Origin of the sequence: Corynebacterium sp. KPL1824 (assembly GCF_000478095.1) — a bacterium.
GTDB lineage: Bacteria > Actinomycetota > Actinomycetes > Mycobacteriales > Mycobacteriaceae > Corynebacterium > Corynebacterium accolens.
The window spans coordinates 845,518-903,188 of record NZ_KI515750.1; the positions used below are offsets into that span (position 1 = coordinate 845,518).

At 58.0% G+C, this 57,671-nt stretch carries 46 protein-coding genes, 5 tRNA genes, 3 rRNA genes and 2 pseudogenes (1 of these 56 running past the window's edge); 17 read left to right on the forward strand and 39 right to left on the reverse strand.

Annotated elements, in window-relative coordinates; all coding sequences use genetic code 11:
• Positions 1-79: 79 nt before the first annotated feature.
• Positions 80-289 (forward strand): annotated as a pseudogene (locus tag HMPREF1267_RS13415) (integrase core domain-containing protein); the annotation flags it as partial.
• Positions 290-305: 16 nt separating this feature from the next.
• Here HMPREF1267_RS13415 and HMPREF1267_RS12375 read toward each other — a convergent pair.
• From HMPREF1267_RS12375 to ramA, 6 genes are all read right to left on the reverse strand, one after another.
• Positions 306-1,067, reverse strand: a complete 762-nt coding sequence (locus tag HMPREF1267_RS12375; RefSeq protein ID WP_023029193.1) for a hypothetical protein — start codon at positions 1,065-1,067, stop codon at positions 306-308.
• 324 nt (positions 1,068-1,391) lie between these two features.
• Positions 1,392-1,509, reverse strand: a 5S ribosomal RNA gene (gene rrf, locus HMPREF1267_RS10250).
• 160 nt (positions 1,510-1,669) lie between these two features.
• Positions 1,670-4,748 (reverse strand): 23S ribosomal RNA (locus tag HMPREF1267_RS10255).
• A gap of 514 nt (positions 4,749-5,262) precedes the next feature.
• Positions 5,263-6,780 (reverse strand): 16S ribosomal RNA (locus HMPREF1267_RS10260).
• Together the 16S, 23S and 5S rRNA genes form the textbook arrangement of a ribosomal RNA operon.
• 611 nt (positions 6,781-7,391) lie before the next feature.
• Positions 7,392-8,660 carry a UDP-N-acetylglucosamine 1-carboxyvinyltransferase gene (murA, locus tag HMPREF1267_RS10265; RefSeq protein WP_005279643.1) on the reverse strand — a complete coding sequence of 423 codons (1,269 nt, stop codon included), beginning with the start codon at positions 8,658-8,660 and terminating at the stop codon, positions 7,392-7,394.
• Positions 8,661-8,681: 21 nt separating this feature from the next.
• Positions 8,682-9,521: an acetate metabolism transcriptional regulator RamA gene (gene ramA, locus HMPREF1267_RS10270; protein WP_005279642.1), complete on the reverse strand. Its 840-nt coding sequence runs from the start codon at positions 9,519-9,521 to the stop codon at positions 8,682-8,684.
• A gap of 265 nt (positions 9,522-9,786) precedes the next feature.
• On the opposite strand from ramA, the gene cysK reads away from it, so the two are divergent.
• Together cysK and epsC are read left to right on the forward strand one after the other, a co-directional pair.
• Entirely contained in the window at positions 9,787-10,722 is a 936-nt protein-coding gene (gene cysK / locus HMPREF1267_RS10275; RefSeq protein WP_005284610.1) for a cysteine synthase A, read from the forward strand.
• 82 nt (positions 10,723-10,804) lie between these two features.
• Positions 10,805-11,368, forward strand: a complete 564-nt coding sequence (epsC, locus tag HMPREF1267_RS10280; protein WP_005279637.1) for a serine O-acetyltransferase EpsC — start codon at positions 10,805-10,807, stop codon at positions 11,366-11,368.
• 49 nt (positions 11,369-11,417) lie between these two features.
• Here the strand turns inward: epsC and HMPREF1267_RS10285 are convergent, their stop codons facing one another.
• From HMPREF1267_RS10285 to HMPREF1267_RS10305, 5 genes are all read right to left on the reverse strand, one after another.
• The gene (locus HMPREF1267_RS10285; RefSeq protein ID WP_167530828.1) at positions 11,418-11,699 is read right to left on the reverse strand and encodes a GNAT family N-acetyltransferase; all 282 of its coding nucleotides are present in this window, start codon (positions 11,697-11,699) and stop codon (positions 11,418-11,420) included.
• A gap of 56 nt (positions 11,700-11,755) precedes the next feature.
• Positions 11,756-11,828, reverse strand: a tRNA-Phe gene (locus HMPREF1267_RS10290).
• 19 nt (positions 11,829-11,847) lie between these two features.
• Positions 11,848-11,921: transfer RNA gene (locus HMPREF1267_RS10295), tRNA-Asp, on the reverse strand.
• A gap of 190 nt (positions 11,922-12,111) precedes the next feature.
• Positions 12,112-12,185 (reverse strand) — tRNA-Asp (locus HMPREF1267_RS10300).
• Positions 12,186-12,220: 35 nt separating this feature from the next.
• Positions 12,221-12,296 (reverse strand) — tRNA-Glu (locus HMPREF1267_RS10305).
• Between the two features lie 82 nt (positions 12,297-12,378).
• Here HMPREF1267_RS10305 and HMPREF1267_RS10310 point away from each other — a divergent pair.
• Complete coding sequence (locus HMPREF1267_RS10310; RefSeq protein ID WP_023029194.1) at positions 12,379-12,711, forward strand: metal-sensitive transcriptional regulator; 333 nt, start codon at positions 12,379-12,381, stop codon at positions 12,709-12,711.
• Between the two features lie 31 nt (positions 12,712-12,742).
• On the opposite strand, the gene HMPREF1267_RS10315 is transcribed toward HMPREF1267_RS10310, so the two are convergent.
• Positions 12,743-12,815, reverse strand: a tRNA-Lys gene (locus tag HMPREF1267_RS10315).
• Positions 12,816-12,941: 126 nt separating this feature from the next.
• Positions 12,942-14,444, reverse strand: coding sequence for an acetyl-CoA hydrolase/transferase family protein (locus HMPREF1267_RS10320; RefSeq protein ID WP_005284616.1), 1,503 nt, complete (start codon positions 14,442-14,444; stop codon positions 12,942-12,944).
• Positions 14,445-14,636: 192 nt separating this feature from the next.
• Here HMPREF1267_RS10320 and dusB point away from each other — a divergent pair, with 192 nt between their 5' ends.
• Both dusB and phoU read left to right on the forward strand, forming a co-directional pair.
• On the forward strand, positions 14,637-15,782 hold the full coding sequence (dusB, locus tag HMPREF1267_RS10325) for a tRNA dihydrouridine synthase DusB (RefSeq protein WP_023029195.1): 1,146 nt from the start codon (positions 14,637-14,639) through the stop codon (positions 15,780-15,782).
• A gap of 58 nt (positions 15,783-15,840) precedes the next feature.
• The gene (gene phoU / locus HMPREF1267_RS10330; protein ID WP_023029196.1) at positions 15,841-16,569 is read left to right on the forward strand and encodes a phosphate signaling complex protein PhoU; all 729 of its coding nucleotides are present in this window, start codon (positions 15,841-15,843) and stop codon (positions 16,567-16,569) included.
• 83 nt (positions 16,570-16,652) lie between these two features.
• Here phoU and pstB read toward each other — a convergent pair whose 3' ends face one another.
• The 5 genes from pstB to mshD all read right to left on the reverse strand — a co-directional run bounded on the left by pstB (position 16,653) and on the right by mshD (position 21,850).
• On the reverse strand, positions 16,653-17,426 hold the full coding sequence (gene pstB, locus HMPREF1267_RS10335; RefSeq protein WP_005279626.1) for a phosphate ABC transporter ATP-binding protein PstB: 774 nt from the start codon (positions 17,424-17,426) through the stop codon (positions 16,653-16,655).
• A gap of 51 nt (positions 17,427-17,477) precedes the next feature.
• Positions 17,478-18,392, reverse strand: coding sequence for a phosphate ABC transporter permease PstA (gene pstA / locus HMPREF1267_RS10340; protein WP_005279624.1), 915 nt, complete (start codon positions 18,390-18,392; stop codon positions 17,478-17,480).
• Between the two features lie 12 nt (positions 18,393-18,404).
• Positions 18,405-19,457: a phosphate ABC transporter permease subunit PstC gene (gene pstC / locus HMPREF1267_RS10345; protein WP_023029197.1), complete on the reverse strand. Its 1,053-nt coding sequence runs from the start codon at positions 19,455-19,457 to the stop codon at positions 18,405-18,407.
• Positions 19,458-19,590: 133 nt separating this feature from the next.
• A complete protein-coding gene (gene pstS / locus HMPREF1267_RS10350) occupies positions 19,591-20,703 on the reverse strand; it encodes a phosphate ABC transporter substrate-binding protein PstS (RefSeq protein ID WP_023029198.1) in 1,113 nt (370 codons plus the stop codon).
• 244 nt (positions 20,704-20,947) lie between these two features.
• Entirely contained in the window at positions 20,948-21,850 is a 903-nt protein-coding gene (mshD, locus tag HMPREF1267_RS10355; RefSeq protein ID WP_034654550.1) for a mycothiol synthase, read from the reverse strand.
• A gap of 33 nt (positions 21,851-21,883) precedes the next feature.
• On the opposite strand from mshD, the gene HMPREF1267_RS10360 reads away from it, so the two are divergent.
• On the forward strand, positions 21,884-22,708 hold the full coding sequence (locus HMPREF1267_RS10360; RefSeq protein WP_023017912.1) for a DUF2993 domain-containing protein: 825 nt from the start codon (positions 21,884-21,886) through the stop codon (positions 22,706-22,708).
• Here HMPREF1267_RS10360 and HMPREF1267_RS10365 read toward each other — a convergent pair.
• Positions 22,705-23,742 carry a diacylglycerol kinase family protein gene (locus HMPREF1267_RS10365; protein WP_156905115.1) on the reverse strand — a complete coding sequence of 346 codons (1,038 nt, stop codon included), beginning with the start codon at positions 23,740-23,742 and terminating at the stop codon, positions 22,705-22,707. The two genes, HMPREF1267_RS10360 and HMPREF1267_RS10365, sit on opposite strands and share 4 nt — an antisense overlap.
• Positions 23,743-23,795: 53 nt before the next feature.
• Between HMPREF1267_RS10365 and HMPREF1267_RS10370 the strand changes: the two genes are divergently transcribed.
• Positions 23,796-24,491: an FABP family protein gene (locus HMPREF1267_RS10370; protein ID WP_023017914.1), complete on the forward strand. Its 696-nt coding sequence runs from the start codon at positions 23,796-23,798 to the stop codon at positions 24,489-24,491.
• 16 nt (positions 24,492-24,507) lie between these two features.
• Here the strand turns inward: HMPREF1267_RS10370 and HMPREF1267_RS10375 are convergent, their stop codons facing one another.
• On the reverse strand, positions 24,508-25,377 hold the full coding sequence (locus tag HMPREF1267_RS10375; RefSeq protein WP_023017915.1) for an aminodeoxychorismate lyase: 870 nt from the start codon (positions 25,375-25,377) through the stop codon (positions 24,508-24,510).
• Between the two features lie 30 nt (positions 25,378-25,407).
• On the opposite strand from HMPREF1267_RS10375, the gene HMPREF1267_RS10380 reads away from it, so the two are divergent.
• Both HMPREF1267_RS10380 and HMPREF1267_RS10385 read left to right on the forward strand, forming a co-directional pair.
• Complete coding sequence (locus HMPREF1267_RS10380) at positions 25,408-26,472, forward strand: folate-binding protein YgfZ (RefSeq protein WP_023017916.1); 1,065 nt, start codon at positions 25,408-25,410, stop codon at positions 26,470-26,472.
• A 141-nt stretch (positions 26,473-26,613) separates the two neighbouring features.
• Positions 26,614-26,811: a DUF3073 domain-containing protein gene (locus HMPREF1267_RS10385; protein WP_023023830.1), complete on the forward strand. Its 198-nt coding sequence runs from the start codon at positions 26,614-26,616 to the stop codon at positions 26,809-26,811.
• A gap of 67 nt (positions 26,812-26,878) precedes the next feature.
• Here the strand turns inward: HMPREF1267_RS10385 and purM are convergent, their stop codons facing one another.
• From purM to HMPREF1267_RS10400, 3 genes are read right to left on the reverse strand one after another with little or no spacing between them, the layout of a single operon-like run.
• The gene (purM, locus tag HMPREF1267_RS10390) at positions 26,879-27,931 is read right to left on the reverse strand and encodes a phosphoribosylformylglycinamidine cyclo-ligase (protein WP_005284632.1); all 1,053 of its coding nucleotides are present in this window, start codon (positions 27,929-27,931) and stop codon (positions 26,879-26,881) included.
• A 25-nt stretch (positions 27,932-27,956) separates the two neighbouring features.
• Positions 27,957-29,453 carry an amidophosphoribosyltransferase gene (gene purF, locus HMPREF1267_RS10395; protein ID WP_005284635.1) on the reverse strand — a complete coding sequence of 499 codons (1,497 nt, stop codon included), beginning with the start codon at positions 29,451-29,453 and terminating at the stop codon, positions 27,957-27,959.
• Between the two features lie 10 nt (positions 29,454-29,463).
• Positions 29,464-29,868 (reverse strand): sterol carrier family protein, encoded by a 405-nt coding sequence (locus HMPREF1267_RS10400; protein ID WP_005279608.1) that lies wholly within the window; start codon positions 29,866-29,868, stop codon positions 29,464-29,466.
• 33 nt (positions 29,869-29,901) lie between these two features.
• On the opposite strand from HMPREF1267_RS10400, the gene HMPREF1267_RS10405 reads away from it, so the two are divergent.
• The 3 genes from HMPREF1267_RS10405 to HMPREF1267_RS10415 all read left to right on the forward strand — a co-directional run bounded on the left by HMPREF1267_RS10405 (position 29,902) and on the right by HMPREF1267_RS10415 (position 32,827).
• Positions 29,902-30,912 carry an acyl-CoA thioesterase gene (locus tag HMPREF1267_RS10405; RefSeq protein ID WP_023017918.1) on the forward strand — a complete coding sequence of 337 codons (1,011 nt, stop codon included), beginning with the start codon at positions 29,902-29,904 and terminating at the stop codon, positions 30,910-30,912.
• Positions 30,913-31,001: 89 nt separating this feature from the next.
• The gene (locus tag HMPREF1267_RS10410; RefSeq protein WP_023017919.1) at positions 31,002-32,240 is read left to right on the forward strand and encodes an asparaginase; all 1,239 of its coding nucleotides are present in this window, start codon (positions 31,002-31,004) and stop codon (positions 32,238-32,240) included.
• Between the two features lie 38 nt (positions 32,241-32,278).
• Positions 32,279-32,827, forward strand: coding sequence for a Panacea domain-containing protein (locus HMPREF1267_RS10415; RefSeq protein ID WP_023029199.1), 549 nt, complete (start codon positions 32,279-32,281; stop codon positions 32,825-32,827).
• A 72-nt stretch (positions 32,828-32,899) separates the two neighbouring features.
• Here HMPREF1267_RS10415 and HMPREF1267_RS10420 read toward each other — a convergent pair whose 3' ends face one another.
• On the reverse strand, positions 32,900-33,559 hold the full coding sequence (locus HMPREF1267_RS10420) for a hemolysin III family protein (protein WP_232215157.1): 660 nt from the start codon (positions 33,557-33,559) through the stop codon (positions 32,900-32,902).
• Between the two features lie 355 nt (positions 33,560-33,914).
• On the opposite strand from HMPREF1267_RS10420, the gene HMPREF1267_RS10425 reads away from it, so the two are divergent.
• The gene (locus tag HMPREF1267_RS10425; RefSeq protein ID WP_255343752.1) at positions 33,915-34,901 is read left to right on the forward strand and encodes a TDT family transporter; all 987 of its coding nucleotides are present in this window, start codon (positions 33,915-33,917) and stop codon (positions 34,899-34,901) included.
• Positions 34,902-34,920: 19 nt separating this feature from the next.
• Here HMPREF1267_RS10425 and HMPREF1267_RS10430 read toward each other — a convergent pair whose 3' ends face one another.
• Positions 34,921-36,099 (reverse strand): S9 family peptidase, encoded by a 1,179-nt coding sequence (locus HMPREF1267_RS10430; RefSeq protein WP_023017923.1) that lies wholly within the window; start codon positions 36,097-36,099, stop codon positions 34,921-34,923.
• 155 nt (positions 36,100-36,254) lie between these two features.
• Here HMPREF1267_RS10430 and HMPREF1267_RS10435 point away from each other — a divergent pair, with 155 nt between their 5' ends.
• The gene (locus HMPREF1267_RS10435) at positions 36,255-37,223 is read left to right on the forward strand and encodes a GIY-YIG nuclease family protein (protein ID WP_023017924.1); all 969 of its coding nucleotides are present in this window, start codon (positions 36,255-36,257) and stop codon (positions 37,221-37,223) included.
• Between the two features lie 258 nt (positions 37,224-37,481).
• Here the strand turns inward: HMPREF1267_RS10435 and HMPREF1267_RS10440 are convergent, their stop codons facing one another.
• The 3 genes from HMPREF1267_RS10440 to HMPREF1267_RS10450 form a co-directional block, all read right to left on the reverse strand.
• Positions 37,482-38,366 carry an NAD(P)-dependent oxidoreductase gene (locus HMPREF1267_RS10440; protein ID WP_023017925.1) on the reverse strand — a complete coding sequence of 295 codons (885 nt, stop codon included), beginning with the start codon at positions 38,364-38,366 and terminating at the stop codon, positions 37,482-37,484.
• Between the two features lie 159 nt (positions 38,367-38,525).
• Positions 38,526-39,908, reverse strand: a complete 1,383-nt coding sequence (locus HMPREF1267_RS10445) for a four-carbon acid sugar kinase family protein (RefSeq protein WP_042403801.1) — start codon at positions 39,906-39,908, stop codon at positions 38,526-38,528.
• A 3-nt stretch (positions 39,909-39,911) separates the two neighbouring features.
• Complete coding sequence (locus HMPREF1267_RS10450; RefSeq protein WP_023029201.1) at positions 39,912-41,291, reverse strand: GntP family permease; 1,380 nt, start codon at positions 41,289-41,291, stop codon at positions 39,912-39,914.
• Between the two features lie 375 nt (positions 41,292-41,666).
• On the opposite strand from HMPREF1267_RS10450, the gene denD reads away from it, so the two are divergent.
• Positions 41,667-42,635 carry a D-erythronate dehydrogenase gene (denD, locus tag HMPREF1267_RS10455; RefSeq protein WP_023017928.1) on the forward strand — a complete coding sequence of 323 codons (969 nt, stop codon included), beginning with the start codon at positions 41,667-41,669 and terminating at the stop codon, positions 42,633-42,635.
• A gap of 109 nt (positions 42,636-42,744) precedes the next feature.
• Here denD and HMPREF1267_RS10460 read toward each other — a convergent pair.
• The 6 genes and pseudogenes from HMPREF1267_RS10460 to purS all read right to left on the reverse strand — a co-directional run.
• Positions 42,745-42,918, reverse strand: a pseudogene (locus HMPREF1267_RS10460) (IS256 family transposase); the annotation flags it as partial.
• Between the two features lie 263 nt (positions 42,919-43,181).
• Positions 43,182-44,135: an ImmA/IrrE family metallo-endopeptidase gene (locus HMPREF1267_RS10465; RefSeq protein WP_023017931.1), complete on the reverse strand. Its 954-nt coding sequence runs from the start codon at positions 44,133-44,135 to the stop codon at positions 43,182-43,184.
• A gap of 217 nt (positions 44,136-44,352) precedes the next feature.
• On the reverse strand, positions 44,353-45,636 hold the full coding sequence (locus HMPREF1267_RS10470; RefSeq protein WP_023017933.1) for a glycosyltransferase family 87 protein: 1,284 nt from the start codon (positions 45,634-45,636) through the stop codon (positions 44,353-44,355).
• Positions 45,637-45,780: 144 nt separating this feature from the next.
• Entirely contained in the window at positions 45,781-48,090 is a 2,310-nt protein-coding gene (gene purL, locus HMPREF1267_RS10475) for a phosphoribosylformylglycinamidine synthase subunit PurL (RefSeq protein ID WP_023029202.1), read from the reverse strand.
• Positions 48,091-48,103: 13 nt separating this feature from the next.
• The gene (gene purQ / locus HMPREF1267_RS10480) at positions 48,104-48,787 is read right to left on the reverse strand and encodes a phosphoribosylformylglycinamidine synthase subunit PurQ (protein WP_023029203.1); all 684 of its coding nucleotides are present in this window, start codon (positions 48,785-48,787) and stop codon (positions 48,104-48,106) included.
• Complete coding sequence (gene purS, locus HMPREF1267_RS10485) at positions 48,788-49,030, reverse strand: phosphoribosylformylglycinamidine synthase subunit PurS (RefSeq protein ID WP_005279580.1); 243 nt, start codon at positions 49,028-49,030, stop codon at positions 48,788-48,790.
• A gap of 347 nt (positions 49,031-49,377) precedes the next feature.
• On the opposite strand from purS, the gene HMPREF1267_RS10490 reads away from it, so the two are divergent.
• Positions 49,378-52,032 carry an ExeM/NucH family extracellular endonuclease gene (locus HMPREF1267_RS10490; protein WP_232215139.1) on the forward strand — a complete coding sequence of 885 codons (2,655 nt, stop codon included), beginning with the start codon at positions 49,378-49,380 and terminating at the stop codon, positions 52,030-52,032.
• 6 nt (positions 52,033-52,038) lie between these two features.
• Here HMPREF1267_RS10490 and HMPREF1267_RS10495 read toward each other — a convergent pair whose 3' ends face one another.
• The 5 genes from HMPREF1267_RS10495 to purB all read right to left on the reverse strand — a co-directional run.
• Complete coding sequence (locus HMPREF1267_RS10495) at positions 52,039-52,272, reverse strand: excisionase family DNA-binding protein (RefSeq protein ID WP_023029205.1); 234 nt, start codon at positions 52,270-52,272, stop codon at positions 52,039-52,041.
• 27 nt (positions 52,273-52,299) lie between these two features.
• Complete coding sequence (locus HMPREF1267_RS10500) at positions 52,300-52,983, reverse strand: DUF2334 domain-containing protein (RefSeq protein WP_023029206.1); 684 nt, start codon at positions 52,981-52,983, stop codon at positions 52,300-52,302.
• Positions 52,984-53,072: 89 nt separating this feature from the next.
• A complete protein-coding gene (locus tag HMPREF1267_RS10505) occupies positions 53,073-55,196 on the reverse strand; it encodes a S9 family peptidase (RefSeq protein WP_023029207.1) in 2,124 nt (707 codons plus the stop codon).
• A gap of 91 nt (positions 55,197-55,287) precedes the next feature.
• A complete protein-coding gene (locus HMPREF1267_RS10510) occupies positions 55,288-56,181 on the reverse strand; it encodes a phosphoribosylaminoimidazolesuccinocarboxamide synthase (protein WP_023029208.1) in 894 nt (297 codons plus the stop codon).
• Positions 56,182-56,234: 53 nt separating this feature from the next.
• On the reverse strand, positions 56,235-57,671 hold the 3' portion of the coding sequence (gene purB, locus HMPREF1267_RS10515) for an adenylosuccinate lyase (RefSeq protein ID WP_005279575.1). It continues 3 nt past the right edge of the window; the window shows 1,437 of its 1,440 coding nt (coding positions 4-1,440); the start codon falls outside the window, past its right edge — the gene reads right to left on this strand; it ends in the stop codon at positions 56,235-56,237.

Here is a 57,671-nt window from a genome sequence, read left to right on the forward strand (position 1 = left end):
CCTTGAACTCGACGGAATACTTTCTAGGCATAGTTCAATCCTTCCTTAGCTGAGGTAGGAACTAAACCCAGGACGCTTCAATAATGCCCTGGCAGAGTCATTTAACGCCACCTTAAAGCGTGAAGTTCTGCGTGATCGGAAAGTCTTTGATAATCCCATTATCTGCCGGCAGGAAGTCTTTCGATGGTGCATGCGCTACAACACCCGCAGACGGCATTCCTGGTGCAACCTTCTAGCCCCCGATGACTTCGAAGCACTCACATCAGCTACACTGACCCAAGCAGCATAGCTAACCCCCGTCGTGTCTACTTTCCGGGGGTCAGGCCCGTATGCGTGTCATCCAGGATGAGTTGGATAAGCGCCTCACCGGCACCACACTGATTATTGTCGGCTTGGGAATCGATGTGGCGGGCGATAATAGCGGCCGTAGCTTTATCACACGTCAGACTGATAGTGGCGCGGTTGTTATGCACTGACACGTTAAGGGTGGGCTCGACCTCGTCGGTGTCTTCGTCTGTGAGATTGTGGGTGTCGATGAAGTCGCGGATAAACCGGCGGATATCCGCCACGGTGGGCACATGCTGGCACGGTGCTGTCGGGGTGAGAAAATCTGCTAGGGCAGCATCGACCAGGCCTATGTGGTCGCGGTTGTCGCCTACGCGTTCTATTTCCCTGTCGATAACCCGCAGGCGTGGTGTATCCAGGATCCACTGCTCAGAATTCGTGGCTGCCACTAGCGGTAGTTCTTGCATGCGGAAGTGTGCCCTGATAATCCCCGACAGGGTGCTGTGGGTTAGGCCTAGGTCTTTAGCCAAGCTGGTCAACGTTAAATCCACGTCGTCGTCGAGGTCTGGCAACAGTGACTGGTAGAAAAACCAGGAGTTTTTCCGGGCGGCTGCGCCAGCTGCGGCAATAGGGTTACCGGGTGTGTTGGTGGCATAAAAGACTACCGGTACCTCCCCCTCAGCCTCACCATCAGAGTCGTAATCAGGATCAGTGTTGGTATCAGGATCAGTGTTGGTGTTGTAGTCCAGTGGCTCGCCGGCTGCACGGTCATTGCCCGTCATGGCCTCGCCTACTAGCTCATGCCTGGTGGTAGGTGGTGGTGTGCTACTTGTCATCGTGGTCGTATCCCCCCGGGAATAGTAAACCGATTAAGTCGAATGTGTTTTCGTCTAACACGGCATCAGACTACCCACCACACCTGACAGTAGGGGGTAAAACCACGACACCTACCACACATTCCCCCAGCTCGACAGAGTACACGTCGCAAATACAAGCGGGGGTAAAACACCAAGTAGTCCCCGAAACACCAACCACCCACAATTATTCGGGATGGTGGTCTTTCGGGGACTACCGTATAAACACTATTTTGTTGTTTTGTTGTTTGGTGTCGGCGGTGACTTACTCTCCCACAACCTCCCGGTTGCAGTACCATCAGCGCGTACAGGCTTAGCTTCCGGGTTCGGAATGGGACCGGGCGTTTCCCTGTAGCTATGAACCACCGACAAACCTATCAGAACACTACCCACCACATGTGCGTGTGGGTGTTGTGTCAGATACTGCATAGTGGACGCGACACACACGATAATGTGTATTTTTGTTTGTTTACTCGCTTCACAAGTTCACCCAACAATCATCCCCACACGTGGTGTTTGGGTTTGTTGTGGTGTGTTTGTTTTGGTCAATTAGTACCAGTAGCCTTCACACCTTACAGTGCTTCCAAGTCTGGCCTATCTACCCCATAGTCTTTAGGGGACCTCAAAAGAAACCTCATCTTAAAACAGGCTTCCCGCTTAGATGCTTTCAGCGGTTATCCCTTCCGTACGTAGCCAACCAGCGATACCCCTGGCGGGATAACTGGCACACTAGAGGTACGTCCGTCCCGGTCCTCTCGTACTAGGGACAGCCTTCTTCAAGTTTCAACGCGCGCGGCGGATAGAGACCGAACTGTCTCACGACGTTCTGAACCCAGCTCGCGTGCCGCTTTAATGGGCGAACAGCCCAACCCTTGGGACCTACTCCAGCCCCAGGATGCGACGAGCCGACATCGAGGTGCCAAACCATCCCGTCGATATGGACTCTTGGGGAAGATCAGCCTGTTATCCCCGGGGTACCTTTTATCCGTTGAGCGACACCACATCCACAAGTAGGTGCCGGATCACTAGTCCCGACTTTCGTCCCTGCTCGACATGTCTGTCTCACAGTCAAGCTCCCTTGTGCACTTACACTCACCACCTGATTGCCAACCAGGCTGAGGGAACCTTTGGGCGCCTCCGTTACATTTTGGGAGGCAACCGCCCCAGTTAAACTACCCACCAGGCACTGTCCCCAACCCAGATCATGGGCCAAGGTTAGATGCTCAATCCGATCAGAGTGGTATTTCAACAACGACTCCACCACCACTAGCGTGACGGTTTCACAGTCTCCCACCTATCCTACACAAACCGAACCAAACACCAATACCAAGCTATAGTGAAGGTCCCGGGGTCTTTTCGTCCTGCCGCGCGTAACGAGCATCTTTACTCGTAATGCAATTTCACCGGGCCTGTGGTCGAGACAGCAGAGAAGTCGTTACGCCATTCGTGCAGGTCGGAACTTACCCGACAAGGAATTTCGCTACCTTAGGATGGTTATAGTTACCACCGCCGTTTACTGGGGCTTAAATTCTCAGCTTCGCAACCACAAAGGTTACTAACCGGTCCTCTTAACCTTCCAGCACCGGGCAGGCGTCAGTCCATATACATCAACTTAACGTCTTCGCATGGACCTGTGTTTTTGATAAACAGTCGCTTCCCTCTATTCTCTGCGACCCCACAACACTCCAACCGCACAGGGTCTTCACGTCACAGGGCCCCCCTTCTCCCGAAGTTACGGGGGCATTTTGCCGAATTCCTTAACCACAGTTCACCCGAACGCCTTAGTATCTTCAACCTGACCACCTGTGTCGGTTTAGGGTACGGGCCATACACACACTCGCTAGAGGCTTTTCTCGACAGTACAGGATCACCACCATCAACCCCAATGGGTCTACGCATCACGCCTCAACCACAATGTGTGGCGGATTTACCTACCACACGGCCTACACGCTTACACCACCAATCCACTAAGTGGCGCGGCTACCTCACTGCGTCACCCCATCACTTGAACCACACATCAGGCCCCACGACATCAACACCACCAACACTCAAAAAGTGAAAAGGTAGCGTATCCGCAGTGGTTAGTATCCGTGCTTTATCATGGGCGCACATGTACGGGTACCAGAATATCAACTGGTTATCCATCGACTACGCCTGTCGGCCTCGCCTTAGGTCCCGACTCACCCTGGGAAGACGAACTTGACCCAGGAACCCTTAGTCATCCGGCGGTAAGGATTCTCACCTTACAATTCGTTACTCATGCCTGCATTCTCACTCGCACACAGTCCACGCCTCCTCACGGTAACGCTTCCACCCATGCACGACGCTCCCCTACCCAAACAACAAAAAAATGTTGCTTGCCGCGGCTTCGGCGGTGTACTTGAGCCCCACTACATTGTCGGCGCAGAACCACTCGACCAGTGAGCTATTACGCACTCTTTCAAGGATGGCTGCTTCTAAGCCAACCTCCTGGCTGTCTTCGCGATCCCACATCCTTTTCCACTTAGTACACCCTTAGGGGCCTTAACCGGCGATCTGGGCTGTTTCCCTCTCGACTATGAAGCTTATCCCCCACAGTCTCACTGCCGCACAACACAATTGATGGCATTCGGAGTTTGGCTGACATTGCTAAGATTGTAGTCCCGCTCAACCAACCAGTCGCTCTACCTCCACCAAGCTAAATGCGACGCTGCACCTAAATGCATTTCGGGGAGAACCAGCTATCACGGAGTTTGATTGGCCTTTCACCCCTACCCACAGCTCATCCCCGCAGTTTTCAACCTACGTGGGTTCGCGCCTCCACAACCTCTTACAGCTGCTTCACACTGGCCATGGGTAGATCACCCCGCTTCGGGTCCAGGACATGCCACTTATCACCCCATTAGGATTCGGTTTCCCTACGGCTACCCCACACGGGTTAACCTCGCGACATGCCGCTGACTCGCAGGCTCATTCTTCAAAAGGCACGCCATCACACACAAACAGGTGCTCTGACGGATTGTAAGCACATGGTTTCAGGAACTATTTCACTCCCCTCCCGGGGTACTTTTCACCATTCCCTCACGGTACTATCCACTATCGGTCACACTGAGTATTTAGGCTTACCGGGTGGTCCCGGCAGATTCACAACAGATTCCACGAGCCCGTTGCTACTCGGGAACCCAACAACCCCCACATCATCATCTTCAGCTACAGGACTCTCACCTACTCCGGCAGATCATTCCAAACCACTTCACCTAACAACAATGCACAGGGCGTGCCACTGGTAGATGACACAAAATCAGGCCCCACAACACCGCACACACAACCCCTACCAGGTATCACATGCACACGGTTTAGCCTCATCCACGTTCGTTCGCCACTACTAGCAGAATCATTATTATTTTCTCCTCCTACGGGTACTGAGATGTTTCACTTCCCCGCGTAACCCCCACAACAGCTATGAATTCACTGAAGGGTAACCCCACATAACCAGGGCCAGGTTTCCCCATTCGGACATCCTCGGATCAACGCTTTATTGACAACTCCCCGAGGCTTAACGCAGCCTTACACGTCCTTCATCGGCTCAGCATGCCAAGGCATCCACCATGCGCCCTAAATAACGAACACACCAACCACCACACACAAACCACACAACACGAAGCCATGCAGCCAGCATGTGGCAGCAACAAGTGAACTTGACAAAATAAACAAAAAGAAAAATCACATCACACACACAAGACACCACCCACAAAAGCAGGCGGCATCATGTGAGATGCTCGCGTCCACTATACAGTTCTCACACAACACCCCAACCAGCAACAAACACCACCACAACAAACGATGCTCATCAACCAGTCAGGCACACACAAAAGGGGATAATGCCCCAGACACCCAACAATGCACCAACGACTTACCAATCAACTTTACTTCCTGTATGCATGGACACTTTTACGCATGTCACAAAGCACTGTCTCAACACTTAGACCCTGCTGATTAAGGTGTATGTCCTACCCGGAATTTCCATATTCGGTGGCAGCAGAACACTCGCCCACTCAACCACCAACCCACCATCAAACAACAGTGGGCAACCCACAACTGTGGGCCATTGGCTGCAACTGCAGCCAAAATAAAAGCTCCTTAGAAAGGAGGTGATCCACCCGCACCTTCCGGTACGGGTACCTTGTTACGACTTCGTCCCAATCGCCGATCCCACCTTCGACGGCTCCCTAACACGTTTAGGCCACCGGCTTCGGGTGTTACCAACTTTCATGACGTGACGGGCGGTGTGTACAAGGCCCGGGAACGTATTCACCGCAGCATTGCTGATCTGCGATTACTAGCGACTCCGACTTCATGGGGTCGAGTTGCAGACCCCAATCCGAACTAAGGCCGGCTTTCAGCGATTCGCTCCACCTCACAGTGTCGCAGCGCGTTGTACCGACCATTGTAGCATGTGTGAAGCCCTGGACATAAGGGGCATGATGATTTGACGTCATCCCCACCTTCCTCCGAGTTAACCCCGGCAGTCTCTCATGAGTCCCCAACCAAATGCTGGCAACATAAGACAAGGGTTGCGCTCGTTGCGGGACTTAACCCAACATCTCACGACACGAGCTGACGACAACCATGCACCACCTGTACACCAACCACAAAGGGAAGCTACATCTCTGGAGCGATCTGATGTATGTCAAGCCCAGGTAAGGTTCTTCGCGTTGCATCGAATTAATCCACATGCTCCGCCGCTTGTGCGGGCCCCCGTCAATTCCTTTGAGTTTTAGCCTTGCGGCCGTACTCCCCAGGCGGGGCGCTTAATGCGTTAGCTACGGCACGAAAGTCGTAGAAAGACCCTCACACCTAGCGCCCACCGTTTACGGCATGGACTACCAGGGTATCTAATCCTGTTCGCTACCCATGCTTTCGCTCCTCAGCGTCAGTAACTGCCCAGTAACCTGCCTTCGCCATCGGTGTTCCTCCTGATATCTGCGCATTTCACCGCTACACCAGGAATTCCAGTTACCCCTACAGCACTCAAGTTATGCCCGTATCGCCTGCACGCCCGGAGTTAAGCCCCAGAATTTCACAGACGACGCGACAAACCACCTACGAGCCCTTTACGCCCAGTAATTCCGGACAACGCTCGCACCCTACGTATTACCGCGGCTGCTGGCACGTAGTTAGCCGGTGCTTCTTATCTAGGTACCGTCACAAAAAGCTTCGTCCCTAGCGAAAGGAGTTTACAACCCGAAGGCCTTCATCCCCCACGCGGCGTCGCTGCATCAGGCTTGCGCCCATTGTGCAATATTCCCCACTGCTGCCTCCCGTAGGAGTCTGGGCCGTATCTCAGTCCCAATGTGGCCGTACACCCTCTCAGGCCGGCTACCCGTCGCCGCCTTGGTAGGCCATTACCCCACCAACAAGCTGATAGGCCGCGAGCTCATCCTACACCGAAAAAACTTTCCAACCACCACACTAAAGATGGCTCCTATCCGGTATTAGACCCAGTTTCCCAAGCTTATCCCGAAGTGCAGGGCAGATCACCCACGTGTTACTCACCCGTTCGCCACTCGAGTACCCTGCAAGCAGGGCCTTTCCGTTCGACTTGCATGTGTTAAGCACGCCGCCAGCGTTCGTCCTGAGCCAGGATCAAACTCTCCACAAAAAGAAAATTTCAGAACAAAAATTCCAAAATAGGCCGTGAAAAGCCCAAACCTAACCAAAAGAACAAACCACCACAAACCCACAAAAGGGCTCATGCTGGCGTCCAAAAATTACTACAAAGAAAAAATCACTGCCTCCCCAACCCGACGGGGCACAAAAAAGGGAGACAAAAAGTTGAACACAATCACATGCCAACCAATCCATCAATGCAGCCGAAACACTAAACAGTATTCAAAAAGATGCGTATTCCAACACCTTACCGGCACACACCAACCAACAAACCACACTAGGTTCGCCGGCCAACAGACCAATCAACACACAACCATGCACACAAAAATAAAAAATAAGTACATTGGCACACTATTGAGTTCTCAAACAACATCCACACACCACAAGAAAATTAACCAAACGTTAACCTCTCAGCGGCGGCTCTTACCAACTTACCCAACAACCTGAACCAAGTCAAATCCTCGAGCCAAGTCAGTACACAAAGTCACAAACAAGTAACCAACCGGCTACCTCTCGGCGACTTCGATAAAGTTACACCCAACCCCGAAAAACGCACAAATCCCCAGCACACACCGTAAAAATGCGTACTGGGGAGAGGTTAATTTAGAAGAGTTCTTCTTCCTGCGTCCTTTCGATGGTGGCTCCAAGCCGCGAAAGGTTCTCCACAAAGTGGGGATAGCCGCGGTCAATATGGAAGACATCGTGAACGGTCGTGGCTTCGTCTGCGCACAGCGCGGAGAGGACCAGGCCGGCTCCGGCGCGAATATCGGAGCTCCACACGTGCGTAGAAGAAAGATGTTCCTTACCGCGCACCACCACGTGGTGGCCATCTACTTGGGCATCGGCACCCAGGCGCAGCATCTCGTCAACGAAGCGGAACCGGGATTCAAAGACGTTCTCCGTGATCACGGTGGTTCCTTCGGCGATGGCGGAAATGCCGATGGCCATGGGTTGGAGGTCCGTCGGAAAGCCTGGGAAAGGCAACGTCTGGTAATCCACCGCGGTGGGGCGCTTTTCCATGCGCACGCGGAAGCCGTTTTCATAGGTTTCAATATCCGCACCGGCGGACTTCAGCTTTTCCAGCGGAAGGTGCAGGTGGCGCGGGGCAATGCCGCCGACGGTGATATCGCCTTGCGTCATGGCGGCGGCATAAGCCCAAGTGCCGGCCACGATGCGGTCACCGATGACCTCGTGCTCCGTGGGATTGAGCCGCTCGACTCCGTGGATGGTGACCTCAGAGGTGCCCTCGCCCTCGATATTGGCACCCATGGATTTCAACATCTCGCACAGGTCCACGATCTCCGGCTCGCGGGCGGCATTGTGGAGAACGGTGGTGCCTTCGGCCAAGACTGCGGCGGTCAAGATGTTTTCCGTCGCACCAACGGAAGGAAAGTCCAAGCGGATGGTGGAGCCGCGAAGCTCGGAGGCCTCAGCCACCACGGCGCCGTGTTCAATGCGGGTGGTGGCGCCGAGCTTTTCCAAGCCGGTCTGGTGCATATCGAGCGGGCGGGAGCCAATGGCGTCACCGCCGGGCAGCGCTACCTTGGCATGCCCGCAGCGCGAGGTCAGTGGGCCTAGGACGCATACCGATGCCCTGAATTGGCGAACCGCATCAAAGTCCGCGTTCGATTGCGGCTTCGCGGGGGTGGTGATGCGAACGGTGCTGCCATCGATTGTCACCTCGCAGCCCAAACCTTCGAGCACCTTCTTCATCAAAGGTACGTCCAGAATCTCTGGGCAATTGGTCAGCGTCGTCGTCCCCTCCGCCAACAATGCGGCGGCCATGAGCTTAAGGACGCTGTTTTTGGCGCCATCTACTTTGACGGTACCTGCAAGGCGGGCACCGCCGGAAACAATAAACTGATCTTTCACAGGTTTCTACGCTACCGGTAATCAGGGCAACGCGCCGATCCGGCGGGCTGCATTGACGGCTTCGTAGCGAGTATGCGCCCCCAACTTGCGCATCACGGAGCGCAAGTAGGATTTCACGGTTTCGGCGCCAATTCCCATTTCTTCTGCCGCTTCGACGTTGGTGTGGCCGAGCGCCACGCAGGAAAGGACATCGAGCTCGCGGGCGGACAGCTTGGTCGATTGCTTCACGCGCACGGGAGAAACCATCTGATCGCAGAGTGCCTCAAGTTCCTTGCGCAATTCCTCGTCCTCGACGCGGTTGGCTAGCATGCGCAGCTTGGAGTGGGTGGAACGAACCTGTTCCCATTCCGCACCGTTCATGGCGTGACCGCGGGAAGCGCCTCCCTTTCCGCCATCGGCGCGGCGCATCGCGGAATTGACCGCAAGGTCTTGCTCCAGGGTCCGGGCCGTCATCGTTACTTCCTCGATGACCTTATCTCCCAAGCGCACCGGGGAGTGCACGCCAACGTAGAGCACTCCGCGGATTTCACGCTGCACAGTAACGGGCACGGCCACGATCGAGTGCAGGCCTTCGTCTTGAATGACGCTGTCGTTCTCGTGGGAAATGGTGGTAGCCCGCGTGTAGTCCGATACGCCCACCGCGCGGCGGGTGGTAATCACGCGCCCGCCGACGCCCACGCCGGCATCGATAAGCAGATTCTGCAGCGCCGGCGTACGCAGGCCCACCCACTGGGTAATTTGCAGGCGGTTATCCGCCAATAATGTCGCGTACATCGTCACCGGGATTCCGGTGGCGGTTTTGAGGGACGACAGTGCCGCGCGTACGGATTCTTCATCATCTTTGAGGCGATGCGACTCCATGAGACTCTTTCCTCGTCGGGGGTAACCAAGCAGGTGCACCCGATATCCCCGAAAACTTGGGGACCAGCGGGTAACTACGTGGAATTATAGACAGCAAGTGGGGGTAATTCGAAATCGCCTCTTTGTTTCCCCAGCGGTGAATCCCACATTCCATGCCCGAATAGGCTGTCTGCAATAAATATACCACTCTGTCTACTTAAATAGTGTATCCTTACGCTTGTACCTGATTTGACCGCGAATCTGATTCCCAAAGGAGTCTTAATAAATGGCTATTTATAACAATGTCCTGGAGACCATCGGCGGTACCCCGCTCATCCGCATCAACCGCCTAGCAGAGGGCAAGGGCGCCACCGTGCTGGCCAAGGTAGAGTCCTTTAACCCTGGTAACTCCGTGAAGGACCGCATCGGTCTGGCCATCATCAAGGCCGCCGAGGAGTCCGGCGACCTGAAGCCGGGCGGCACCATCGTTGAGGCTACCTCCGGTAACACCGGCATTGCCCTGGCACTGGCCGGCGCAACCTTGGGCTATGACGTCGTCCTCACCATGCCAGAGACCATGTCCAATGAGCGCAAGGTGCTGCTGCGCGCATACGGTGCAGAAATCATCCTGACCCCCGGCGCCGCCGGCATGCAGGGTGCGGTTGACAAGGCCAACGAGGTCGTCGCCGAGCGCGGCAACGCCATCCTGGCTTCCCAGTTCGCTAACGAGGCCAACCCCAAGATCCACGAGGCCACCACCGGCCCGGAGATCTGGGAAGACGCCGAGGGCAATGTCGATGCCTTCGTCGCTGGCGTCGGCACCGGCGGCACCATCACCGGTGCAGGCCGCTACCTGAAGTCCAAGAACCCAGACGTCTACCTCGCAGCCGTTGAGCCGGCTGACTCCCCTGTCCTGTCTGAAGGCCAGGCAGGCCCGCACAAGATCCAGGGCCTGGGTGCCAACTTCGTGCCGGACGTGCTCAACCGCGAGCAGCTGGATGAGGTACTGACCGCCTCCCTCGAGGAGTCCATCAAGCTTTCCCGCGCTCTTGCCACCGAGGAAGGCCTGCTGGTTGGTATTTCCGCCGGCGCAAACCTCTCCGCCGCACTGAAGCTGGCCGAGCGCCCTGAGTTCGAGGGCAAGACCATCGTCGTTGTCCTGCCGGACTTTGGTGAGCGCTACGTTTCCACCGTTCTTTTTGAGGACATCCGCGAGGCATAATTAGCCCCGCCACCTAGTCCGTGAATAAAAGGCACCCGTCAAGCTTGGCGGGTGCCTTTTTGTGACCAGTACTATAATCCCCATGAGCATTATTAAATATATCCGCGAAGATTTAGCCAATGCCCGCGACCACGACCCTGCCGCCCGCGGCGACGTTGAAAATGCGATCGTCTATTCCGGCCTGCACGCCATCTGGTCTCACCGCGTCTCCCACTGGCTATGGAAGCGCGGCCTGCGGGGCCCTGCGCGCATCCTGGCCCAAATTAACCGCTTTTTTACCGGCATTGAGATCCACCCAGGCGCCACCATCGGGCGCCGCTTCTTTATCGACCACGGGATGGGCATTGTCATCGGCGAAACCGCGGAAATTGGCGATGGCGTCATGCTCTACCACGGCGTGACGCTCGGCGGTCAGGTGCTCACCCAGACCAAGCGCCACCCCACGGTGGAAGATAACGTCACCATCGGCGCAGGCGCCAAGGTCTTAGGCCCCATCACCATCGGGGCTGGTTCCGCCATCGGCGCCAATGCCGTGGTGACGAAAGACGTCCCGGCCGACCACATCGCCGTGGGCATCCCCGCCCAAAACCGGCCTTCAAATAGGCATGAGCGGGTCAAACTCGTGGATCCGGACTACTACATCTAAATAGACTAAAAGCGGCCTACAGGCTTATGTGGGCCGCTTTTTGCTGTGCTTAACCGCGCAGCAGATCCTGGTATTCGGAGTTCTTGTCCATAAAGTGCGCCACTGCGGAACAGGTGGCGATGACCTTCATGCCGGCCTCCCGGGTTTCATCGAGGGCCGCCTTAATCAACGGCGAGGACAAGCCCTGGCCGCGGAAGTCATCCCCGATGACCGTGTGATTAAATTCGCGGGTATCACCGGAATCTACGTACTCGCAGATTCCTGCCTCCACACCATCAACGGTGAGCACGAAACGGGACAAATCGGACTGATGAGAAATTGCTTTTTCCATGTCCCCCATTAAACCAAAAATGGCCCCTCCTTGATAATAAGAAGGGACCATAGTTGTGGCCAGAGCCAGGATCGAACTGGCGACCCCACACTTTTCAGGCGTGTGCTCTACCGACTGAGCTATCTGGCCAGAAACCCGAAGGTTTCCGCGACCTTGACGGGACTTGAACCCGCGACCTCCGCCGTGACAGGGCGGCGCGCTAACCAACTGCGCCACAAGGCCATTTTCAGTTTTGTGTGCCCCTTGGGCACGGGTAGTTACTTTACACAGACGCCTCGAAACAACACAAATCAGCACTACAAAGGCGGTTTTCCCGCGCTTGCCGATGCCCCTGCATCAAGGTGACACCACCACACAGCGGCCTAAAACCAAAAAAGAACAGCACCCGCCGAAGCGTGTACTGTTCAGAATGCGACCTTGACGGGACTTGAACCCGCGACCTCCGCCGTGACAGGGCGGCGCGCTAACCAACTGCGCCACAAGGCCAAATGAGAAATTATTTAGAACCAACACGAAAGTGTTGGTACCCCCAACGGGATTCGAACCCGTGCCGCTGCCGTGAAAGGGCAGTGTCCTAGGCCGCTAGACGATGGGGGCCAGTCGCTTCTTGGCGACTTCTAGAAATATACTGGAGACATCACCAAGAAACAAAATCGCTCCCCCAGAAGGAATTTTTACCATGTCTGAGCAGCAGAAAACTTGTTCCTGCCACGAGCCGGATGTACACGGATACAACGCCGATAGCAAGAGCAAAGCGCGTTATCTGGCGCGCCTGAAACGCATCGAAGGCCAGGCGCGCGGGATTCACCGCATGGTCGATGAGGACCAGTACTGCATCGATATCATCACCCAAATCTACGCGGTGACCTCCGCACTAGAGAACGTCTCTCTGGCGCTCTTAGAGGACCATATAGAGCACTGCGTGGCCGGTGCGGCGGCCGAGGACGGCGAGGTGGCTAAGGAGAAGCTAGCGGAGGCTATGCACGCCATTAAGAAGCTCGTGAAAAACTAGAAAAGGAGCCGCCCGAAGGCGGCTCCTGATGTGGGCCCTGTGGGGATCGAACCCACGACCTGCGGATTAAAAGTCCGTAGCTCTACCAACTGAGCTAAAGGCCCAACGTCACTCTATATTAGCGTGTTGACTTTTAGATCTCCTAATTCACCCCTCGCCTGAGAGTATCCACACACAGCAAAAGGAGGGCTTCCCAACCGGGAGGCCCTCCTTTGCCATGGCGGTGGAGATTAACCGCGCATGTCACCCTTTTCCATGAAGTTAACCTGGAAGTCGAAGGCGGACTTCAGGTCGTGCGGGGTGTGCTGGAACTTGTTTTCCTTCGCACGCTCGTAGTACTCCTCCAACAGCGGACGGTAGTCCGGGTGAGCCACGGCGATAATCTTCTCTACGCGCTGCTTTGGAGCCAGGCCACGCAGGTCAGCCACACCGTATTCGGTGATGATGACCATGGTGTCGTGCTCGGTGTGGTCCGTGTGGGATACAAACGGAACCAGAGCGGAGATGGCGCCATCCTTCGCGATGGACGGGGACACGAAGGTGGAGATGTACGCGTTACGGGTGAAGTCACCAGAGCCACCGGTGCCGTTCATGATGCGGGAACCGGACACGTTGGTGGAGTTGATGTTGCCGTAGATATCTCCCTCGATCATGCCGTTGGAAGAAATCAGGCCGACGCGGCGGATGACTTCAGGGTGGTTGGAAATCTGCTGCGGGCGCAGGATGATGTGGTTGCGGTAGCGGTCTGCCTCCGCGTTCATCTTTTCTGCGTACTCTGGCGACAATGCGAAGGAGGTTGCAGAAGCCACGGTCATCTTGCCGGCATCGATAAGGTCCAGCATGCCGTCCTGGATGACCTCGGTGTATGCCTGGATGTTTTCGAACTTGGAGTCCAACAGGCCTGCCATCACGGCGTTCGGCACGTTACCCACGCCGGACTGCATGATGAACTTGTCGTACTCAAGGCGGCCTGCGGCTACCTCGCCCTCCAGGAACTCGATGAAGTTAGCGGCGATCTTCTCAGAGGTCTCGTCCGGCTCGCGGAATGGAGCGTTGCGGTCTGGGGAGTTGGTCTTAACAACTGCAACGACCTTCTCCTCTGGGATCTCCATGTAGGTGGTACCGATGCGGTCGCCCGGCTTGTTAATCGGGATGGGCTGGCGGTTAGGCAGCTTGTCGATGCGGTAGATGTCGTGCATGCCCTCGAGGTTCTCGGACTGCCACTCGTTGATCTCGATGATGATCTTGTCTGCAGCCTCGACGAACTCGAGGTTATTGCCCACTGCGGAGGAGGGCACGATATGGCCTTCCTCGGTAATGCGTACGGCCTCGATGATGGCTACCTGGAAGTCACCGTAGAAGCCCTCTTCTACCTGCTGGCCCAGATGGGACAGGTGAATGTCCTGGTAGAGCGCGGTGCCATCGTTGAACTGCTTACGCAGCAGTGGGTCAGAGTTGTACGGGGAGCGGAAGTTAATGGCTTCCGCCTCTGCCAAAACACCGTCGCAGTCCGGGGCGGTAGAAGCACCGGAGAAGAGGTCAATCTTGAACTCTTCGCCCTTGTCATGCAGCGCCTTCGCCTTATCTGCAATGGCGGTAGGCAGACCCTTAGGGTAACCGGCGCCGGTGAAGCCGGAGATGCCTACGCGGTCACCATTGTTGACGTGCTTCGCAGCCTCCTCTGCAGAAACTACGAGCTTCTCAAACGGGGCGTATGCGATTCTATCGGACAACTGTCATCCTCCTTTATCTGCGAGTAGACCGGGGTTACGGCCAACCCAATTTAGTTACACAGACCACAGTAGCGAAAATTAACGTTTTTGCCACCATCATTGTGTGATCTTCACCCCAATCATGGGAATCCTCGGCAACCACCACCTTGCTGTTAGTTGCTAAATTCCGCCGTTAACGAGCACAATTAGGGCGTGAATTTGCGCATTGGAAAGTATGACCTCTCCTCCCCCGTCATCCTCGCCCCCATGGCGGGGGTAACCAACGTTGCCTTCCGCACGTTGTGCCGGGAGCAGGAGCTGGCCCGCACCGGGACGGTATCGGGCTTGTATGTCTGCGAGATGGTCACCGCCCGCGCCCTGGTGGAGCGCAACGAGAAAACCATGCACATGACCACCTTTGCCCCGGATGAAGATCCGCGTTCCCTGCAGATTTATACGGTGGACCCGGAATACACCTATAAGGCCGCCAAGATCATCGTGGATGAGAACTTGGCCGATCATATCGACATGAATTTCGGTTGCCCCGTCCCCAAGGTGACCAGGCGTGGCGGCGGCTCTGCTCTGCCCTATAAGCGCCGCCTGTTTGGCAATATCGTCTCTGCTGCCGTCAAGGCCACCGAGGGCACGAATATCCCCGTCACGGTGAAGATGCGCGTGGGCATCGACGACGAGCACCACACGCACCTCGATGCCGGACGCATCGCCGTGGATTCCGGCGCCGCCGCCGTGACCTTGCACGGGCGCACGGCCGCGCAGCGCTATTCCGGCGATGCCCGGTGGGATGAGATCGCCCGGCTCAAAGAGCACCTGGCGGATACCGGCGTTCCGGTATTGGGCAACGGCGATATTTTCCGCGCCGATGATGCCCGCCGCATGATGGAGGCCACGGGCTGCGATGGCGTGCAGGTCGGCCGCGGTTGCCTGGGCCGGCCGTGGCTCTTCGCGGAGCTGGGCGCTGCCCTGCGCGGCGAGTCCATCCCCGCCGAGCCCACCTTGGGCGAGGTCACCCAGGTCATCCTCCGCCACGCAGAGCTACTCGCTCAGCACGAGGGCGAGGATCACGCATCCAGGGACATCCGCAAGCACATTGGCTGGTACCTGCGCGGCTTCCCCGTCGGCGGGCAGGTCCGCGCCGGCTTGGCCAAGGTGGATTCCTTAGAGAGCCTGCGCGAATTGCTGGCGCCCTGGGCGGATTCTGATGCTTTGGCTGCCGATGCCGATGGTGCGCGCGGGCGCCAGGGCTCGCCCTCCAAGGTCGCGCTTCCCGATGGCTGGCTTGATGACCCCGAGGACGAATTCGTTCCGGTTGGCGCCGATATTTACAACTCCGGCGGCTAAACCCACACTGGTGTGACTCAGCAAGCATTTGCGCGGTTTGTGAGCTATCATTTCCTGCATGCGTACTGCCTACCGTGAGCATCTGGACAACTTCTCGCACGACCTCATCGTCATGTGCGATACCGTCCGCACCATCATGGATAAGGCCTCCCAGGCGCTGCTCGATCGCGCCCTGGAACCCGCGGAGCAAGCGCTTAGCCTCACCGAAGAACTCGATGAGATTCGCTCGCGCTGCTCCGAACGCGCGGTAAAGCTCCTGGCGTTGGAAAATCCCATGGCCCAGGATCTGCGCCAGGTGGTATCTTCCATTTACATCGTCGAAGACCTCTTCCGCATGGGACAGCTAGCCCAGCACATTGCCGATGCCGCGCGCCGCCGCCACCCAGAGGCCGTCGTGCCCGCTGAATACCTCGGGTTCATGGAAGAAATGTTCCGCCTGACCCAGGAAATGGGTTCGGTGGTGCACGATATTTTGGTCACCCCGGATGCCGAGCTCTCCGTTAACCTGCGTTCCGATGATGATGCCGTGGACGATATTAACCACCACCTGCTGCGCATCCTCACCCAGCGCGAATGGGAAGGGACGGTGCGCCAGGCCGTAGAGACGGCACAGATTACCCGCTACTACGAGCGCTACGCCGATCACTGCGTTTCCGTGGCTGGGCGCATCATTTACTTCGCCACCGGCCTATTGCCGGAAGAGTTTGAAAGAAAACTCCAAGAGGATCAAAAGGACGCCGAGTTCGAGGCCCGCATGAGCGAATTGGAACGCCAATTCCGCCGCTAGGACCATAGACCTAAAACTGCCACAAGGGCGGTACCTCCCTGCGCTGGAGGTACCGCCCTTGTCGGACAATCAGGGGCTACGTATTAGCCGAAGCGGCCGGAAATGTAGTCTTCGGTCTCCTTCTGGGAAGGGTTCTCAAAGATGCGGGTGGTTTCATCGAATTCCACCAGGTGGCCCGGCTTACCGGTAGCTTCCAAGGAGAAGAAGCCGGTCTTATCGGACACGCGGGCGGCCTGCTGCATGTTGTGGGTCACGATGACGATGGTGAAGTTTTCCTTCAGCTCGTGGATAAGATCCTCCACGGCCAAGGTAGAAATTGGGTCCAGTGCGGAGCAGGGCTCGTCCATCAGCAGGACTTCTGGCTCCACGGCAATCGCGCGGGCGATACACAGGCGCTGCTGCTGACCACCAGAAAGGCCGCCGCCTGGCTTATCCAGGCGGTCCTTGACCTCGTCCCAGAGGTTGGCGCCGCGCAGGGACTGTTCGGCGACTTCCTTGAGCTTCTTCTTATTCTTTTCACCGGATAGCTTCAGGCCGGCAACCACGTTGTCCTCGATGGACATGGTGGGAAATGGGTTGGCCTTCTGGAAGACCATGCCGATGGTATTGCGCACGGATACGGGGTCCACCTTGGGGCCGTAGATATTGGTGCCATCGAGCAGGATCTCGCCCTTGACGGATGCGCCAGGGATGACCTCGTGCATGCGGTTCAAGGTGCGCAACACGGTGGACTTACCGCAGCCGGAGGGGCCGATGAAGGCGGTCACGGCCTGCGCCGGGATCTGCATATTTACGTTCTGTACGGCGTGAAAATCGCCGTAGAAAATATCGACGTCATTGAGCTCGAGCTTAGACATTGTGGAGGTTTCTCCTCTTAAGGGGTGTATAAGTGGCGGAATCGAGTGCGGCTATTTCTTGACCGAGAACTTCGCGGAAATTACGCGCGCCGCAATATTGAGGATGGCGATGAGGATAACCAGCGTCAGCGCTGCGCCCCACAGCTTATCCAGCACGGCAGGTTGCGCGCCGGCCTTGTACATATCAAGCATCATCAGCGGCAGCGAAGACTGCGAGCCCTTAAACGCGTCCCAGTTGATGACCGAGGAGGAACCAACCAAGACCAGCACTGGGGAGGATTCACCCATCACGCGGGCAATGGCCAGCATGATGCCGGTCACAATGCCGGACAGGGCGGTTGGCAGCACGATGCGTGCGATGGTTTTCCACTTGGGCACGCCGAGCGCATAGGAAGCCTCGCGCAGGTCCATGGGAACCACGCGCAGCATCTCTTCGGTATTGCGCACCACGATGGGAATCATCAACAGGACCAAGGACAGGGCGACGGCAAAGCCGGAGCGGCCAAAGCCAAAGAGCGTAATCCACATGGCGAAGATGAACAGCGCCGCCACGATGGAGGGCACGCCCGACAGGATGTCCACCATGAAGGTTGTGGTGCGGCCGAGCCAGCCACCCTTGGAGTATTCCACCAGGTAGATGGCGGTAAAGATGCCGATCGGGATGGATAAGATGGATGCTAGGGCGGTCTGGACAAAGGTACCGACGATGGCGTGGGCGGCACCGCCGCCTTCGGCGCTATTCATCACGCCGCGCTGGGACAGCGTCCACCAGTCAGCGGAGAAAATCACGCCGCTACCGCGCGAGATGAGCTCCCAGAGGACCCAGATCAAAGGGACCATCGCCAAGGCCATAGCGGCCCATACAACGACGGTGGCAATACTATTGGCCGCCTTGCGGGAACCGGAGATTTCCAGGAAGGTTGCCCCACCAGCGGAGGCAGGCTTGTTATTTGTCGTAGTAGTCATTGTTGTCCTTCCTTACTTGCTCTTCACGATGGCGCGGGCAATGGCGTTGACCACGAACGTCAGCAAGAACAGCATCAAACCGGCAGCGATATATGCACCGGCGCGCGTCTCGTTACCGAACTCGGCAGCGGCGAGGGCGATGGCCGTGGCGAAGGTAGTGCCGCCATCGAAAAGCGAGAAGCGGAAGTCCACCAGCGGCGAGACCACCATGTACAGCGCCATGGTCTCACCCAAAGCGCGGCCCAAGCCGAGCATGGAGCCGGCGACGTAGCCGGACATACCGAAGGGCAGGACGGTCATGCGGATGACTTCCCAGCGCGTAGCGCCCAGTGCCAGGGCGGACTCGATCTGGCCGGGAGGGGTTTGCACGAAGACCTCGCGGGCGGTGGCGGCGATAATCGGCAGGATCATCACGGCGAGCACGATGCCACCGGTAAAGAGGTTGCGGCCGGTAGCAAAGGCGGGCGAATTATCGTAATGGGTAAACAGGAAGAACCCGCCGGCCCAGGATTCCAACCAGGTGTAGAAGCCGGACAGGGCCGGACCGAGGACCTGCCAACCCCACAGGCCGTAGACGATGGACGGCACGGCGGCCAGCATGTCCACCAAGAAACCCAGCGGCTTAACCAGGCGTGCCGGGGCGTAGTTGGACAAGAAGATGGCAATCGCAAGCGCCACTGGCATGGCCAAGATCAGGGCGAAGACCGAGATGAGGACGGTGGTGCCGAACATGGTCGGGATACCGAACTTCATCGCGGAGGTATCGGTGGTCTCCCACCGCTCACCGTGGGTGAAAAAGCCCAGCAGGCCATTCTCGTTCACGCTGAGCGCCGGCACGGCGCGCCAGATGAGGAAGGCAGCAATCGCCGCGATCATCACGGTAATCAGCGTGGCAGAGGCCGTGGAGAGGAATTCGAAAATGCGGTCACCGGGGCGCTTGACGGAGTTACCGGAGCTAGAGGTAGCCAAGTCATTCTCGTTATCGCCACGGGTATGAGGCTGTTCAACGCCAGAGACGGGAAGGGTCTCCGAGGTCGATGCCTTGGTGAGATTATTGTCTGCCATGAGACGTACTAATCCTTATTTAAAGTGGAACAAAGGGTCATGCGTTACATGCCTGCGCCCCCAAAGCGCGTCTCGAGGGCGGCAGTGGGGGCGGGCGGAGCGTTATTTCGCGAGGTAAAGCGCAGTTTACGCCTTACTGCAGTGCGTCAACGGCGCTCTTCAGGCGGTCAAGGTGGTCACCCTTAACTGGGATGAAGCCCTGCTCTGCCAACTGGTCATCCTGGTGGTCCAGAACGTCGTTGAAGAAGGTCTTGACCAGTTCAGCGGTCTCGTCATCGTAGCCAGCGGAGCAGACGATGTTGTAGGTGGTCAGGATGAGCGGGTATGCACCCTCTGCATCGGAAGCGAAGAGGGCCTTGGAGTCAACGACCATGTCGTTCTCGGAAGCGGTGTCCTTGAACTCCAGGTTCTCCAGCGCCTTGTTGACGGTATCGTCATTCAGCTCAACCGGGCCGTTGCCAAAGTCAATCTTGGCCTTCTTGACGCCGTCAGCTTCCTTCTGGTCAGCGAAGCCGGCCTCAACGTAGGTGATGGCACCCTCGATGTTTGCAACCTGGTCAGCAACGCCGGAGGAGCCGTTTGCGCCCTCACCAACGGAGTCAGGGAACTGCTTGCCTTCGCCGTCCCAGTTACCGGTGGAAGCGGTCAGGAACTTCTGGAAGTTATCGGAGGTACCGGACTCGTCAGAACGGAAGATGACGTGGATGTCGGTGTCCGGCAGGTCTGCGCCCTCGTTATCAGCGGCAATGGCCTCGTCATTCCACTTCTTGATCTCGCCCTTGAATATCTTGGCAATGGTATCGGTGGAGAGGTTGATCTCCTGGTCGCCCAAGTTATAAGCGATGGCAACTGGGCCGATGGTGGAAGGCAGGTGCCATGCATCGTTGCCATCACAACGCTCCTTGGCAGCCTCAATCTGGCCGTCGTCTTCCTTCAGCGGGGAGTCAGAACCAGCGAAGTCTGCCTGACCGTTCAGGAATGCCTCAACACCCTTACCGGAGCCGGAAGCGGTATAGGACAGGTTAGCGTCTGGGTTGTCCTCTGCGAAGACGGTACCGAAGTAGGACATTGCGTTCTGCTGGGAGGATGCGCCCTCACCAACAAGCTCGCCAGCGACACCGCTGCCGTCGGAAGAGCCCGAGGAGTCAGAGGAGGAGGACGTGTCCTCAGAGCACGCTACGAGAGCGGTAGAGGTAGCGGCCACAAGGCCGAAGATAGCGGCAGAGCGCTTGAAGTTGCGAATCACGGGAAAACCCTTTCCGGTGCAGATCAGAGATTGATTGTCCGAGGAAACCGCATCCCCGTCACAGGGGATGTGCTGCCGGGCGGCAGCTACCTACATCCCAGCTCCGCTTTCCAGGAGCGGGGTGCAGGCGCGCAGGTGCGGCTTTCTCACAATCAGTAAAGCTAACCGGCGGAATTAACCAGCAGGGTGACGTGAGGTAAACACTTAATGAACATGCCAAGAAGCTGACATGACCTTAATCGCACTAGCCCCAGACAACGTGCTCTTCATCAACGGAAAAGCCCAGCCGCTTGTAGGCCTTCAGCGCCGGTTCATTATCCGCTTCCACGTACAAAATAACCCGCTGAGCTCCCTTTTCTACCATGCGGCGCAGGCCAATCTGCAGCAATGGACCGCCCAATTTTTGGCCGCGGTACGCCTCAGCAAGGCCCACCACGTAGACCTCACCAAAGCCGGGATCTTCTTCCTCGTGCCACTTGGTCCAGTGGAAACCAGCCAGGGTCGGGTGCCCCTGCTCTTTTTCGTCCCAGAAAAACAAAACGTCCTTAGGATCGAACCATTCGGCTTCCATGCCACGGTGTAGGCGCTCTAAATCCCAGCCGCCTTGCTCTGGGTGCCAATTAAAGGCCTCATTATTAACGCGCAGCCATTCCTTTTCCACCGTGTCCTTGCCCCACTTGTCCACCGCCTCGCTGTAATTGCCGGCCTGCAACGGCAGCTCGCCTACTTGTGCTGCGCTATCCAGATCGCTGCCATCGATGCCCATGACCACGAGGGTGCGGGTGACGTTTAGGTCACGGGAGCTGGCCAGGGCCTGTGCTGGCTTGACGTTGCCATGCGCCCAGGTCTCGAGATTGGTGGTGGCGGCAGCAGTGGCATCGTAAAGCGCGGTGCCATAGCCCTTGCCGCGATAATCTGGGGCGATAAAAAGCTCTGCGGTGGAATCCTCTCGGCTGGATACGCCAATGGGCTCGCCATCCAGCCAAGCCACCAAGTGCTTGTGGTGCAGGCGCTCATCGCGCAGGCCATTGAGGAATTGCTCCGACAGCGGGGCGATGCCGTCGGTCTTTTCAGCGTGCGCTGCTAGTTCTTCCAGGGTGCCCGCCAGCTCTGGGGAGGCGGGGAGGTTTTCTTCGGTGATATTCATGGTGCCCATAATACGTAGGCTAAATTTGAAGGCGTGAGTGTAGTCAAAGTCGACCGGCGCATTGTGCACGTCCTCATCGTGGTGGGCGTGGTCATTGCCGCATGGGTGGCCGATGCCTGCGTGGCCATGCATTCTGAGCACAAGATTGCCCAGGAGGTTAAGGAGAACTCCAGGCTGGAAAACTCGCCCCAGGTGTATATCGGCGGCACCCCGTACCTGTTGGCGGCAGGCTCCAAGGAAATTCCTTATCTGCAGGTCAAGGCGCTCGATGTGGAGGTTCCCAAGCTGGGCATGGTCAATGCCTCGACCGTGCTGCGCGATATTACCGTCACCCCTGAGCAGGTAGTAAGCGGCGATATTGAAGGCGCACCCGTATCCACGTATTCGCGCGGAATTTCCCTCGACGGCGTGGCGTTAGGCCGCCTTTTGGGCATTACCGATCTCTCCATTGCTAACCCGGATGATATTTCTCCCTCCGGCGGCGTTTCTGCCGAGGCGGAGCTTACCGGCACCCTGCCCGGCGATAAGGAAAAATCCACCGCTATGGTCACACTGCGCCTGGTGGGCCCGGAGTTCCGCATGGAGGTCTACGGAACCGATGATCCGCGCCTCAAGGAGGCGTTTTCCCTCAACTTCGATACACGCGAGCTCCCGCTGCCGGCGCAGGCCACCATGGTAAGGCTGCAGGGCGGCACCATTTACTTTGAGGTCCAGCGCCGCAATATCAAGGTCCAGATGGCCCAGCTATCCCCGCTGGAAATCGAGGGATCTGAGCAACGAGCCGTGGAAGAGGCCGAAAAGAAGGCGGCCGATACCGCCAATAAGGTAGGCCCCGCACCGAAAGAGGGTGAATCCTAGCGGAGGCGAATAAAGTCCCGCAGCACTTCCTGCACGGAGCGCTGGGCCACCTGCCGCCTGTCTTGCGGGGCGTAGACCTCGATGGCATCGGCCACAGAGGTCAGCGTCACGTGGCGGAAGGTCCCCTCGGATTCGCCATCGGCTTGGAAGCGCTGCGGAGTGTGGCAATCGAGCTCAACGCGCTTGGCGTCATCAAAGCCCAGGGTCTTTTCCTTCACCAGCCGCTTGAGCCAGCCGTGCTTATCGGCGCCAAAGAGGTGCAGCAGGCCGATGACCCCACGCACACCGCTGAGTTTTTCCAGACCGAAAAGGGCCAGGCCCTCATCGAAAGAATTGCGCGGGTTGGTCACCACCGGCAAGGGCCCCAAGAAGGTCCAGGGGTTGGTATTAGAGGTAAACAGGAGCGGGAAGTCCTTCTTATGGAGCGTCTGCCCCAAGCGCGATTCCGCGTGCACCGTAATCTGCGGCGGGTTGCGGCGCGCGCGTAGCCAGGCCCGAATGGCCACGTTCAAGTAGCGCAGCGGCGTGGCGGAAAAGCCTTGTTCGCGGGCGCGGTCCACGCGTGCGAGGACGTCCGCATCCATGCCAAAGCCGGCGTTGACGGCAAACCAGCGTTCGTTCCAAGTGCCCAGGTAAATGGTGCGGCGCAGATCGCGCTCGAGCATGCGGGCCAGAACGTGGGTGGCCTCAACCGGCGTATTGGGAAAGCCGAGGGCGCGGACGAAGACGTTCGCGGATCCGGTGGGAATGACGGCGAGCGCCGGCACCTCGTTTGGGCTGGGGATATCTTCATCGGCCGGTCCCAGCAGGCCGTTGACAATCTCATTGACGGTGCCATCGCCGCCCACGGCAATGATGACATCATAATCATCCCTGGTAAGCCCCCGAACGATGTCTTCTGCATGCCCGGGGTAATGGGTGAATTTGACCAATAGGTGCATGCCTTCTACGGCCCGCAGGGCGGGCACGATTTGGCGAAAGAGCCCGTTGGATTGCGAGGTCGAATTGGGATTGGAAATCATCAGCGCATGCACAACGGACCAGTCTAGTAGTTAAAGCGGCCCCGGCACGACTAGGCTGGACGCCCATGAGCGAAAATACCGAGAACACCAATACCCCGAACGTCGAGACCGCCGCCGCGTCCCACCCGGAAAACACCTCCGGCGCGCTCAATGGCAATGACGCGGTCAACCAAGCCGCCGAGCAGTGGAAGGACGCGGCCAGCCACAATATCCCCGCCATTGAGCTTGGCGATGTCCCTGTTCCCGCCGATACCGCCAACCTGCGCCAGGGCCCGTCGCTACACGATGGCCTGCTGGGGCTCCTCCCCCTCGTAGGCGTCTGGCAGGGCGAGGGCCAGGCCCACGACACCGATGGCAGCGAATACACCTTTGGCCAGCAGCTGGTCGTCGCCCACGACGGCGAGAATTACCTGACCTTTAGCTCGCGCACCTGGAAGATCGATACCGAAGGCAAGCCGCAGGGCCCGTCTACCCGCGAGACCGGTTTCTGGCGCATCTCCGCCAAGGATGAAATCGAGGTCACCTACACCTCTTCTACCGGCATCGTGGAAATCTTCTACGGCGAGCCCTTCAACGAGCGCGCTTGGCAGCTCGAATCCGCCTCCACCATGGTCACCGAGACCGGCCCGAAGAACCTGGGCCCCGGCAAGCGCATGTACGGCCTCATGCCCAATAACAACCTGGGCTGGGTAGATGAGCGCATGGTCGATGGCGAAATGCGCCCCTACATGTCCGCCGAGCTCACCCGCATCGCCGGCTAGAGCCGGCTAAGACTGGCTAGGCCCCTAGCGCGGCATCGATAAGCCCCCGGATTTCTTCCTCGTTATCCGGGGCTTTTAACGTTTTTTCATTCAGCTTGGTCACCCGCACCGCCACGCGCACGGAAGAGACCAGCCACACCGAGTCGGACTTTTCTAAGTACTCCACGGTCAACGGCTTGGCCTTGCATCGGTAGCCACGGTCCTGGGCATAGTCAAAGAGCGCTGCCTGCGTGGTGCCGGGCAAAATACCGCGGCCGACGGCGGTGCGCAGCTTCTTTCCCCGCACCGCCACCACGGTAGAGGTAGCGCCCTCTAAGATTTCGCCGGTATCTGGATCCGTCAGGATGAGATCGTCGTACCCCTTGTCCTTGGCCATGCGCAGCATCGCCATCGTCGCGGCGTAGTTCAGCGTCTTGGCCGGTAGCTCTTCGGCCACGTGCCACAGGCGCGGGCTCGTCAGGACGGTGACGCCGGTGGTGCGTTGGTGAAGAGGGACATCGCCAAGCGGCTGCACCGTCACCCACGCGGTGGGCACGCCGGTCGAAGCCCGGCCGCGGGTATACGTCCAGGTGCATTTGGCATCGGGATGATCGGCATCGGTACCGCAATAATCCGCGATCGCCAGCCGGGTCGCCTCCTCCCACTTGTGCATCGGCGGTTCCGGCAAATCGAGCGCCCGCGCCGAATCGCGAAAGCGCTGGGCGTGGCGGGCGAGGTTAGCCGCCTTGCCGCCGCGGACCAGAAGCGATTCAAAGATGCCATCGCCGCGGGTCACGGCGGCATCATCAGCATAAACCAGCGGCAGGGAGGGCGAATGCTTGCGCACCGACCCACCAAAGGGTTCCACGACGTAGATGACCGGCTCTTTTCGCGGGGAGGGTTTCATAGACTCGATTATGCCCTACCATCGGTAGATGTGAGTTATTCTTCGCCACTTCTTCAACGCGCCGGTGCCGCCGAGCACCAGGACGCGACTGTACTCGATGCCCAAGGTGTGGCCTGGCACTATGGCAATCCCCTCGGGGAACAGCGTGCGGCCGAGACCGGGACCATCGCCATCGACCGCTCGCAGCGCCGCGTGCTGCGCGTCAGCGGTGCGGATGCGCCGGGTTTTCTTAATAACCTGCTCACGCAGAAACTTGACGATGCCCCCTCCGGCTTCTCCGCCGGCGCCCTCGACCTAGATATCCAGGGTCACATTTTGCACCACATGGATATCACCCGCGCGGGCGAGGACTTCTACCTCGATCTGCCCGCCGCGCAGTTCGAATCCGCCCAGGACTTTTTGACCAAGATGGTCTTCTGGTCCGAGGTCACGGTCGAGGAAGCCGATATCGCCATCGTGACATTGCTGGGTGAGGCCGATATTCCTACCCCACCCACCGTGGTTTTTTCCCGCGAGGTGCAATGGCCGGGAATCAAGCGCGTTGACCTGGCCATTCCGCGCGAAAAGTTGGTGGAATCCATGGCCGCCCTAGAGGCAGAGGGCGCGCGGCTGGCGGGGCTCATGGCCTTTACCGCCGAGCGCGTGCGCGCCCGCGAGCCGGAGCTTGCCGCCGACTTGGATAAGAAATCCATCCCGCACGAGGTTCCGCAGTGGATTAGCCGCAGCGATGCTGACCCCGCCCACGTGCACCTAAATAAGGGCTGCTACCGCGGCCAGGAAACCGTGGCGCGCGTGGAAAACCTGGGCCGCTCTCCCCGCCTTTTGGTGCTCCTCCACCTCGACGGATCCGCGCCGGAGAGGCCGAATGTGGGCGATGACATTTCATTTAATGGACGTAAGGTAGGTCGCATCGGCACCATCGTGGATGACTGCGATTTCGGCCCCATCGCCTTAGGTCTAGTCAAGCGTTCTGCGCTAGATGCAGGCACATTGGATATCGGCGATACCGCGGCGTCGATCGATCAGTCCTCCATCCCCGAAGATGAGGGCCCAAAGGCCGGGCGCGAGGCGGTAAACCGGCTGCGCGGGCGGTAGATTTTCCACTCATCGGGGGGCCGGTGCGGAATTTTTTCGTCACACGCGCTATTGTGTCTTACAGGAAGATACACAATTGACAAGCCGATGGGGCGCCCAAGAATCCCTGGAGCGCCCTACTAGCCCAAGGGGGTCATGCACATGGGACGCGGACGCGCTAAGGCAAAGCAGACCAAAGTTGCACGCCAGCTCAAGTACAACTCACCCGAGATGGATATCGAGTCCCTTCAGCGGGAACTCGCTGCTCAGCAGGAGGGTGACTCCCACGACTACGAAGAGGATGATCCCTACGCCGAGTATGTCGACGAATGGGATGAGGACAACGACGACGAGCGCTAATCTTCCGCTCGCCGGCTAAATCCGAAAAAAGGCCTTAGGTTATTGACCTAAGGCCTTCCTCTTGTACCTAGAAGTTTGAGTGCTCGCCGTGCATGATAACGCGCGGTTCTTCGCCGTCCGCCTCGCGGACGCTGCCTAGCTCCCACGCGTCGATGTGGCGGGCGGTGAGCATGGCCAAGGCGCGGTCGCGGTCCTCTGGGTTAACCACGGCAATCATGCCCACGCCCATGTTGAAGGTCTTTTCCATCTCCGCCAGTTCGACCTTGCCCATGGAGGAGATGAGCTTGAAGATCTGGCCTGGATTCCACGTGGAGCGGTTAACCTCAGCGCTCAGGCCCTCTGGAATGACGCGCTCCAGGTTGCCGGCCAGCCCGCCGCCCGTGACGTGGCAGAAGGTGGATACGGAGCATTCCTGCGCCAGCGCCAAGCATTCCTTGGCGTAGATGCGGGTGGGTTCCAAGAGCTCCTCGCCTAGCGGGCGGCCGAGCTCTTCCACATAACCATCTAGCGGCATGCCTGCCTGCTCCAGCAGGACGTGGCGCGCGAGCGAGTAGCCGTTGGAGTGCAGCCCGGACGAGCCCATGGCGATGAGCACATCGCCCTCGCGCACGTTGTCTGGGCCCAACACGCCATCGGCCTCGACCACGCCGACGGCGGTGGCGGAGACATCGTATTCATTCTCCCCCATCATGCCTGGGTGTTCGGCCGTCTCGCCGCCGAGCAGCGCAGCACCTGCCTGCACGCAGCCCTCGGCGATGCCCTTGACTACCTCGGCCACCTTTTCCGGCACGACCTTGCCCACGGCGATGTAATCCTGCAGGAATAGCGGCTCGGCGCCGCAGACGACTAGATCATCGACGCACATGGCCACCAGATCGATGCCGATGGTGTCGTGCTTATCCATGGCCTGTGCCACGGCGAGCTTGGTGCCCACACCATCGGAGCCAGCCGCGAGGATGGGCTCCTTGTAATCGCCCAGTTTGAATAGCCCCGCAAAGCCGCCGAGGCCGCCCATGACCTCCGGGCGGGTGGCGCGCTTGGCGTGTGGGGCAAACAGGCTGACCGCGCGGTCGCCCTCTTCGATATTGACGCCGGCTGCGGCGTAGGTGTTGTCACTCATGTTTTTGAAAGTTCCTTAGAAGTTTTTATTGGGTTCCGAGCAGGGTGCGCACGGCATCGGCATTGGGGTTTCCGGCGGGAAGGCCAAGGGGGTATTCGCCGGAGAAGCAGGCGGTGCACAGCTCAGAGCGGGGCTGCTCGGTGGCGGCGACCATTTCATCGATGGAGACAAACCCCAAAGAGTCAGCGCCGATGGTCTCACAGATGGTGGAGCAAATCTCGTCCGGATCATCGGACGGGCTGGCGTTGGCAATGAGCTCGCCGGGCGAGGCAAAGTCGATGCCATAAAAACACGGCCACTTTACCGGCGGGGAGGCGATGCGCACGTGGACCTCGGCGGCGCCAGCCTCGCGCAACATGCGGATGAGCGCGTGCTGGGTATTGCCGCGCACGATGGAATCATCCACTACAACGAGCTTTTTACCATCGATGACCTCGCGCAGCGGGTTGAGCTTTAACCGGATGCCCAGCTGACGCAGCGTCTGCGTGGGCTGAATAAAAGTGCGTCCCACATACGCATTTTTCACCAAACCGTGGGCGAAGGTGAGGCCGGATTCGCGGGCGTAGCCCACCGCGGCTGGGTTGCCGGATTCCGGCACGGGGATGACCAGGTCTGCATCCTCAACCGGGTATTCGCGAGCTAGGCGGCGGCCGATCTCCACGCGGGAGGCGTTGACGGAACGGCCCTTGATATCGCTATCCGGGCGGGCCAAGTACACGTACTCGAAAACGCAGCCGCTGCGCTTGGCGGGCGCGAAGTTTTCAGAGCGGATGCCGGCCTCATCGATGGCGACGAGCTCGCCCGGCTCGATCTCGCGAATAAATTGCGCGCCGCAGATATCCAGCGCGCAGGTTTCGGAAGCAACGACCCAGCCCTTGGCCAGCCGGCCCAGCACCAGCGGGCGCACGCCCTGCGGGTCGCGCGCGGCGTACATGGTGTGGCCATCGGTAAAGGTCAAGCAGAATGCGCCCTTGACCCGCGGCAGGAGCTCACGGGCGGAGTCGAAGACGGAGGTGGTCTCATCGACGCCATCGGCAAGCAGCATGGACAAGCACATCGAGTCAGAAACCGATTCCTCGTGCGGCTTAATCAGGCCGCGCTCGACGGCCTCTGCGCGCAGCTCGAGGTAATTGACCAGGTTGCCGTTGTGGCCCAAGGCAATGTCCACGCCCGTCGAAGAGGTGGAAAACATTGGCTGCACATTGGACCATTCCTTGCCGCCGGCCGTGGAATAGCGCGTGTGGCCCACCGCCACGTTGCCGGTCAAGGCAGAAAGGGTCGATTCATCGAAAATATTGGCCACCAGGCCCATGTCTTTAAAGACGACGATGCGGTCATCATCGCCCACCGCAATGCCGGCGGCTTCTTGGCCGCGGTGCTGGAGAGCAAAAAGGCCAAAGTAGGTAAGTTTGGAGACTTCCTCCCCGGGAGCCCAGACGCCAAAGACGCCACACTCTTCGCGGGGTTCCTCCTCGTTATGATCGTCAAGGTCAGTGATACTAGGAGTATGTACTTCTACCACGGCGTTTATATTAGCGCGTTGGGCCGTCGAAAACTAACGGAATGATGGGAAGCCACTGTGCAATCTCCCCTGAACGCGACCCGGAAGCATCGACGCGACCTGTGTTTTTGACCTCGTCCCAGTCCGTGACACCGGTGGCCAAACGCAGCCAGTTCTCCGCATCCATTTCCACCACATTGGGTGGGGTGCCGCGCGTGTGGCGGGGGCCTTCAATGCACTGCACCGCAACAAATGGGGGTACGCGCAGCTCCACCGAGTGCCCCGGCGCGTCGGCCTCGAGAGTGCGGGCGGTGCGACGGACGGCATCGGCAAGCAAGGCCCTGCCTGGCTTTTGTTGCCCGTCCGGGTCCTGAATCCAATCCTTGATGGCGATGATGGCCGCGCGCGTGGCGGCGGGATCTACGGGTTTAGGCATAGCCACAGCATAGCTACTGTTATCTTATTGTTTATGTCACCTACTGACGCTGCTGCGGAAACCCAGAAGTCCCCTACCCTGACGCTGCGCTTTATGGCATCGCCAACCGATGTCACCATGGCCGGCGACCCCGGCATCAATGGCGGGCGCGTGCTGGAATGGATCGATAAGGCCGCCTACGCCTGCGCCGTGCAGTGGTCCGGGCAGTACTGCGTGACCGCCTATGTGGGCCATATCCACTTCACCCGGCCCATTCCCTCCGGGCACATCGTGGAGGTGCGCTCGCGCATCGCGATGACCGGCCGGTCCTCCATGCACATCATCAACGAGGTGCTGTCTGCTGATCCCCGCGAGGGCATTTTCACCCGCGCCTGCGATTGCCTGGTCATCTTCGTGGCCAAGGACCCCGAAAGCGATAAGACCACCCCGGTTCCCACCTTCGTGCCGGATACCGATGAGCACCTGCGCGTGGCCGAGGCCGCGAAATCCCGCATCGAGCTGCGCAAGGCCATCGAGCTGGAGATGGACAAGCAAACCTACGATGGGCCTTCCGATGCCCCACGCATGGTCAACCGCTTCCTAGCCAAGCCCACCGACGTCAACTGGGGCGGCAAGGTGCACGGCGGCACCGCGATGCAGTGGATCGATGAGGCCGGCACCGCCTGCACCATGGAGTGGTCCGGCGAGCGCACCGTCGCCGTCTATGCCGGTGGCATCCGCTTTTATAAGCCCATTTCCATCGGCGATCTCATTGAGGTCGATGCCCGCATGATGCGCACGGACCGCCGCTCCATGCAGATGTCCATCCACGTCCGCTCCGGCGATCCCCGCGGCGGCCGCGGTAACCTCAACACCGCCATTCACGCCACCGTGGCCTATATTGGCCTGGACCGAGACGGGCAGCCGCTGACCGCGCGCACCTTTACCCCACAGACGGAAGAAGATATCCGCCTGGCCGAGCACGCCAATATCTTGCGCGAGCTGCGCGGCGAATACTCCCCCAAGCCGCTCATCGTGGCGCCGCACTACCAACACGTGGATTAAATTTTCAGCACATTTTCTGGTATGCGGCGCTTCTGCCCTAGCGTGGTATTAAATAGGTAACAGAAACCACGCTAGAGAAACGAGTTGACATGTCTAACCCACGCCTGCGCCGCAGGGTGCAATACTCCGCCGCATTAGTTGCCTCGGCGCTGCTGCTGGCCTCCTGCCAGAACCCGGCCAATCAGGAGGATAAAGATGAGGCTTCGGCTACACCGACGACCACCTCTTCTTCTACCTCCGCGGAAAAGACCTCAGAAGCATCTTCCACGGCATCGAGTTCTAGTTCCGCTACCAGCTCCAGTAGCGCCAGCAGCTCTGCTACGAGTTCGAGCTCCAGCAGCGCCACCTCCTCCAAGGCGGCTGGCGCAGCGGCCAAGGAGCGCTCCGCCATTGAAGGCCACGTCGTGGTTCTTTCCACCGGCGGCACCATCGCCAGCACCCATGATGACAAGGGCGCGGTGGTTCCCACCGTCACCGGCTCTGACCTGGTAGAGCCACTGTATGACGAATTCGATAAAGACAAGCTGGACCTCGAGGTCAAGGACATTGCGAACCTGGATTCCTCCGCGATGACCCTGGCTGATACCGATAAGATCGTCACCGCCGTCCACGAGCAGCTGCAGCGCGAGGACGTCGATGGTGTCATCGTCACCCACGGCACGGACTCCATGGAAGAAACCGCCATTGCGCTCGACACCTTCCACGACAGCGACAAGCCGGTTGTACTCACCGGCGCGATGCGCCCCTTCGATGATTCCAACCCGGATGGGCCAGAAAACCTCGCTACCGCGGTAGAGACCGTCACCAACCCGGACTATGCCGGCCATGGCACATTCATCGCCTTTGACGGTAAAGTTATCCCCGCCCGCGGCGCGTTCAAATCTGATACGGAAAAGGCCGATGGCTTTGCTACCAATAGCCAGGAGAAATTCCCAGAACGCCCCGAGCCGCTGAAGTACGCTCCGCTTGGCGATGTCCGCGTGGACATCATCGCCGCCTACCCCGGCGCCCCAGCGGATCTCATTGAACAATCCTTGGCCAAGGGCGCGCAGGCCATCGTCATTGAGGGCATGGGTTCAGGGAATATCGGCCCCGATCTGGCTAATGCCGCCATGGAAGCCGCCAAGTCCGTTCCCGTCGTGCTCACTACCCGCGTGGATCACGGACCCGTCGAGGGTATCTACGGCGGCGCCGGTGGCGGTGCCACGCTTGCCGATGCCGGAGTTATCCCCTCCGGCAACCTCCGTGCACCCCAGGCCCGCATACTGCTCGCAGCCGCGGTTGCCACGGGAACGGATGCACAGAAGCTCTTTTCTCCTGCAGGATAAGGCCGTATACTTTAGCGCGACGCTGAAAGGAGGAGAGCATGGCAGACATTTTCGACGTTGGACAGTACATCACTGAGCGCATTCCCAACGTGGACAAGCTCAAGCTGTACAAGCTGTGCTACTTCTCCCAAGGCTGGCATCTGGCGTGGACGGGTCGCCCATTATTCCAGGCGGAGTTTCAAGCGTGGCGGCACGGCCCTGTTTCCAGCGAGCTGCGCGCTCAAACCTGGCAGGTAGCAGGGACCAAAGAGCCCTGGCCAGTCCCCTATGTTCCCGGTGGTCAGTCCGACAATCTCAGCACATACGAACGCGAAGTCGTAGATAGCATCATCGCATTTTACGGCGGAGTTAAATCAACCAAGCTTTCTGATTTGAGCCACGGCCTCGCCTGGAACGAGGTCCTCCAAGAGTTCTCCCAGGCGATGATCTCTGGCACTCCCACCCCGCGACCTCCGCTACAACCAGCAGAAGTTCTTTTGCCTAATGTTGACCTCGACGGGGATGTGGATGAAGTTTTAGCCACACCACAGGCCAAGGCAATCGAACAGGACTGGTGGGAGACTTTCCGGATTCTCGCTGATCGTTAACCAGACGGGTTTGCAGCAAGGATTGATCATCCTGGCTCATGCCGCCCAGTTCAATAACAGGACAATTGCGGATTAGGCAGCGCCAACGACCACTTGCCATACCGCCACGAGGTGGACCACTGCCGCCGCAATGGTCGCGGTGTGGAAGTGCTCGTGGTAGCCGTAGTAGCGCGCATTGCGCCCAGGCCACTTAAAGCCATAGACCAGCGCACCTACGGAGTAAACCACCCCGCCGGCCAGCAACAGCCAAACCACTGCTGCGCCGGCATCGCTCCACAGCGTAGGCAACAGCGGCAGCACCAACCAGCCCAGCGCCAGGTACACCACGACGTCGAGCCACCGCGGGTGCTCAATCCACACTAGGTTCAAAATAACGCCCAAGATCGCGCCCGCCCACGCAATGGCCAGCATCCATGCTGCCTGCGCCGGGGATAACGCAATCAAACACAGCGGGGTGTATGTGGCGGCAATGAATACCGCAATCGTGGCATGGTCTGCCCGCCGCCACCACCGCACCGCCCGGGGGCTAGCCCACGGGTAGCGGTGATAGAGCGCCGAGACGCCAAAAAGCCCCACCAAGCCTAGGCCATAAACGGTAACGCCTAGGCCCTGCCACCAGTGCAGCGTCATCCACGCATACGTAATGAGCACGGTAGAAGCAATGACAGAGAGCAACGCCGCCAACGCATGTCCCCAGCCACGGGTCAGCGGCCGCTCGCCGCGATCGGCCATCCAATAGGTGCGCTGCACCAAGCCTTCTTTCAAGGGATGCTCCCCCGTCTCTTGAGTTCCTTCAGCATGTATCCGAGCCACAGCGATATTTCTTTCTCCCACCAGAGCCAAGTTACGTTACCGTAAGTGTACTGAGAGGAATAAAGAGCTTCAAGGAAAAGTAGTAACTAAGCTTCTTCGCCAGAATCCAACACATCGACTTTCCGTACGGTTTCCATTACCGCATGGGAGAGGCCCGATCTCTATCATCATCTCATGTGAGAGTATATTTATTCATTGGAATCCTGTTCGGATTACACACTCCCCGCACGCATGAGGAAGCACATAACCTGAAATGTTAAAAGTTCGGAATGACATGAAAATTCCGCCGCTAGGACCTGCCTGGGCGGGAGCGCTCATGGGACTATCGATCTCCTCATCCCTTATTGATGCCCACCTGAGTCCGGTGTTGGGGCACCTTCCAGCTGAAATCATGCTCGGCGTGGCAACTCTTGTCTTCTTGGCGCTCTCGGCGGGATTCATTAAGTACCGGAATCCTGGGTTTCATTCCGACGATATGCCCGCATGGGGCATGGTCTCCATGGGCATCCTCGCATTGGGTAGCGCCTACTCCCTCATCCTTGATACCTGGTTGATTCACACTGTGTGTTGGGCCGTGGGTACCGTCCTCAGCCTCATGAACTGCATCAAGTATTTAAAGTATCTTTTCTTCAACCACCCCACTGATCCAGCCTTTGCATTGGGTCTGCCGCTGGTGGCACCGATGGTTTCCGCAACCTCTTCGGCGCAGCTGGCAACGCAGGTCGGTGAGTGGAGCTCGCTTGTCCACGGCGTTGGCGTTTTCTGCTTCGTAGTGGCTTTGGTGACGGGAATGCCGATATTTACCTTTATTTACCGGCGTACCTTTCCCAAGGTTCCCATAAACTTCGCTGCCACCGCTTGGATCCCAATGGGCTTGGTCGGCCAGTCCACCGCCGCGGCACAGCTTCTCGCCAGTGACCAGTGGCATTTCCGCGCCATGGTCTACGGCGTAGCGATGCTGAGCTTGGGCGTGCCGCTGTCGGTCTATGCCATCGCCAAGCATTGGGGCGCCGCCCTGGGAAATACCCCAATGTCCTATAACCCCAGCTGGTGGGCCAGCACCTTCCCCGTGGGCACCTGCTGCCTGGGCACCCATACCCTATCCACGCAGCCCGCGGCGCTGGCATGGGGCCTGGGCTGGATGGATACCGTGAGCGCCGCCCTGCTGGTTCTGCTCCTCCTCCATGTCACTTGGGCAGCCTTCGGAGCCATCAAAACTGCTTCGGAGCATTTCAAGGTCAGCCAAATGAGCCACGCATAGATCCAGGGGTTTCGGCAGGTTAAGAACCTTGTGGATCGTGCTCGGCGAAGAATTGGGGCATCGCCTGGAGCAGGTGCTGGTTCCAGACTCCATGAGCGCTAAGGGCGGATGCGTGGTCGGCGTGTGGGCGCACGTATTCGCTCAGGTCGATATTCTTTTCTTGGGCTATGCGGCGAAAATCGTCGTAGCTTTCCGGCGGAACGAGACGATCGTTGTCGCTTCGGACAATCTTGATGGGTGGCATATCCGTGGTGAGATGCGTAGCTGAGGTGACGAAATCTGCACGGTCGGGATATTCCTCGGGCGTTCCACCCAGGTATTTCTGCACGGTATCGCGGGAACCCTGCGCGGCATAAGGATCGTCAGAATCATAGATGTGGCGGACATCGAGGGCCGGTGAGTCCGCATACACGGCGCGGGGAACGGCCGGCGTGCCGGGACAATCGGCGGAAGGTAGGTGGTTGGGGTGCGCGGCGGCATCGGCAGTCGCATTCAGCACCAACTGGCCACCGGCAGATTCGCCGTATGTAAAGAAACGCCCTGGGTCGCCGTCATAATCCGCTGCATGGGCATTGACCCAATTCATCGCGCACCCCACATGCCCCGCTGCCACCTTCCACGTGGGCTGGTCCCAGCTGGATAGCGTGTAATCGATGGATAATACGAGGTAGCCGCGCTGCGCCATCTGACGCATGTTGAACGCCTGAGAGTGCTTGTTCATCTGATCCCAGCCGCCGCCGTGGACATACATCATCACCGGGTGGGTGCCGCCATCATTGGGCGTATAAATATCCATGTCTAGGTCCTCGCCATGGAAGGAATCGTAGGCCACCGTATGATCAGGGCCCTCGTCGGTGCTTTCCACACCAGCCCAACTCAACGCGGCGCGAATATCTACGTCGGTCCCCTGCTCCTTCGCAGCATGAATCTGCGTCCCAAAAAGCGAAATGCCTGCAATGAGCGCAACCGCCGCGAACGCGCCTGGCACGTAAAAGCTGCGGGAGCCGAGCCTTCCAATCGCCGCAAGGACTAGGAGAATAAGGGAAAAGAGAATCACCGGCCCGATATACTGCGGGCCGATGAGCGCGCCGGCACCCCAATACGGAATATGCGGCGTAAATGGTGCCACCGCAAGCCACAGCGCGAGGAAAGCGACAAGCGCAAGCGGGACGGAGAGCAGCCGAGCAATGATCTTCATACCGGCAACGTTAGTCCTCGTTTCCGGAAATGCATGGTGGAGATTCTGCTTTCAGTAAGAGAACCGGAGTCACGCGCAAGTGTTTCCACGCTTTTACGAGGAAGTCACGACCACAGCCTGATTAACTTGAACCAGACGAATAAAGTGGGAATGCAATGAGTAATCTCCGATTCAAAAGATGGGACTACACCTCCGATGTGGCGCCCTCGGCAGTCTTGACACTGAAAAATCCGTGTGGCATTTATGTGCTTGAGTTTTCCGATGGCGAGCAGTACGTAGGCCAATCGGTAAATTTTCCCTCGCGCTTAGCCGACCACCGGCGAACCTACCCTGACATCGTTGCCATCAATTTCTGTCCGGTTCCTGCAAGGGAGCTCAACATGGCAGAATATGGCGAGATTCAACGCCGCCGAAAAGCAGGAATCCTACTGCGCAATAAGACGCTCCTCGCACAGCCTTTGGGCGATTCCCCACTCGATGCGCTCATAGATCAGCAGGTCCAAGCTAAATGGCTCGACGTAGAAGCTACCGATGAAGGAGAGGTCGAAATCGGCGACCGAGCCGTTACCGCTAAAAAGCGAAACCTTTCAAATAAAAAGTTCGAGGAGCTTAGAAAGCAGCCTGGATGGGAAGACATTTTAAGGTCGCTGTCCGCTTACGTGGCATATGTCATCCCCTATCCACATCTGACGGAGAAGAAGATCTGGACCGTCACGGCGATGCCCTCTACGAACAGGTCCGCTATCGATCGCCGCGTGGCCACTTTGAGCATTAACAACGTGGAAATGCTCTTCCTAAGAATTAGTCGCAATTCCAAAGGCGGAACTTGGAGGCCCTGCACGACATTAAATATTGCTGATACCTACGAGCCGCCGGCGTATATGCGCGGCTACACGTTCAGAAGTAGTTATCGTTCAGCAGGCCCTGTTAAGACAATCCTGTATCCCGGAGACTTCGCAATCGATGAGCTTTTGATGGAAGATTCCATCCTCCTTGCTGCTCGTGAATTGGCGCTCGGCCAAATGCGAAAGGGCACGACGATGTTTTCGAAGTACCATAGCGATGCTCTCGCAGACGAGATATTCAGGTACATCCAAGAGGAAATCATCGAAAAAGGTTGGTGATCTCTTCAGCCTAAAGAGGGTAACCACGTTTTACGCCGTGATCCCACTTGGACTTGGTGGGCACATCGCGGGGTAGGGCTAATACTTATACCCCACTCCACACACAAACAACTTGGCACGACCGATTGGCCGCTCACCCAAGGGCGCGCAAATAACTTGTATCATTCACTAGCCTTACCTTGCACCGACAATGTTCTATATCGTTCAGTAATTTGAGACAAGCTGCAAGGAACAAGGATATTAATCTAGCTGTTAAAGCTAATCACTGTCGCCTCGAAGTAGCTTGAAAGTTATTGAATCATCTTTGCGTCCTAGGCCTTCACGGTGCCCCCGAACATAAAGCTGCTCGGCCGTCGACGAGAGCGGTACCTGTTGATGCACTTCCCGCGCTGCTTCACTCACGAGGCCCATGTCTTTAACAAAAATATCTAGAGCGCTACGAACGTCATCGAAGTTTTCATCGATCATTCGCTGTCCTCGGTCGCTAAACATAAAGCTCGCAGCAGCACCGGTCCCAAGTACGTCGTGGACCTGTGTTAGGTCAAGACCCATAGAATCTGCCAGTGCAAGTGCTTCAGCGGCGGCAGCAATATGCACGCCGCATAGCAACTGATTTACAATTTTGAAGCGCTGTCCATCTCCCGGTTTTGGACCGACGACGGGAGATTTGGCTGCCATGGCGTTGAGAAGTGGCTGTACTACGGAGACATCAGAAGATTCGCCGCCAACCATGATGAGCAAGTCTCCAGTCTTAGCTCGAGCGACACCACCAGATACTGGCGCATCAACGACTCGAACATTCACGTCCTCAAGCCTTGCTGCAGCACTTTCAATTGCTTGAGGCCCGACGGTTGCCATAACCAAAACAACAGTATCCTGCTTCAGTTCCGAGGCAACCCCATCGTCCCCGAAAAGCACGGAGTCCAGCTGAGCGCCCGTAGCGACCATAATCGCTACAACATCAGCTCCAGTGACAGCCTCGCGAGCATTGGAAGCTACAGAGAGGTGAGACTCAACTGCTTTCAGCGAATCCGGAGATACATCGTATGCGGTCACACTCATGCCTGCCTCAGCGGTGGCAAGAGCCATTGGTGCCCCCATAGCACCTAGGCCAATCCAGGCAATTTTAGGTGTCGTAGTCATTAAAGTTACTCCTTTGGATCAGAACTTAGAATTAAAATGGCCAAAATATGCGGCAGCATCACCCTGTATGCGATATGGGAATCACTCTTGTTACCAGAGTCTTTAACTGGCTAAAAAGGGCTCCAGTATGCCGCGTTGTCCCAGTGCCAAATCTACCAATCAAACATTTTCCGAAGCGTTGCGTAGTCTTTGAACCACCTCCGCCAAGGCGCCTGTTCCTCCTACATTCCCTGGAAAAACCACGTAAGGAACACCACGAACGTCATCTGGAGCATCAGTAGCGGTGAATAAACTAATCTGCCCCTCATAAAACTGGCCTTCCACCTTCGCCCTGCGAATCCCCAACCCTGATGCTGCGACTTCATGGGAAGTGATACCTCCCTTGGCCACAATCCAAGCTGGATGAGCTTTGCAGACTGCCCTTACGACCGCGACGACTGCGTCAGATACTTGGCGCGCAATTTCGAGTGATTCAGCTTTCGAATCTGTACTAATCAGTTCGCGACTGGTGTACACAACACAATCAGAACTAGCTAATTGATTGATTATGTTCGAAGAAATCTCGTTGATATGGCTCTCACGCGTCGCAGAATCTAAAAGTTTCGGAACCTGAAGCTCAAATTCTAGATGGCCGCCGCGGCTTTGCAGCTCTGCAAGCTGCTGACTTGTTAGGCCCACATGGGAACCTACTACGACCAGTCCGTGTGATGATCTTGATGAATCGATTTGTAGTGCATCTTCCGTGAGGACTCGAGCACGGTGCTGCCCTGCAAGAGAACGAACAAAGGAAGGACCACAGCGAGACACGAAAACTCGACCTTGGGATTCAAGCTCCCCCACAGCTTTCGCTACCACGTCCATGTCAGAATATTCCGTAGCGTTTACAATCACCCATCGGCGATTTTTAGCCTGCTGGAGCAGGGATTTCACTCGCTGCACGCCACCTTCGCGGATATCAGTAAGCCCAATCGAGAGACAATCCTTGGCTTGAATTTCTCTCCCTGAACGCTCCTCTAGGAATTCTGCAAGGTTGGAATGGGAATATCCGAATGTCGCATCCTTCGCAAAATCCGTATCTTCTACCCGCTTTTCAACACCATCAACCTTTGCGAAATGCACGTCATCTTTTGTGAAGCGTCCTGCCTCAATCATCGCTGGACAGAAAAGGAATGCATCCACTTCTAAGCCATGTTCCAAAAGCACGTCGGCGATTGCATTAGGTTCCTCAATTACATGCCCCCGCAACGTCGAGTCGGAACGAGACACCACGTGCAATCCATCCCGGTGGCTTAATTCGTTCAGTACACCAGCCACAATTTCATGGTTCATCTTCACTGCAGCGTCCTCATCGAGAGCACGAGTATTAGTTAAAACGAAACATGTAGATCCGGGCTCTTTGAGTACATCCGCAGCAATCGATGGATCCGTATCGAATGCGACGTCAACTCCTGACACACATTGGGAACCGGTAGGGTCATCGTCAAGGACCAAAATTCGGCGCATATTAGCCTCCAAGCTTTCAATTTCTGAAAATATTTTCATTATTTATGCAAATGCCCCCAAAACTCCCCACAAGACGCCTGCCACGGCAAAACCTGTAACCGACATAATCGTCGTTGTCACTGTATAAGACTTCAATGCAGACGCAGTGTCCACTTGGAAGTAACGGCTCCAAACCCAAAAAAGCGAGTCGTTGACATGACTGAATGCCATAGATCCGATACCAACGGTTACCGTCAGTAGAGCAATTTGCAGACTGTTGAGGTCTAACGATGCTGTCATAGGTGCCACGAGTGGTGCGGTGGTGAGGGCTGCCACAGTCGCAGATCCTTGAGCGGCACGGAGAAATGCAGCGAGCATCCACGCCAGCACCAGAACTGGCAAGCCTGTGGAAACCAGTAGATCTGCGACGGCATCAGCCACCCCGGTCTCAGTAAGAACTTTGGCAAACATTCCACCAGCACCAGTAATAAGAATCACGGCCGCAGTGGCTGGAAGAGCAGATGCTACGACGTCCTCGATCTTTTCTTTACCCCATCCACGAGCAATCCCTAGCGTTGCGATAGCGAAAATTACACCGATGAACAGGGCGATAGGGGAATCTCCAATGAATCCAAGAAAATCTCGAATGGAGTTTCCTTCAGGTAGCACCAATTTAGAAACTGTGCCTCCCATAATCAGCGCAAGAGGAAGGATAATCGCAGCCAAGACAAGTCCGACAGACGGAGCTTGCTCACGTTCCGTGTCATTTTCCTCGCTCACAGCTGTACCAGCCGCTTGAGTACCAAGTACAGGAACTGGTGAAAACACTTTTCCTGCCACATATCCGGACAAAACCTGTCCCACAAACCACATCACGATTACGGGAATAAATCCGATAAGAAGCACTAATCCCACATCTGCTTGCATCAATTCCGAAGCACCAACAATGCCGGGATGAGGGGGCAGAACCACATGGACAGCAAGCAGAGCAGAAACGACCGGAAGTGCAAAAGCAAGCATGTTGACTTTGCCAATCATTCGCCGAGCGACAGCGATGGCAATTGGAACCAACACAATCGTCGCCACATCCACGAACACAGGAATACCAAAGATGAAGGAGGCAACACCCAATGCCCAAGGCGCACGCTTCTCACCAAAGTTTTTCTCGAGGGCTCGAGCGAGTACATCTGCACCGCCAGACACCTCAACAATTCGACCCAACATAGCACCAAGCGTCACTATGAGTGCAACTCCGCCAAGGGTGCCGCCCATACCATCTTTTAATAGAGGAACGACTTCCGAAATTGGCACGCGCGCTGTTAACGCAAGCGCGATGGACACAAAAAGCAAAGCCAGAAATGGATGCACCTTGGCTTTAATAATGAGGACAAGGATGAGGACTACAGCGACAACACCAAGTGTCACAAGAAAAGTTGGAGACATTAAAGATCCTCATGGCTTCCGAGGGGGCATTATAAAACGGATAAAACACCCGATATGTTTCTTCAATCAGATGTTTGTTACCCTAAGGGGTGCCCGCTGTGAAGTCAATAACATGTTGGATCTGATAGCTCTTACATCACTTCTTACGGAAAAGTAACTAAAAGGAAACCCATCCAAAAGAAACCTTTGCTTTAATGCTGACCGTTGCTTTCAGGCACTGAAACCCGGTGTGTCTCCAACGCCCTTACCAGCAAACTTCGACTTCCCAGCTAGTACGACCCCGATAATTAAATACGCTTTAAGCCTCGACTGGAGCATGCCCAGCATTTATCCTTTTCTCAAACCTGCCACTTTTCAGTCCTCGAAGGAGCCACTATGAACATCGTCATTACCGGGGGAGCCGGGTTCCTCGGCACCCTGCTAATTCAACATCTCCTCTCCGAAGCTGACGCTGGAAAAATAAAACTGGATTCGGTAATTTCTTTCGATCTTATCCCCACTAGCGTCACGGACCCGCGGGTGCGATCAATAACAGGAGAAATCACGGATAAAGACGCCGTCAGCCAAGCAGTTACCGAAAATACTGACACTATCGTCCACTTGGCCTCTGTTCTTTCGGGAGGATCGGAGTTAGACTTCGATTCTGCTACGCACGTCAATATTGACGGAACTCGTACACTCCTTGAAGCGGCACGGTCCGTTCGTGAATTGGAAAAAACTCCTGTACCTCGCTTCATCTTCACGAGTTCGCTCGCTGTTTTCGGCGGAGAGCTTCCTCAAACAATGCCGGAATACTGGGCCACACAGCCCGCCTCAACTTACGGTGCGACCAAGGCCATTTGCGAGATCCTGGTCAACGAATACAGCCGTAAAGGGTTTATTGATGCACGCATCTGTCGCCTACCGACAATCTCCGTACGGCCTGGAAAGCCAAACTCCGCGGCAAGCTCATTTGCCAGCGGCATTATCCGAGAACCACTCAACGGGATTCCATCCGAAGTTCCCGTTCCACATGACACGCTAATGTGGCTCTCTTCACCGCAAGTTGCGATCCGTAATATTGCACGGGCAATAGTCATTGAAAGCTCACGCCTCGGTTCCTGGCGGATCATGAACCTTCCTGGAATCAGCGTCACTGTAGGCGAAATGCTCGCATCCTTAGAACGAGTAGGGGGTTCTGAAGCAAGAGCCTTAACTTCTGATGTGCCCAATGAACGTGTAGCTTCCATTGTTACTAGCTGGCCCGGAAACTTCGACGTAAAGCGAATGGAAAAATTAGGATTCGAGCGCGACCAAGATTTCGATTCGGTTATTCGGCAATACTCTGACGACTTCCTGTCTTAACTCTCCATACTAAGGACCTTGGGCCCGATCCCCGTTTGGTGGACGCCTGACATCCAGCCCGGTTGGCTTGAAAAGAAAGGTAATCTACCACCATTTCCAACTACTCCGAATAGTTCAAACGCGGTGCCGTGGCGTAATCAGCGCCGCAGACCGTGTCAGCCTGGGCTGAAAGTATCTGCTTAATGAAGTCTGTAAGCATCTGGCGCATCAAGTCTGGGGAGGCTTGGGTCAGCAATTCTTCCAGATACGCAGTGGGATCGATATGATGGGGATTAGCAGCCATCGCAGTTACATTCCTTTCGAAGATAAGTAGAAGTTGATTCGAAAGGTACCCGTGATGGTCGCCTTATTATGCACCGGCACGAGGCTTACCACGGGTTACAGATACACCACACTAGCGGACGCAACCCTCCACTTGTATCATCTAATGATCTTCATTTGTATCATTCAGGACGATACAAATGAAGATAAGAAAACTTCGACGCAACCTTTTGAGACGAATCTTTATACCGCAATATCGGAAGCATTCTTTCTACACCTCCACTTTTACTGGACAGGTAGCGGCACAAGTTCTTTATAGGAAGCATACGAAGATACGCCGAGGAACCTAGCGGCCTGCTTCTCAGGCAACACACCAGATCTTGCAGCGCTCAACACTGTTTCGAAGAACCTCTCCCCCACGCAGGAAGTGACAGAATTTTCACTGGTTGGGCAGGAGTTCTCCCGCAAAGAATGCCCCGGGCACAAGAAAGCCGCAGCAAATTGATTACACCATTGCTCAGTTTCTAGGCGCTCCGAGTGATCAGAAATTCCGGGTTTGCCAAGCACAACGTGCGCCAATTCGAGCGCAAGACTGAAAAGCTGGGCTGTCTTGGTATCGCGGGTATTGATGAAAACCAGGCAGTAGCCATCCTCCTCAAGAGTAAATCCACGAAATTCCTCTACATTAAGTGCCCTACGGGTCGAGTTTTCGGCAATGGAGTTTCGGGCGACAAGTATCCCGGCATCTTCCATCAATGAAACCAATTCACGAACTTTGTCACGCCCGGGAAGAGGTGTTTCTTGAGTGAGGCGGAGTACGTCCCGAACGCTACTAGCGGCAACCGCAGCAGACTCAGAAATCTTCGCGGTATGGAAAAGCTCCGGCGGATCAATTCCTATGTCCCGTGCGTATTCGACGTACCAATCGAGGCGAGTCTGGGAAGCGAACATGACTTCCTGCAGCTCTGGGCTGACTGTATCGAGCTGCTCATTGCGCACGGTTCTAAAGTCCGCGACCTCAACCTCATCGCCTGTAGGGACATCGAGAAGCAGCCTGCCGAAAGGGATGTGAGCTTTCTTCGCTAGGCCTTTCGCTTGTTTTAGAGTGGGACGCTCTTCACCAGCTTCCCATTCTTGGATTTTGGGGAATTGCTTGAGTAGCGCGGATTGTGAGAGCCCTGTGCGGGATACCGCCCAAGCCAGCACAGCAGGTTGAATCGTCACTCGTACAGGTGCCATGACGATCCTCCTTCACTATCCGTAGGTCTTAAATAGTAGCGTAACCCAAGCAAAGGCCCGGCCGAGGCCGGCGGCATCGGCAAGCGAATGCAGCACCGCCTGGCCGCCGTGGACATACATCATCACTGGGTGGGTGCCACCATCATTGGCCGGATAGGGCCGGGCAACGATCTTGAAGTCTTCAGTTCTGGAAAGGCGTTGTGACTAAAGCCGCCTACTAACTCGCTTTCTTGAAAGAAAGACGGCGGTCCCGCAGGGGCAGGGCGTCCTTCCGGCTTAGCTCCGCGATACACAGTGCGATGACAAAACCTGCCAAGGCGATGAAAGAGGACCACGGCAACCACAAATCAGAATCTGACTTGGCCAGCGGCGGGAATAGGAAGAGTCCCAAGACTGGGACGGCATAAATAATGCGATTCTGCCCGCGGGCCAGAACGCCTAGCAGTGGCAATACGGCGCACAAGACGTAATGATCCCACAAGATACTGCTGGTAGCTGTAAGCACCGTAAAGATGCCGACGGCAGTAATGCGCCACGGATCCTGTGACCGCACAGCGGTAACAATAACCAGTGCAATCAATGCCAGGGTGACAAGTAGCGGAATAATGCTGGCAGCCAGTGAAGGATCATCGACAATGGTGACAAGGAGGTTGTCATCTTCAACGCGGTTGGTGCTGAGCTGGGAGGCGATCGATCCGTTGACGGGGGCGACCATTACTGATCCCATGATGTCCTGAAGGGTATCCCACCAAGAGGTAAATACGTTCCAGCCAGAAACGACGATTGAGTACAGTACAGCGATGGCGCCTGTCCCGAGTGCTACCACTCCCGTTTTCCGCGCCCGCGGAAATGCCACGCAGATGAGCACAAGGACAATGGGGGTTAGCTTCACCGCAGATACAAGTCCCAGTGCAATTCCCGCGCGCACTGGGTGCACGCGGGACGCAGCAAGGCCGTATGCAACCCCCGCAAAGATCAACGGGCTCGTCTGGCCAAGGATCAACGATGACTGAAAAGCCGTCGATACCCAGCCCAAGAGTATGCCGAAAAGCAGGATCATGGTCGGTATTTCTTCTTCAAACCACAAGAACCAGGCGGAGGCTATCAGCACCACCAACGCCCACCCGGAAACAATCGCGAGCACTATCACGGAGACATCAAAACTCATGACTTGCACGACCAAGCTCATGACATCGGCAAGAAATGGAGCGTGAACATAAGGGTGCGGAAACCCAGTGACATCGGAGTGGGCGATGGTATCTAGCCAGACGTCACCACGGGGCATCGCGAAATCATGTTCATTGATGCTATAGAGGTGATCCCGGTTTCCATCGCGTACGAGCAATCCCGCCACCCATAACGCATCCCAGTCATCGTAATTCATTTTTCCGACGGAAATTATGGCGACCACTAGGCCAAATACCAGCCCAATACCATGGTGGCACCACCGCACCACTGTTGATGCGGGTGCGGAGGCTTGGTGGCGGGAATGCGCACTCATGGGACTCCTACTGTAAAATCACGATTCGAATCAGAGAGAAATGGCGTTATCTAATGGGCGGCGGCCGGGAAAATCGGAGATTGCCTAAACGCTACTCAAGCCCGGCCGAAGCCGGGCTTGTGCTGGGCAATGCCAGGGGCTGGTTTACTCCACGACGGAGTTGGCGCCCACGGCGTGGCCGAAGAGGTCAGGCAAGGTGGCAGACCATGCCTCAACCAGCTGGGAGATGGCGACAGACTCACCGCCGAGGGTCAAGGCACCGGTGTTGGTGGTCTCACCCACGATGGTGGCGGGGATTCCGAACTCGGCGGCGCGAGCCAGCACCTCATCGGTGCGGTCGGCGGTGGTGGCCACGAGCACGCGGGAAGCGGACTCGGAGAAGGCCGCGGTAAAGGCGTCCTCGTGCACGGCGGTGAGATCGAGGTCGAGGCCGAGGCCGGCGGCATCGGCAAGCGCACCGGCGCGCTTGGCCATCTCAAAGGCGGCGACGGCAAGGCCTCCCTCAGAGACATCGTGCGCGGCGGTGAGCAGATCGTTGCCGTGGAAGAAGTCCGCGAGGCGCTTCTCATTGGCCATATCCACCTGCGGCGGCAGGCCGTTGAGGTTGTCCTTATCGGCGCCCTCGGCGCTCACCAGCTGCCAGATGGAACCGCCGAACTCATCCTTGGTCTCGCCCAAGGCGATGAGGACCTCCTTCTCATTGACGGTGCCCAGGTTATTGCCAATGGCCTTGTGCACATCGTCGATCACGCCGAGCACGCCCACGACCGGGGTGGGCAGAATCGGCTCGGAGCCGGTCTGGTTGTAGAAAGAGACGTTGCCGCCGGAGACGGGGATGGAGAGTTCCACGGCGGCATCGGCAAGCCCATGCACGGATTCGCGGAACTGCCACATCACGTCCGGGTTTTCCGGCGAACCGTAGTTCAAGCAGTTGGTAATCGCAACGGGCTTCGCGCCGGTAACCGCGACGTTGCGGTAGGCCTCCGCCAAGGCCAGGCGCGCGCCCATGTTCGGATCCAGCTTGGTGTAGCGGCCGGAAGCATCGGCGGAAACGGCGACGCCGCGGCCGGTCTCCTCATCAATGCGCAGCACACCCGCGTCCGCGTGGTGGGACTGGACGGTATTGCCACGCACGTAGCGGTCATACTGATTCATGATGAAATCGCGCGAGCACAACGAAGGCGAGGAAATGAGCTTTTGCAGGGATTCCACCAGGCCGCGCTTGTCCGTGCCCTGGTATTTCTGCAGCTCATCCTGCCACTCGGGGCGGGCGTAGGGGCGCTCGTAGACGGGTGCTTCATCCGCGATGGTGCCAGCCGGCGCATCGACGACGACCTCACCCTGGTGGCGGATGACCAAGTGGTCACCTTCAGTAACCTCACCGATTTCGGCGCAGGTGACCTCCCAGTGCTCGCAGATTTCGCGGAACTTCTCCACGTTTTCCGGTGCCACGACGGCGCACATGCGCTCCTGGGACTCGGAGGCAAGGATTTCCGCGGCGGTCATGTTTTCCGCGCGCAGCGGTACCGCATCGAGGTTGACCTCCATGCCGCCATCGCCGGACGCGGCCAGCTCAGAGGTGGCGCACGCCAGGCCGGCGCCGCCCAAGTCCTGGATGCCCACCACGACGCCGGCGTGGTAGAGGTCCAGGCAGCATTCGATGAGCACCTTTTCCGCGAAGGGGTCGCCCACCTGCACGGCAGGAAGCTTGCGCTCGGCGCCGTCTTCAAAGGTATCGGAGGCCAGCACGGATACGCCGCCGATGCCGTCCAGGCCGGTGCGGGAACCGAAGAGCATGACCTTATTGCCGGTGCCGGAGGCGAAGGCGAGCTTCAAGTCATCGACCTTGAGCGTACCCACGCACAGGGCGTTGACCAGCGGGTTTCCGGCATAAGTTTCATCAAAGACGGTTTCGCCACCAATATTGGGCAGGCCCAAGGAGTTGCCGTAGCCGCCCACGCCGGAGACGACGCCGGGTAACACGCGCTTGGTATCGGGGGCATCGGCAGGCCCAAAGCGCAGCTGATCCATCACGGCGATGGGACGTGCGCCCATGGCCATGATGTCGCGGACGATGCCGCCCACGCCGGTGGCCGCGCCCTGGTAGGGCTCCACGTAGGAGGGGTGGTTGTGCGATTCCACGCGGAAGGTCACCGCATTGCCATCGCCGATGTCCACCACGCCGGCGTTTTCACCGATGCCGGCGAGGATCTTCTCCCCCATCTCCTCCGTCATGGTCTCACCAAAGTAGCGCAGGTGCGTCTTGGAGGACTTATAGGAGCAGTGCTCGGACCACATCACGGAGTACATGGTCAGCTCCGCGTCGGTGGGGCGCCGGCCCAGAATATCGTGGATGCGCTGGTATTCGTCATCCTTTAGGCCAAGCTCAACGTACGGCTGCTTTTCATCCGGGGTGGACTGCGCCTTTTCTACGGTGTCATTAGAAACGGTCATGTAGGTGGCCTCCTTAAACCGCCGGCGCTTCCGCGACGGCCTTGATGGCGGATACGAATAGTCCCAATCCGTCGGTGGATGGGCCGGTCAGCGGGTCAATGGCGTGCTCTGGGTGCGGCATGAGGCCAACAATCCGGCCGGACTCATCGCTTACACCGGCAATGCCATTGATGGAGCCGTTGTAATTATCGGTATAGCGGAAGACCACGCGGCCTTCGCCCTCGATGCGGGCGATATCGTCATCGCCTGCCTGGAAGCGGCCCTCACCGTGCTTGGCGGGCACCAAAATCTTTTGGCCCTTTTCAAACTCGCTGGTCCAGGCCGTGGTGGAGTGCTCCACCTCCAGGTAAGTATCGGTGCAATGAAAATGCAGGCCCTTATTCCGGGTCAATGCTCCCGGTAAGAGGCCTGCTTCAGTCAAGATTTGGAAACCATTGCAAATGCCGAGCACCGGCATTCCCGCCTTGGCGCGGTCGATGACGCTGCGCATGACGGGGGCGAGCGCCGAAATAGCGCCCGAGCGCAGGTAGTCACCATAGGAAAACCCGCCCGGCACGACTACCGCGTCCACGCCGCGCAGATCAGCATCCGCGTGCCAGAGGTTAATGACCTCGGCGCCGGCGGTGCGGGCCGCGCGGGCGGCATCCACATCATCCAGGGTGCCGGGGAAGGTAATTACTCCGATTTTTGCGGTCACTTACTTGACCTCCAGCTGCGTAACCTCGTAGTCCTCGATGACGGTATTAGCCAGCAGCGTTTCTGCCACCTTATCCAATTCCTCCGCGGTAACGGAGTCATCTACCTCGAGTTCGAAGCGCTTTCCTTGGCGCACATCGCTGACACCGGATACTCCGATGCGACCCAATGCGCGGACGACAGCTTGGCCCTGCGGATCCAAAATTTCCGCCTTGGGCATGACATTGACAACTACACGAGCCATGAAATTTTTGCCTTACTGTATGGGGCTTAGGTCTGCCCGATTCAGTGTAGTCATACCCCCGCCCAATCCCTAGATATACCCCCACTGCAGGGTTTTCACCCCAGCAAAGCAAACACCGCGTAAATTACGACCAACAGGAAAACGAATTTTGCGCGGCACCCAGGTTTCACCGCCTGCTCGCGCACAACCCACCCCTTGCGGCCACGGGTGCACCAATTGTTCAGCGAGTAAATATAAAAGGCGTCCATGACAACTTTCTCTATGATTAAGGTGACTTCTATGGCTCTTCGCCGCCTTGGCAGGGTAGCCCTCGCTGCCGGTTTTCCACCCTCTCCCTATCCGTCGCGGTGCCTACCGCCATGGCCGCCCCGGATAATTCCACCGCGGTCATCTCTGAGGTCTACGGCGGTGGCGGAAACAAGGGCGCGAGCTTTTCCAATGATTTCATCGAGCTTTATAACCCCACCGATGCCGCGATCGATCTCACCGGCTGGTCCGTGGAGTACTTTGCCTCCAACGGCAATAGCGGCGGCAAGATAACCCTGTCCGGCACCATTGCTCCCCACGGTTATTACCTGGTACAGGCTGCCGCCGGCAATGGCCAGGCCCAGGCTCTTCCCACCCCGGATGCGCAAGGCAAGGTCAATATGTCCGGCACGAAGGGCTCGGTGCAGCTTGCCGATGCCACCGGAAACACCATTGACCTCGTAGGTTACGGCGCCGCCTCCAAGTTTGAAGGCGCTGCCACCGGCGCGCTGTCTAATGACACCTCCGCCTCCCGCAACGCGGCGGGTGCCGATACCGATGACAACTCCGCGGACTTCACCGTCGGCACGCCGTCTCCCACCAATTCCGGCAACGAGTCCCCGGCCCCACAGCCAGGCGGATCGGGTGGCTCCGAGAATCTTCCCGCCCCCGAAGGCGTGACCCCGATTGCAGAAATCCAAGGCACCGGCGATACCTCGCCGCTCGAGGGCCAAAACGTTGCTACCCAGGGCGTTGTCACCGGCGTGTGGAGCGAGGGCGGCTTAAACGGCTTTACCATCCAGACCGGCGGCACCGGCAAAGAAGCCACCGATGCCTCCCAGGCGCTATTTATCCACATGGGTAAAAAGGGCGCCGATAAATACCCCAGCATCGGCGACTCCGTCGAGGTCACCGGCCAGGTCTCCGAGTATTACGGCGCTACCCAGGTCAGCGCTTCTTCCCTCAAGCAGCTCGATACCGCGCTGGAGGAGGTCACCCCGCTCGCCGTGGACGAGCTGCCCCAAGGCGATTCCGCCCGCGAGCCCTTTGAGCACATGCTCATCCAGCCCGGCACGCACACCGTGACCAATAACTACTCGCTCAACCAATACGGCGAGGTCGGCCTCGCCCCGGGCGATGAGGCCTTCCGCCAGCCTTCCGATGTCCACTCCCCTTCCACCGACCCCAATTCCGAGCTGCAAAAACTGGCCAAGGATAACGCAGAAAAGCTCGTCACCCTGGATGATGGCCGCACCCGCGATTACCTGAAGACGGATAAGGACACCCCGCTGCCGTATATCTCCCAAGACGGTGGAAAGACCATCAAGTCCCTGCGCACCACCGATACGGTCGAATTCCAGCATCCGGTCATCGTGGGCTACTCCCACGAGCAGTGGCGCTTCCAGCCCACCGAGCCGGTCACCGGTGAGACCGCCAGCGCCGATCTCCCCATCTCCTGGGAAGAATCCCGCGATGCGGAGCTGCACGCCGTTGATGACGTCAAGGGCGAATACACCATCGGCGCCTTCAACGTGCTGAATTACTTCACCTCTTTGGGCGAGGAATTCGGCGGCAGCGCCTATACCGACCGCGCGGGCAATAAGGTCACCGTCAACCGCGGCAAGACCCGCGGCGCCTATACCGAATCCGCCTTAGAGGACCAAGAGCGCAAGATCGTCGCCGCCATCAATGGCCTGGATGCCGATGTCATTGGCCTTTCCGAAATCGAAGATGGCTACGCCGTCACCGGGGACTTTAACCAGCGCGATAAGGCGCTGAAGCGCCTGACCGAAAAACTCAACGAGGCCGCGGGCTCAGAAAAGTGGGCCTTCGTTCCCTCCCCTTCCAAGGATCAGGTTCCTGAGCGCCCCGATGTCATCCGCACCGCGTTTATCTATCACAAGGACGTGGTCAAGCCCGTAGGCGAATCCCGCATCTTCCAGGATCCGCGCTTTTCCGGCACCGCCCGCGAGCCGCTGGCCCAGGAATTCCAGCCGATCAATAGCGATGACGAGTCCTTCGTCGCCGTGGCCAACCACTTCAAGTCCAAGGGCTCGGTGGCCAAGGGCAATGAGGATTCCGGCGACGGCCAGGGCAATAACCCCAACGTCCGCAACGCCCAGGCCCAGGCCGTGCTCGATGCACTGCACAAGCAGGACGATTGGAAGGATAAGCCGCTATTCGCCCTGGGTGATTTCAATACCTACACCCACGAAACCGCGCTCGACGTCTTCCGCAACGACGGCTTCACCGTGCCTGCGGAAAAATACGGCGCCGATACCTCCTACCAGTTCGGCGGCCTGCTCGGCACCTTGGACCACGTCCTAGCCAATGAGGTTGCTTCGGGCGCGCTTGCCGATGCCCAAGTGTGGAACATCAACGCCGACGAACCCGTCGCCTTTGAGTACTCCCGCCGCAACTACAACGCCGTGGATTTCTACGACGACTCCCCCTTCCGCGCCTCTGACCACGACCCCGTCAAGGTCGGCTTCACGCTCGGTGAGGATGAATCCACCGACGACGGCGATCAGGGCAACGATGCCAACCAGGACGACAACACCGATGGCCCAGGCTTCGGGTTCGGCTCTAGCTCCTGGGGCACCGGCGCCATTATCGGCTTTGCCATCCTGGCCGGCCTTCTCGCCATCCCCGGCTTCATGGCGGCTACCGGAAACCTGCAGAAGATCATCCCCGCTGGAATCTGGGGCATGCTCCCGCAGCAGGCTAAGGACTTCATTAACGGCCTAAGCAAGTAGGAGCGCCTACTCGTACAAGCCCATCTCGTCAGAGAGCACCGCGAGCTCGTCTGCAGCAGCACGCTGCTCAAGGTCTCTCTGGCGTTTAAAGCCCTGCACGCTGGAGGCATACAGATGGCGGTAGGCACCTTCTGTATGCCCCTTCAAGGTTCCCTCATCCATGAGCTCGATGACACGCGGCCGAGAGACATTCAAGAAGTCTGCCGCCTGTTGCGTTGTTAGTTCATCTGTTCGTTTCATGCTACCTACTATAAAACCTCCGCCGGACTAACGCGGAAGGTAAATGCTGTAATCAGCGGGAGTAGCGCCCGCGTCGAGGGCGCGGCGAGCAGCCTTTACAAAGTCCTTAATGACCTTGCGGTCATCCAGGTTGCGGGCAGAGATGGAAAGGCGCACGGTATTGCCGCGCTGGGCGGAGCGCTCTGCCGCGCGGATGATGTTTTTGCGCCACCACTTGGCGGAACCAAAACCCTCACCAAAAGAAAGGTTGCGGGCTTGGTGGAATTTCCCGGTCGGTACTTCCAGGATGCCCCGCGTGGAAGCTGCCACTTCAAAGGGGAATTTGGGCAGGACCTGCAACGTTCCGGGAGACATGCGCCAGCGCGGGGGCGCGAAGATGGTGGGTTCGAAACCAATCTGCGCCATCTGCCGGGTCGCACCGGCTAGGCGCAGCTTCGCCTCATGTGAATTGAGGTTGGCAAACTCCGCGCGGCGGCCTTGCACTGCTTGATCAAAGCCATTGAGGATAAGCGGACGGCCAGCAGCCGCCTGGTCCTTGAGCCACTGTTGGGTGTCCTTGTCCTTGGCCAGGTGCCAATTGCCATCAATATGCGGGGCGATGAGCAGGGAGACGGGAATTTCCTCCCGGTCCAGAACCGACAGGAAGCTTGTAGCCTGCTTCCGAGTGTCCTCAAAAATACTGGAGATAGAAACCAGAAGGTGGCTAGTCATAGCTCAAATTATCGCACAGTACCGCCAGATCCGCGCGCTGGCCAGAACGCTGGCCAGGGTGCCGGCCAGCGCGCGACTGTACGGCGTGGTTACTCCGTAAGGCCGGTGGCCTTATTGATGGTCCAGGCGTATTCGAAGGCGTTTTGGCGCCACTTATCGTAGCGGCCGGATACGCCACCGTGCCCGGCGGCCATCTCCGTCTTGAGCAGAAATTCGCCGCCGGTGGCGGTAGCGCGCAGCTGGGCAATCCACTTTGCCGGTTCCACGTACAGCACGCGGGTATCGTTCAGCGAGGTGATAGCCAAGATATCCGGGTAGTCCTTGGCCTCAACATTCTCGTAGGGCGAGTAGGACTTCATGTAGTCGTAGTATTCCGGATCGTGGTACGGGTCGCCCCACTCTTCCCATTCGGGAACGGTGAGGGGAAGCTCCGGCATGAGCATCGAGGTCAGCGGATCCACGAAGGGGACGACGGCCTGAATGGCGGTAAAGCGGTCGGGGGCCATATTCGCCACGGCGCCCATGAGCATGCCGCCGGCGGATCCGCCTTCTGCCACCAATTGGTCCGGGGTGGTCACGCGGCGCTCGATGAGATCATCGGCCACTGCGATGAAATCGGTGAAGGTGTTTTTCTTCTGCAGCATCTTGCCGTCGTCGTACCACTGACGGCCCATCTCGCCGCCGCCGCGCACGTGGGCGACCGCATAAATCATGCCGCGGTCCATCAGCGAAAGCCGGGACGCGGAGAAGTACGGGTCCATGCTGGCCTCGTAGGAGCCGTAACCATACAGCAGCGTCGGATTGGGCTTGGTGCGGTCCAGGTCGGAACGGTGCACCACGGAGACTGGGATCTTGGTGCCATCGCTGGCGGTCGACCAAATGCGGTAGGCCACATAATCATCCGGATCATAGCCGCCTGGGACTTCTTGTTCCTTCAGCAGCGTGTACTCGCCGGTATCCACGCGGTAATCGAAAAGCTGCGCGGGCTGGATATAAGACACGTAGTTCACGCGGACTACCGGCGCGTCCCATTCCGGGTTACCGGCCACGGCGACGGTAAAAAGCTCCTCGTTGAAGTTGAGTTCTTCGAATTCCCCGAAGTCATCGCCCACGCGCATAATGGCGGCCCTGCCGATGCCGCCGCGGCGATAGCCCACCACCATGTGGTCGCGGTAGGTATCCACGCCCTCGATGCGGGTGGTGTCATCGTGTGCCAGCAGCTCCGGCAGCTCGCGCAGGGCGGGAAGTTCCGCATCGACCTTGGCATAGCCCACCGCAAAGTTCGGCCCGGCGGCGTTGTGGGTGACAATCCAGTAGTCTTCGCCGCCCACTACGGCATGGTCTACGTCGTAGTCCACGCCGGTCTCGCGCTGCCACAGCGGGCGGAATTCGCCTTCTGGGTTTTCCGTATCCAGTACCCAGGCTTCCGAGGTAATCTTCGAGCCCACCCCAATGAAGAGGTATTTATCGGAGCGGGCACTGCCGATGCCCACATTAAAGTGCTCATCTTCCTCGTGGAAGACGCGCACATCCGCGGACTGCTCGGTGCCTACCTTATGGCGCCACACCGCATCTGGGCGCCAGGCATCATCCACCGTGGAGTAGAAGATATAACCATCGCCTGCCCAGGTAGCGCCGTAGAAAATGCCGGTGAGGTGATCCTCCAGCAGCTCTCCCGTTTCGAGGTCCTTAATGGACAGCTCAAAGCGCTCATCGCCGGCAAAATCCACGGAATAGGCCAGGTAGCGGCCGGAATCTGAGATGGAGGCTGCACCAAGGGCGAAGAAGTCCTTGCCCTCTGCCAGGGTGTTGGTGTCCAAGATAATTTCTTCGCCCTCTGGGCTGCCTTCTTCTGGAATCACCGGTGCGGTCCAGGGATCGCTGCCCTCTTCTACCGGGATGCGGCAGGAATAGCCGTAGTTCTTGCCCTCTTCGGAGCGGCCGTAGTACCAGTACTTACCGCGGCGGGCGGGCACGGACATATCGGTTTGTTTAATGCGGGATTTAATCTCTTCGAAGATATTTTCCGTCATCGCATCCAAGTGCCCGGTATGCGCCGCGGTGTAATCATTTTCGGCGTTGAGGTAATCCAGGGTTTCCTGCGATTGCTTATCGCGCAGCCACTCGTAATTATCCACGAATTCGCGGCCGTGAAATTCGCGCTTTACGGGGTGGACTGGGGCTACCGGTGCGGTCGTCTTTTCATCACTCATGCCCTCCCACTGTACGCGTCACATGTTTTGCCCCAGCGGAGGGCAACCAGCTACCGCGATTGCCAGATCTGGCCTAGACCAGCCCTACCGACTAGGAACGCGGCGCGAGGAAGTCCGCGAAGCGCTCGCCCGATAGCTTTTCGTAAGCCTCGATATAGCGCAGGCGGGTGGCGGAGACGACGTCATCGGGAAGCGCGGGCGGGGTGGCATCAGAGGACTTATCCCAGCCGGAGGCGGCAGAAGTCAGCCAATCGCGCACGTACTGCTTATCAAAGGAAGGTTGCACCTCGCCTTCCACGTAGGAATCTGCGGGCCAGTAGCGGGAGGAATCGGGGGTGAGGACTTCATCAGCAAGCACGAGCGTGCCGTCCGCATCGAGGCCGAATTCGAATTTGGTATCGGCCAAGATAATGCCTTTTTCCTCCGCCAGCTGGGCAGCCTTAGCGTAAATGCTTAAGGTGGCCGCGCGCAGCTCCTCGGCGCGCTCGCGGCCGAGCTTGTCTGCCACGTATTCGAAGGACACGTTCTCATCGTGCTCGCCCTGCTCTGCCTTGGTAGCAGGGGTGAAAATGGGCTCGGGCAGGCGGGAGGCCTCCACCAAGCCGGCGGGCAGCTCGATGCCACAGACGGTGCCGTCTGCCTGGTATTCCCGCAAACCGGAACCGGTAAGGAAACCGCGCGCCACGCATTCGAAGGGCAGCATATCCAGCTTCTTTACTACCATGGCGCGGCCCAAGCACTCCTCCGGAATGCGCTCATCATCGAGCGGACCGGCGATGTGATTGGGAAAATCGATGGCATCGAAGAAGAACTTCGAGGTGGCCGTGAGGACACGGCCCTTGTCCGGGATGGCCGGCTCCAAGGCAAAGTCATAGGCGGAAATGCGGTCAGAGACCACCATCAACAAGGTGTTGTCATCCACATCGTAAATATCACGGACCTTGCCGGAGGCAAGATGGGTATAAGAAGAAAGCTCAGGACGCATGGTCCTCATCATAACGCGCGGGCGTGCGCGGGCACATAAGCCCGCGCACGGCGCTAGAGGATTTCGCCCGGCGTATAGGCAGCGGCCTTGGGGTGCTCGCCCACAAGGGCCTTGATGCGGTGCAGGACCTGGGAGACCTGGGATTCGGCGGCGCCGATGAAGGCGTGCTTATCCTCGAGGACCCTTTCGAGCTCGGCCTCGTCCATGGGCAGGCGGTCGTCTGCGGCGAGGCGCTGGACCAGGTCCTGGTTGCCGCCGTTTTCGCGCATGTTCAGGGCCACGGCCACGGCGTTTTCCTTGATGACCTCGTGGGCGGTCTCGCGTCCCACCCCGGCGCGCACCGCGGCCATGAGGATGCGGGTGGTGGCGAGGAAGGGCAGGTAGCGCTCCAGCTCGCGGTCGATCATGGCGGGGAAGGCGCCGAATTCATCGAGCACGGTGAGGAAGGTTTCGAATTGGCCGTCGATGGCAAAGAAGGCATCGGGAAGCGCCACGCGTCGCACCACCGAGCAAGAGACATCGCCCTCGTTCCACTGGCTGCCGGCGAGATCCGCGGCCATGGTGAGGTAGCCGCGCAGGATGACCTGCAGGCCGGTCACGCGCTCGCAGGAGCGGGCGTTCATCTTGTGCGGCATGGCGGACGAGCCGACCTGGCCTTCCTTGAAGCCCTCGGTGACGGTCTCGTTGCCGGCCATCAGGCGGATGGTGGTGGCCAGCGATGCCGGGGCGGTGCCCAGGGAGACGAGGCAAGAGATGGCATCGAAATCCAGCGAGCGCGGGTACACCTGACCCACGGAGTTGAAGATGCGGCGGAAGCCCAGGTAATCCGCAATATTGGTCTCTAGGGAGGCGAGCTTATCCTCGGAACCGCCCATGAGATCGAGCATGTCCTGCGAGGTGCCCATGGGGCCCTTGATGCCGCGCAGCGGGTAGTGCGACAGCAGGTCTTCCACGCGCTCGATGGCCAGCAGCATTTCATCGCCGGCAGTGGCAAAGCGCTTGCCCAGCGTGGTGGCCTGCGCGGCCACGTTGTGCGAGCGACCAGCCATGACCAGGGATTGGTACTCAGCCGCGTGGCGGCCGATGCGCGAGACCACGGCGATGGCCTTATCGCGGATGATTTCCAGCGAGGTGTGGATTTGCAGCTGCTCCACGTTCTCGGTGAGATCGCGGCTGGTCATTCCCTTGTGGATGTGCTCGTAGCCGGCCAGCGCATTGAATTCTTCGATGCGGGCCTTCACATCGTGGCGGGTGACGCGCTCGCGCTCAGCAATGGATTCGAGGTTTACGTCCTCGATAACGGCCTCGTACGCGCTAATGGCCTTGGCGGGGATGTCCACACCCAGGTTCTTCTGGGCGTGCATCACGGCGATCCACAGCTTGCGCTCGAGGATGATTTTATGCTCCGCGCTCCAGATATTGGCAAGCTCCGCAGAAGCATAACGGGAGGACAGGACGTTGGGGATATTCTTCTTCTCAGCCACGTGGCT

Excerpts from the sequence above, each read along its gene's own strand:
- HMPREF1267_RS12375 (WP_023029193.1), bottom strand. The coding sequence starts at position 1,067 with ATGACGGGCAATGACCGTGCAGCCGGCGAGCCACTGGACTACAACACC.
- ramA (WP_005279642.1), bottom strand. The coding sequence starts at position 9,521 with ATGGAGTCGCATCGCCTCAAAGATGATGAAGAATCCGTACGCGCGGCA.
- cysK (WP_005284610.1), top strand. The coding sequence starts at position 9,787 with ATGGCTATTTATAACAATGTCCTGGAGACCATCGGCGGTACCCCGCTC.
- epsC (WP_005279637.1), top strand. The coding sequence starts at position 10,805 with ATGAGCATTATTAAATATATCCGCGAAGATTTAGCCAATGCCCGCGAC.
- HMPREF1267_RS10285 (WP_167530828.1), bottom strand. The coding sequence starts at position 11,699 with ATGGAAAAAGCAATTTCTCATCAGTCCGATTTGTCCCGTTTCGTGCTC.
- HMPREF1267_RS10310 (WP_023029194.1), top strand. The coding sequence starts at position 12,379 with ATGTCTGAGCAGCAGAAAACTTGTTCCTGCCACGAGCCGGATGTACAC.
- phoU (WP_023029196.1), top strand. The coding sequence starts at position 15,841 with ATGCGTACTGCCTACCGTGAGCATCTGGACAACTTCTCGCACGACCTC.
- pstB (WP_005279626.1), bottom strand. The coding sequence starts at position 17,426 with ATGTCTAAGCTCGAGCTCAATGACGTCGATATTTTCTACGGCGATTTT.
- pstA (WP_005279624.1), bottom strand. The coding sequence starts at position 18,392 with ATGACTACTACGACAAATAACAAGCCTGCCTCCGCTGGTGGGGCAACC.
- pstC (WP_023029197.1), bottom strand. The coding sequence starts at position 19,457 with ATGGCAGACAATAATCTCACCAAGGCATCGACCTCGGAGACCCTTCCC.
- mshD (WP_034654550.1), bottom strand. The coding sequence starts at position 21,850 with ATGAATATCACCGAAGAAAACCTCCCCGCCTCCCCAGAGCTGGCGGGC.
- HMPREF1267_RS10370 (WP_023017914.1), top strand. The coding sequence starts at position 23,796 with ATGAGCGAAAATACCGAGAACACCAATACCCCGAACGTCGAGACCGCC.
- HMPREF1267_RS10375 (WP_023017915.1), bottom strand. The coding sequence starts at position 25,377 with ATGAAACCCTCCCCGCGAAAAGAGCCGGTCATCTACGTCGTGGAACCC.
- HMPREF1267_RS10385 (WP_023023830.1), top strand. The coding sequence starts at position 26,614 with ATGGGACGCGGACGCGCTAAGGCAAAGCAGACCAAAGTTGCACGCCAG.
- purM (WP_005284632.1), bottom strand. The coding sequence starts at position 27,931 with ATGAGTGACAACACCTACGCCGCAGCCGGCGTCAATATCGAAGAGGGC.
- HMPREF1267_RS10400 (WP_005279608.1), bottom strand. The coding sequence starts at position 29,868 with ATGCCTAAACCCGTAGATCCCGCCGCCACGCGCGCGGCCATCATCGCC.
- HMPREF1267_RS10405 (WP_023017918.1), top strand. The coding sequence starts at position 29,902 with ATGTCACCTACTGACGCTGCTGCGGAAACCCAGAAGTCCCCTACCCTG.
- HMPREF1267_RS10410 (WP_023017919.1), top strand. The coding sequence starts at position 31,002 with ATGTCTAACCCACGCCTGCGCCGCAGGGTGCAATACTCCGCCGCATTA.
- HMPREF1267_RS10415 (WP_023029199.1), top strand. The coding sequence starts at position 32,279 with ATGGCAGACATTTTCGACGTTGGACAGTACATCACTGAGCGCATTCCC.
- HMPREF1267_RS10420 (WP_232215157.1), bottom strand. The coding sequence starts at position 33,559 with ATGGCCGATCGCGGCGAGCGGCCGCTGACCCGTGGCTGGGGACATGCG.
- HMPREF1267_RS10425 (WP_255343752.1), top strand. The coding sequence starts at position 33,915 with ATGAAAATTCCGCCGCTAGGACCTGCCTGGGCGGGAGCGCTCATGGGA.
- HMPREF1267_RS10430 (WP_023017923.1), bottom strand. The coding sequence starts at position 36,099 with ATGAAGATCATTGCTCGGCTGCTCTCCGTCCCGCTTGCGCTTGTCGCT.
- HMPREF1267_RS10435 (WP_023017924.1), top strand. The coding sequence starts at position 36,255 with ATGAGTAATCTCCGATTCAAAAGATGGGACTACACCTCCGATGTGGCG.
- HMPREF1267_RS10440 (WP_023017925.1), bottom strand. The coding sequence starts at position 38,366 with ATGACTACGACACCTAAAATTGCCTGGATTGGCCTAGGTGCTATGGGG.
- HMPREF1267_RS10445 (WP_042403801.1), bottom strand. The coding sequence starts at position 39,908 with ATGAAAATATTTTCAGAAATTGAAAGCTTGGAGGCTAATATGCGCCGA.
- HMPREF1267_RS10450 (WP_023029201.1), bottom strand. The coding sequence starts at position 41,291 with ATGTCTCCAACTTTTCTTGTGACACTTGGTGTTGTCGCTGTAGTCCTC.
- denD (WP_023017928.1), top strand. The coding sequence starts at position 41,667 with ATGAACATCGTCATTACCGGGGGAGCCGGGTTCCTCGGCACCCTGCTA.
- HMPREF1267_RS10465 (WP_023017931.1), bottom strand. The coding sequence starts at position 44,135 with ATGGCACCTGTACGAGTGACGATTCAACCTGCTGTGCTGGCTTGGGCG.
- HMPREF1267_RS10470 (WP_023017933.1), bottom strand. The coding sequence starts at position 45,636 with ATGAGTGCGCATTCCCGCCACCAAGCCTCCGCACCCGCATCAACAGTG.
- purL (WP_023029202.1), bottom strand. The coding sequence starts at position 48,090 with ATGACCGTTTCTAATGACACCGTAGAAAAGGCGCAGTCCACCCCGGAT.
- purS (WP_005279580.1), bottom strand. The coding sequence starts at position 49,030 with ATGGCTCGTGTAGTTGTCAATGTCATGCCCAAGGCGGAAATTTTGGAT.
- HMPREF1267_RS10495 (WP_023029205.1), bottom strand. The coding sequence starts at position 52,272 with ATGAAACGAACAGATGAACTAACAACGCAACAGGCGGCAGACTTCTTG.
- HMPREF1267_RS10500 (WP_023029206.1), bottom strand. The coding sequence starts at position 52,983 with ATGACTAGCCACCTTCTGGTTTCTATCTCCAGTATTTTTGAGGACACT.
- HMPREF1267_RS10505 (WP_023029207.1), bottom strand. The coding sequence starts at position 55,196 with ATGAGTGATGAAAAGACGACCGCACCGGTAGCCCCAGTCCACCCCGTA.
- HMPREF1267_RS10510 (WP_023029208.1), bottom strand. The coding sequence starts at position 56,181 with ATGCGTCCTGAGCTTTCTTCTTATACCCATCTTGCCTCCGGCAAGGTC.